56 protein-coding genes and 1 pseudogene (2 of these 57 cut by a window edge) are annotated in these 55191 nt (G+C 64.5%); 25 read left to right on the top strand and 32 right to left on the bottom strand.

The features are described 5' to 3' along the window. On the top strand, nt 1-619 hold the 3' portion of the coding sequence (gene gmk, locus JJB99_RS21780; RefSeq protein WP_200494369.1) for a guanylate kinase. It extends 41 nt beyond the left edge of the window; only the last 619 of its 660 coding nucleotides appear in the window; the start codon falls outside the window, past its left edge; its stop codon occupies nt 617-619. Here gmk and JJB99_RS21775 read toward each other — a convergent pair. Both JJB99_RS21775 and JJB99_RS21770 read right to left on the bottom strand, forming a co-directional pair. Further along, nucleotides 552-1778: a hypothetical protein gene (locus JJB99_RS21775; protein ID WP_200494368.1), complete on the bottom strand. Its 1227-nt coding sequence runs from the start codon at nt 1776-1778 to the stop codon at nt 552-554. The two genes, gmk and JJB99_RS21775, sit on opposite strands and share 68 nt — an antisense overlap. 784 nt (nt 1779-2562) lie before the next feature. After that, the gene (locus JJB99_RS21770; protein WP_200494367.1) at nt 2563-3159 is read right to left on the bottom strand and encodes a phasin family protein; all 597 of its coding nucleotides are present in this window, start codon (nt 3157-3159) and stop codon (nt 2563-2565) included. Nucleotides 3160-3194: 35 nt separating this feature from the next. Between JJB99_RS21770 and JJB99_RS21765 the strand changes: the two genes are divergently transcribed. Beyond that, nucleotides 3195-3407 (top strand): hypothetical protein, encoded by a 213-nt coding sequence (locus JJB99_RS21765; protein WP_200494366.1) that lies wholly within the window; start codon nt 3195-3197, stop codon nt 3405-3407. After that, entirely contained in the window at nt 3394-4335 is a 942-nt protein-coding gene (locus JJB99_RS21760) for an alpha/beta fold hydrolase (protein WP_200494365.1), read from the top strand. Before JJB99_RS21765 ends, JJB99_RS21760 begins: the two co-directional genes overlap by 14 nt. A 148-nt stretch (nt 4336-4483) precedes the next feature. On the opposite strand, the gene JJB99_RS21755 is transcribed toward JJB99_RS21760, so the two are convergent. After that, nucleotides 4484-5014: a DUF992 domain-containing protein gene (locus JJB99_RS21755; protein ID WP_200494364.1), complete on the bottom strand. Its 531-nt coding sequence runs from the start codon at nt 5012-5014 to the stop codon at nt 4484-4486. A 349-nt stretch (nt 5015-5363) separates the two neighbouring features. Between JJB99_RS21755 and JJB99_RS21750 the strand changes: the two genes are divergently transcribed. Next, nucleotides 5364-5978 carry a cupin gene (locus JJB99_RS21750; protein WP_200494363.1) on the top strand — a complete coding sequence of 205 codons (615 nt, stop codon included), beginning with the start codon at nt 5364-5366 and terminating at the stop codon, nt 5976-5978. A gap of 104 nt (nt 5979-6082) precedes the next feature. On the opposite strand, the gene JJB99_RS21745 is transcribed toward JJB99_RS21750, so the two are convergent. Beyond that, nucleotides 6083-6784, bottom strand: a complete 702-nt coding sequence (locus tag JJB99_RS21745; protein WP_200494362.1) for a Crp/Fnr family transcriptional regulator — start codon at nt 6782-6784, stop codon at nt 6083-6085. 15 nt (nt 6785-6799) lie between these two features. After that, nucleotides 6800-7039, bottom strand: a complete 240-nt coding sequence (locus JJB99_RS21740; RefSeq protein WP_200494361.1) for a hypothetical protein — start codon at nt 7037-7039, stop codon at nt 6800-6802. A 159-nt stretch (nt 7040-7198) separates the two neighbouring features. Here JJB99_RS21740 and JJB99_RS21735 point away from each other — a divergent pair, with 159 nt between their 5' ends. Further along, nucleotides 7199-7948 (top strand): Crp/Fnr family transcriptional regulator, encoded by a 750-nt coding sequence (locus JJB99_RS21735; protein ID WP_200494360.1) that lies wholly within the window; start codon nt 7199-7201, stop codon nt 7946-7948. A 96-nt stretch (nt 7949-8044) separates the two neighbouring features. On the opposite strand, the gene JJB99_RS21730 is transcribed toward JJB99_RS21735, so the two are convergent. The 10 genes and pseudogenes from JJB99_RS21730 to lptF all read right to left on the bottom strand — a co-directional run bounded on the left by JJB99_RS21730 (nt 8045) and on the right by lptF (nt 18339). Next, entirely contained in the window at nt 8045-8764 is a 720-nt protein-coding gene (locus JJB99_RS21730; protein WP_200494359.1) for a Crp/Fnr family transcriptional regulator, read from the bottom strand. Between the two features lie 257 nt (nt 8765-9021). Further along, entirely contained in the window at nt 9022-9258 is a 237-nt protein-coding gene (locus JJB99_RS21725; RefSeq protein WP_200494358.1) for a hypothetical protein, read from the bottom strand. 66 nt (nt 9259-9324) lie between these two features. Further along, a pseudogene (locus JJB99_RS36285) lies at nt 9325-9486 on the bottom strand (Flp family type IVb pilin). A gap of 150 nt (nt 9487-9636) precedes the next feature. Beyond that, nucleotides 9637-10695 carry an alcohol dehydrogenase gene (locus tag JJB99_RS21715; RefSeq protein WP_200494356.1) on the bottom strand — a complete coding sequence of 353 codons (1059 nt, stop codon included), beginning with the start codon at nt 10693-10695 and terminating at the stop codon, nt 9637-9639. A 25-nt stretch (nt 10696-10720) separates the two neighbouring features. Further along, on the bottom strand, nt 10721-11575 hold the full coding sequence (rsmA, locus tag JJB99_RS21710; protein ID WP_200494355.1) for a 16S rRNA (adenine(1518)-N(6)/adenine(1519)-N(6))-dimethyltransferase RsmA: 855 nt from the start codon (nt 11573-11575) through the stop codon (nt 10721-10723). Next, the gene (pdxA, locus tag JJB99_RS21705; protein ID WP_200494354.1) at nt 11575-12588 is read right to left on the bottom strand and encodes a 4-hydroxythreonine-4-phosphate dehydrogenase PdxA; all 1014 of its coding nucleotides are present in this window, start codon (nt 12586-12588) and stop codon (nt 11575-11577) included. The genes rsmA and pdxA overlap by 1 nt, the downstream gene beginning before the upstream one ends. After that, the gene (locus JJB99_RS21700) at nt 12588-13523 is read right to left on the bottom strand and encodes a SurA N-terminal domain-containing protein (protein ID WP_200494353.1); all 936 of its coding nucleotides are present in this window, start codon (nt 13521-13523) and stop codon (nt 12588-12590) included. Before JJB99_RS21700 ends, pdxA begins: the two co-directional genes overlap by 1 nt. A gap of 69 nt (nt 13524-13592) precedes the next feature. Beyond that, the gene (locus JJB99_RS21695) at nt 13593-16076 is read right to left on the bottom strand and encodes an LPS-assembly protein LptD (protein WP_200494352.1); all 2484 of its coding nucleotides are present in this window, start codon (nt 16074-16076) and stop codon (nt 13593-13595) included. Then, nucleotides 16076-17173 carry an LPS export ABC transporter permease LptG gene (gene lptG, locus JJB99_RS21690; protein ID WP_200494351.1) on the bottom strand — a complete coding sequence of 366 codons (1098 nt, stop codon included), beginning with the start codon at nt 17171-17173 and terminating at the stop codon, nt 16076-16078. The genes JJB99_RS21695 and lptG overlap by 1 nt, the downstream gene beginning before the upstream one ends. After that, entirely contained in the window at nt 17170-18339 is a 1170-nt protein-coding gene (lptF, locus tag JJB99_RS21685; RefSeq protein WP_200494350.1) for an LPS export ABC transporter permease LptF, read from the bottom strand. The genes lptG and lptF overlap by 4 nt, the downstream gene beginning before the upstream one ends. Nucleotides 18340-18677: 338 nt before the next feature. On the opposite strand from lptF, the gene JJB99_RS21680 reads away from it, so the two are divergent. The 3 genes from JJB99_RS21680 to JJB99_RS21670 all read left to right on the top strand — a co-directional run bounded on the left by JJB99_RS21680 (nt 18678) and on the right by JJB99_RS21670 (nt 21283). After that, a complete protein-coding gene (locus JJB99_RS21680) occupies nt 18678-20177 on the top strand; it encodes a leucyl aminopeptidase (protein WP_200494349.1) in 1500 nt (499 codons plus the stop codon). After that, the gene (locus JJB99_RS21675; RefSeq protein WP_200494348.1) at nt 20174-20626 is read left to right on the top strand and encodes a DNA polymerase III subunit chi; all 453 of its coding nucleotides are present in this window, start codon (nt 20174-20176) and stop codon (nt 20624-20626) included. The genes JJB99_RS21680 and JJB99_RS21675 overlap by 4 nt, the downstream gene beginning before the upstream one ends. A 165-nt stretch (nt 20627-20791) precedes the next feature. After that, nucleotides 20792-21283: a hypothetical protein gene (locus JJB99_RS21670; protein WP_200500243.1), complete on the top strand. Its 492-nt coding sequence runs from the start codon at nt 20792-20794 to the stop codon at nt 21281-21283. 132 nt (nt 21284-21415) lie between these two features. On the opposite strand, the gene JJB99_RS21665 is transcribed toward JJB99_RS21670, so the two are convergent. Continuing rightward, complete coding sequence (locus JJB99_RS21665) at nt 21416-22336, bottom strand: LysR family transcriptional regulator (RefSeq protein ID WP_200500242.1); 921 nt, start codon at nt 22334-22336, stop codon at nt 21416-21418. A gap of 126 nt (nt 22337-22462) precedes the next feature. Here JJB99_RS21665 and leuC point away from each other — a divergent pair, with 126 nt between their 5' ends. The 4 genes from leuC to JJB99_RS21645 all read left to right on the top strand — a co-directional run bounded on the left by leuC (nt 22463) and on the right by JJB99_RS21645 (nt 26964). Next, nucleotides 22463-23881 carry a 3-isopropylmalate dehydratase large subunit gene (gene leuC / locus JJB99_RS21660; protein ID WP_200494347.1) on the top strand — a complete coding sequence of 473 codons (1419 nt, stop codon included), beginning with the start codon at nt 22463-22465 and terminating at the stop codon, nt 23879-23881. After that, on the top strand, nt 23878-24486 hold the full coding sequence (gene leuD, locus JJB99_RS21655) for a 3-isopropylmalate dehydratase small subunit (RefSeq protein WP_200494346.1): 609 nt from the start codon (nt 23878-23880) through the stop codon (nt 24484-24486). Before leuC ends, leuD begins: the two co-directional genes overlap by 4 nt. A 71-nt stretch (nt 24487-24557) precedes the next feature. Next, nucleotides 24558-25880: a 2-hydroxycarboxylate transporter family protein gene (locus JJB99_RS21650; RefSeq protein ID WP_246774938.1), complete on the top strand. Its 1323-nt coding sequence runs from the start codon at nt 24558-24560 to the stop codon at nt 25878-25880. 238 nt (nt 25881-26118) lie between these two features. Continuing rightward, on the top strand, nt 26119-26964 hold the full coding sequence (locus JJB99_RS21645) for an alpha/beta fold hydrolase (protein ID WP_200500240.1): 846 nt from the start codon (nt 26119-26121) through the stop codon (nt 26962-26964). A gap of 136 nt (nt 26965-27100) precedes the next feature. On the opposite strand, the gene JJB99_RS21640 is transcribed toward JJB99_RS21645, so the two are convergent. The 3 genes from JJB99_RS21640 to JJB99_RS21630 all read right to left on the bottom strand — a co-directional run bounded on the left by JJB99_RS21640 (nt 27101) and on the right by JJB99_RS21630 (nt 29683). Next, entirely contained in the window at nt 27101-28963 is a 1863-nt protein-coding gene (locus JJB99_RS21640; protein WP_200494345.1) for an ABC-F family ATP-binding cassette domain-containing protein, read from the bottom strand. Nucleotides 28964-29034: 71 nt separating this feature from the next. Next, on the bottom strand, nt 29035-29208 hold the full coding sequence (locus JJB99_RS21635) for a hypothetical protein (protein WP_200494344.1): 174 nt from the start codon (nt 29206-29208) through the stop codon (nt 29035-29037). A 217-nt stretch (nt 29209-29425) separates the two neighbouring features. Further along, nucleotides 29426-29683, bottom strand: coding sequence for a sulfur globule protein precursor (locus JJB99_RS21630; RefSeq protein ID WP_200494343.1), 258 nt, complete (start codon nt 29681-29683; stop codon nt 29426-29428). Nucleotides 29684-29994: 311 nt separating this feature from the next. Between JJB99_RS21630 and ndk the strand changes: the two genes are divergently transcribed. Continuing rightward, nucleotides 29995-30417 carry a nucleoside-diphosphate kinase gene (gene ndk, locus JJB99_RS21625; protein ID WP_092294601.1) on the top strand — a complete coding sequence of 141 codons (423 nt, stop codon included), beginning with the start codon at nt 29995-29997 and terminating at the stop codon, nt 30415-30417. A 120-nt stretch (nt 30418-30537) separates the two neighbouring features. After that, nucleotides 30538-31398 carry a TerC family protein gene (locus tag JJB99_RS21620; protein WP_200494342.1) on the top strand — a complete coding sequence of 287 codons (861 nt, stop codon included), beginning with the start codon at nt 30538-30540 and terminating at the stop codon, nt 31396-31398. Nucleotides 31399-31407: 9 nt separating this feature from the next. Here JJB99_RS21620 and ppx read toward each other — a convergent pair whose 3' ends face one another. The 4 genes from ppx to JJB99_RS21600 form a co-directional block, all read right to left on the bottom strand. Further along, entirely contained in the window at nt 31408-32910 is a 1503-nt protein-coding gene (gene ppx, locus JJB99_RS21615; RefSeq protein ID WP_200494341.1) for an exopolyphosphatase, read from the bottom strand. A 15-nt stretch (nt 32911-32925) separates the two neighbouring features. Then, complete coding sequence (locus JJB99_RS21610) at nt 32926-35115, bottom strand: RNA degradosome polyphosphate kinase (RefSeq protein ID WP_200494340.1); 2190 nt, start codon at nt 35113-35115, stop codon at nt 32926-32928. Between the two features lie 142 nt (nt 35116-35257). Further along, on the bottom strand, nt 35258-35935 hold the full coding sequence (locus JJB99_RS21605; RefSeq protein ID WP_200494339.1) for a DnaA ATPase domain-containing protein: 678 nt from the start codon (nt 35933-35935) through the stop codon (nt 35258-35260). 125 nt (nt 35936-36060) lie between these two features. Next, on the bottom strand, nt 36061-36603 hold the full coding sequence (locus tag JJB99_RS21600; RefSeq protein WP_200494338.1) for a CDP-alcohol phosphatidyltransferase family protein: 543 nt from the start codon (nt 36601-36603) through the stop codon (nt 36061-36063). 155 nt (nt 36604-36758) lie between these two features. On the opposite strand from JJB99_RS21600, the gene purM reads away from it, so the two are divergent. Both purM and purN read left to right on the top strand, forming a co-directional pair. After that, nucleotides 36759-37832: a phosphoribosylformylglycinamidine cyclo-ligase gene (gene purM / locus JJB99_RS21595; RefSeq protein ID WP_200494337.1), complete on the top strand. Its 1074-nt coding sequence runs from the start codon at nt 36759-36761 to the stop codon at nt 37830-37832. Next, nucleotides 37832-38485 carry a phosphoribosylglycinamide formyltransferase gene (gene purN / locus JJB99_RS21590; protein WP_200494336.1) on the top strand — a complete coding sequence of 218 codons (654 nt, stop codon included), beginning with the start codon at nt 37832-37834 and terminating at the stop codon, nt 38483-38485. Before purM ends, purN begins: the two co-directional genes overlap by 1 nt. Before the next feature lie 99 nt (nt 38486-38584). On the opposite strand, the gene JJB99_RS21585 is transcribed toward purN, so the two are convergent. Continuing rightward, entirely contained in the window at nt 38585-38791 is a 207-nt protein-coding gene (locus tag JJB99_RS21585; protein ID WP_007591938.1) for a cold-shock protein, read from the bottom strand. A 379-nt stretch (nt 38792-39170) separates the two neighbouring features. Between JJB99_RS21585 and JJB99_RS21580 the strand changes: the two genes are divergently transcribed. Further along, nucleotides 39171-40328, top strand: coding sequence for an autotransporter outer membrane beta-barrel domain-containing protein (locus tag JJB99_RS21580; protein ID WP_200494335.1), 1158 nt, complete (start codon nt 39171-39173; stop codon nt 40326-40328). A 16-nt stretch (nt 40329-40344) separates the two neighbouring features. On the opposite strand, the gene JJB99_RS21575 is transcribed toward JJB99_RS21580, so the two are convergent. Beyond that, nucleotides 40345-41385, bottom strand: coding sequence for a LysR family transcriptional regulator (locus JJB99_RS21575; RefSeq protein WP_200494334.1), 1041 nt, complete (start codon nt 41383-41385; stop codon nt 40345-40347). Nucleotides 41386-41456: 71 nt separating this feature from the next. Between JJB99_RS21575 and JJB99_RS21570 the strand changes: the two genes are divergently transcribed. The 5 genes from JJB99_RS21570 (at nt 41457) to JJB99_RS21550 (ending at nt 45051) form a co-directional block, all read left to right on the top strand. Further along, nucleotides 41457-42074: a hypothetical protein gene (locus JJB99_RS21570; RefSeq protein ID WP_200494333.1), complete on the top strand. Its 618-nt coding sequence runs from the start codon at nt 41457-41459 to the stop codon at nt 42072-42074. Further along, nucleotides 42061-42681 carry a GNAT family N-acetyltransferase gene (locus JJB99_RS21565; RefSeq protein WP_200494332.1) on the top strand — a complete coding sequence of 207 codons (621 nt, stop codon included), beginning with the start codon at nt 42061-42063 and terminating at the stop codon, nt 42679-42681. The genes JJB99_RS21570 and JJB99_RS21565 overlap by 14 nt, the downstream gene beginning before the upstream one ends. Before the next feature lie 25 nt (nt 42682-42706). Beyond that, a complete protein-coding gene (locus JJB99_RS21560; protein WP_200494331.1) occupies nt 42707-43270 on the top strand; it encodes an isochorismatase family protein in 564 nt (187 codons plus the stop codon). Nucleotides 43271-43300: 30 nt separating this feature from the next. After that, nucleotides 43301-43468, top strand: a complete 168-nt coding sequence (locus JJB99_RS21555) for a hypothetical protein (protein ID WP_200494330.1) — start codon at nt 43301-43303, stop codon at nt 43466-43468. Nucleotides 43469-43668: 200 nt separating this feature from the next. Further along, nucleotides 43669-45051, top strand: coding sequence for an aspartate aminotransferase family protein (locus JJB99_RS21550; RefSeq protein ID WP_200494329.1), 1383 nt, complete (start codon nt 43669-43671; stop codon nt 45049-45051). Between the two features lie 134 nt (nt 45052-45185). On the opposite strand, the gene rnd is transcribed toward JJB99_RS21550, so the two are convergent. Together rnd and JJB99_RS21540 are read right to left on the bottom strand one after the other, a co-directional pair. Then, nucleotides 45186-46334 (bottom strand): ribonuclease D, encoded by a 1149-nt coding sequence (gene rnd / locus JJB99_RS21545; protein WP_200494328.1) that lies wholly within the window; start codon nt 46332-46334, stop codon nt 45186-45188. A gap of 354 nt (nt 46335-46688) precedes the next feature. Beyond that, nucleotides 46689-47588, bottom strand: a complete 900-nt coding sequence (locus JJB99_RS21540) for a LysR family transcriptional regulator (RefSeq protein WP_200494327.1) — start codon at nt 47586-47588, stop codon at nt 46689-46691. Nucleotides 47589-47691: 103 nt separating this feature from the next. On the opposite strand from JJB99_RS21540, the gene JJB99_RS21535 reads away from it, so the two are divergent. Then, a complete protein-coding gene (locus JJB99_RS21535; protein WP_200494326.1) occupies nt 47692-48681 on the top strand; it encodes a zinc-dependent alcohol dehydrogenase family protein in 990 nt (329 codons plus the stop codon). Nucleotides 48682-48755: 74 nt separating this feature from the next. Here JJB99_RS21535 and JJB99_RS21530 read toward each other — a convergent pair whose 3' ends face one another. From JJB99_RS21530 to JJB99_RS21510, 5 genes are all read right to left on the bottom strand, one after another. Then, nucleotides 48756-50087, bottom strand: coding sequence for an ABC transporter substrate-binding protein (locus tag JJB99_RS21530; protein WP_200494325.1), 1332 nt, complete (start codon nt 50085-50087; stop codon nt 48756-48758). Between the two features lie 11 nt (nt 50088-50098). After that, nucleotides 50099-50968, bottom strand: coding sequence for a carbohydrate ABC transporter permease (locus JJB99_RS21525; RefSeq protein WP_200494324.1), 870 nt, complete (start codon nt 50966-50968; stop codon nt 50099-50101). Further along, nucleotides 50965-51915, bottom strand: a complete 951-nt coding sequence (locus JJB99_RS21520) for a carbohydrate ABC transporter permease (RefSeq protein WP_200494323.1) — start codon at nt 51913-51915, stop codon at nt 50965-50967. The genes JJB99_RS21525 and JJB99_RS21520 overlap by 4 nt, the downstream gene beginning before the upstream one ends. Before the next feature lies 1 nt (nt 51916). Further along, nucleotides 51917-52765, bottom strand: a complete 849-nt coding sequence (locus JJB99_RS21515) for a phosphodiesterase (protein WP_200494322.1) — start codon at nt 52763-52765, stop codon at nt 51917-51919. A gap of 303 nt (nt 52766-53068) precedes the next feature. Continuing rightward, nucleotides 53069-53758, bottom strand: a complete 690-nt coding sequence (locus JJB99_RS21510; protein WP_200494321.1) for an IclR family transcriptional regulator — start codon at nt 53756-53758, stop codon at nt 53069-53071. 160 nt (nt 53759-53918) lie between these two features. On the opposite strand from JJB99_RS21510, the gene JJB99_RS21505 reads away from it, so the two are divergent. Both JJB99_RS21505 and JJB99_RS21500 read left to right on the top strand, forming a co-directional pair. Beyond that, nucleotides 53919-54710, top strand: coding sequence for an ABC transporter ATP-binding protein (locus JJB99_RS21505; protein ID WP_200494320.1), 792 nt, complete (start codon nt 53919-53921; stop codon nt 54708-54710). Continuing rightward, on the top strand, nt 54694-55191 hold the 5' portion of the coding sequence (locus tag JJB99_RS21500; protein ID WP_200494319.1) for an ABC transporter permease. 276 nt of this gene lie beyond the right edge of the window; only the first 498 of its 774 coding nucleotides appear in the window; it begins with the start codon at nt 54694-54696; the stop codon falls past the right edge of the window. The genes JJB99_RS21505 and JJB99_RS21500 overlap by 17 nt, the downstream gene beginning before the upstream one ends.

Raw genomic sequence — 55191 nt, 5'->3', positions numbered from 1 at the left:
CGGATTGATGTTCGTGCTGTCCTCGCCGTCGGGCGCCGGCAAGACGACGCTGTCGCGGATGTTGCTCGAGCGGGAGCCCGGCCTGAAGATGTCAGTATCGGCGACCACACGTCAGATGCGGCCGGGAGAAGTGGAGGGGCGCGACTATTTCTTCGTCAGCAAGCCCAGATTTGAGACGATGGTGGAACAGGGCGAACTGCTTGAATGGGCCACCGTGTTTGACAATCTTTACGGGACGCCGCGTGCGCCGGTGGAGGCGGCCTTGTCGGCCGGGCAGGACGTTCTTTTCGACATCGACTGGCAGGGCACGCAGCAACTGCACCAGAAAGCGAGCGCCGACGTGGTGCGCGTCTTCATCCTGCCGCCCTCGGCCGCCGATCTCGAGAAGCGGCTGCACTCGCGCGCGCAGGATTCCGACGAGGTGATCCGCAAGCGCATGAGCCGCGCCAGCCACGAGATGAGCCACTGGGCCGAGTACGACTACATCGTCATCAACCACGATGTCGACGAGGCCTTCGCCGAGGTGCAGTCGATCCTGAAGGCCGAGCGTCTCAAGCGCGAGCGGCGGATTGGCCTCGTGGGATTTGTGCGAACTCTGCAAGGTCAGCTTCAAGGCTAGGCTGCTTCAGCCGCGGCCCTTCCTGCGCCAGCCGTTCCAGGATCGCCGTGATCACGTCGACATCGACGGCGTCTTCGATCCGCACATCCTCGTCCTCGTCACGATCGGCGGGCGCTTGGTCATGAGCATCGTCGGCCGCGAGCCGAGGCGCTGATTCCTCGATTTCGAACGTGCCGTTAAAGATGCCGGCCTCGTCGAGGTCTGCGGCGGGGTTGTGAGCCGGCGCGGATTGTGCCGCGATCCTGCCGATCGCGTCGCTGAATGCAGCGAGCTGTGCGGCTTTTGGCTGCGCGGCTTGGAGCTGAGTGGATTGAGGACGCACGGCATCGAAATCCACCGGGCCGGACTGCTGCGCGGGGACGGCTTCAGCCGGCATCGCGTCGAGCCAGGGGGCGCGGCTCGGGTCCTGGTCCTGCGGCTCCCAATCGTCCCAATGCGCGCGGCGGTCGGCCTGGCGACGGACGCGTCCGCCGGCGAAGCGGTAGATGATGCTGGCGAGGATGCCGGCAAGCGCCAGCGCGCCGCCGACCACGAGCAGCAGCATCTGGAGCGAGCCGGTGTCGGCGCTGCTGTCTGCGGCTGCGAGCGCCATGGGAGCAGGGGATTTTGACGGCTTCGTGCCCGGCGGCGCGACTGCCGCGACGGGAGCGGGCGCCGGCTGCGGTGCGGGCGATGCCGCCGCGGTGGGATCGGGCCAGGGCGACGCGACGGCAGGCTGCTGTGCGCTGCCGTCAGCGGAGGGGGGCGCGGCTTGTTGCGCCGGCGCTGATGTCGTCGGGACGGCCTGGGCGGGCGCGGTCGGGGCGGCGGCGGTCTGCGGCTTCAGATATTCGGCGCGTGCGTCCTGCACCGGGTGCTGCGGCGCGGCTGAATCTGGCGGTGACGGCTCGGCCTGCGCGGACTGCACGGGCTTGGCGCTCTCCTTTGCATTGTCCTTGCCGCCTTCGGCGCGCAGATACCAGCATTGCCGCTTGGTCGAACGCTCGAGGCGATAGTGCCAGTGCTGGCCCTGCGGCGCGACGCCCTTCGGCGAGGCGAGGCAATCGGCTGCGGCCGCGCTCGCGGCGGCCGGCGCATTCTGCGACTCCGCTGCCAGTGGTGCGCCGGCGATGATGCTGCCAACCAGCGCGGAAATGAACTTTGCGGTGCGGTGGCCCATCCTGGTCTCCCGATTACGCATGACGCAACTCGTTACCTTCCCTTTCTCAACAAAGAGTTAGGTGGCAATGAGCCGCAAATCCGGAGAGGATGTGGCTTGAATCGGGCCTGCGGCGCGTTCGTTCCGCCGCGGTCGAGCAATTTCGACGGTGCAAGGCCGCGCTGGCGGGACCTTCCGGAACCGCTGCGCCCGCGGAAGCGGAACGACATCCGCCATCGGCTGCGCATGAGAGACATTCCGCTGACCGGGCAGGTGAGGGCACATGATATCACGCTCTCGCGACCCAAATGGTCCGAGCTTTGCGATTTCGTTCGCGCCCAATGGAAGCCAAAGGGCGCAGGGAAGGCCGGGCGCCGGCGGCACCCGATCCGTGCGCAACAGGAGTGCACACGGGGTGGATCACAGGTGATGCCAGTCGCCCGGCCTTCCCTGCGCGGATGGTTTTAACGGTGTCCTTCGTGCTCTCCCCGGGAGCGATCCACGGGACAGGGCGGGAACCGTGAGGCCGCGGCGTGTATGCCATAAATCCGAAATTCGGAAAGTGAAATATTTTTTCAGACGAGGATTGACGGGTGTGTTCCCCCGACGCCTCCGGAGGCTAGCGGATGCCTCCGTCTTGAACCCCAATTAGATATTCCGAACCGTAGCGTCCAAAATCGCTTCCTCGATACCGAACATCTCTCGGCATTCGGTCCCGTGGCGAGCCGCGAGGCCGCCGCTTCGCTTGCTCACCACGCGCATGAGCGGCTGAGGTTCAGCCGCTCACGTGCGTCATGCGAGCGCGCTAGGCTGCGTGCCTCATGCGTTCGATACTTTGGGTGATGTGGTTTCCGGCGTCGTCAGCTACCTTCAGAGACATGTCCGCCATCCGGCGGCTGGTATCCAAGGCGCTACTGATCGTGTCGCGCATCAGATCGGTCTGCACGGCTGCCAAATCGTGAGGAGTTCGGCAGCCCCAGAGTTCATTCACGCGGTCCATGGTCCTCTCGATCTGCTGACGAACGAAATCGAAGTACTCGCGTGATACGCCGTTCATTCCTTTGGCGACCGCTGTTGCAGAGTACATGATTGCTTCGGCGTTGCGGACCGAGCGCTCCGTTGCCTGCTGCGCTTCATTGCCCGTCAAACCGAACGTGCGACCAAGCTGATCAGTCGAGCGTCCCACCATTGCGGTGGCCATGTCGATGCCGAAGCGCCAAGTGTTTTGCAGCATCTCGGTATTTTGTCGCAGCAGATGGCTGCTGGCTTGGGCTACCTCCTCGCCGGCCTCGGCGGTAGCTAAGCCGATCCGTCTGGTCTGCTCGGCGGTCCTCTCGGCGGCGCGGCGGATTGTTTCCTCAGGACTTTGGGTAGGCTTTTCCTCCTGGCGTGGATTGGCCATTTGTTGCTCCATCGTTGTTGGTGAGGTCGGATCCTATGGTCTCCATCACAGGTGCGATCCTACGCGAGCAACGTGGGCATTTTTCGACCGTTCCGGGGCCCGCGAACTTTAATCAATCCTCTGCCGTTGCGCGCAGGAACGAGCGCTTCAACTTCCAATTATTTGATGGATTGGCTCATTTGCTCGGCACTGCTGGTCTGGTGTTTTCAGAGCTCGATCATCAAGGCGCAGTAAATGACCACAGTTGAAACCGTATTGCTCGCCGCCGCCTTGTTACTAGTACTTCTCGTCGTCGGTAACGTCGGCTTCTCCAAACTGGCCGAGTGGAGGAATCCACCGATCGGCAAGTTCCTCGACTGCGACGGCGTAGTACTCCACTATATCGATCGGGGTGACCCGGCCGCGCCCTGCGTCGTGCTGCTCCATGGCAACGGGTCCATGATCCAGGACTTCACAATCAGCGGCCTGGTCGATCTTCTTGCCCGCAGCAATCGCGTGGTGTGCTTCGATCGCCCAGGCTTTGGCCATAGTCGGCGGCCGCGGCTCCGAATATGGACCGCAGCGGCTCAAGCAGCTCTGTTGGTGAAGGCGCTCAATCAAATCGGGATCCATGATCCTGTAGTGCTGGGCCATTCCTGGGGCGCCTTGGTCGCTATCGCTCTCGGCGTACAGAAGGACTATCCGATCCGCGGTCTTGTGCTTGCGTCCGGGTACTACTTCCCGACCGGCCGATTGGACGTGTGGCTGATGTCAGGTCCAGCCATACCGATTCTGGGCGACTTGGTCAGTTACACTGTCGCGCCCATCATTTCGTGGGCAGTCTTGCCGGGAGCCCTCCGTAAGATCTTCGCGCCCCGGTCTGTCCCGCAGACGTTCAAGAATGAATTTCCAGCGTCTCTCGTTCTCAGACCCAGACAGCTGAGGGCGGCTGCGGAGGAAAGTGCACTCCTCATTCCGACTGCAGCACAATTCCAAGCCCATTATTCGATCATGAGCCACCAAGTGCAGATATTCCACGGCACAGAGGACGAGGTGATCCAATTCGAACAAGCGCGAGATCTACATCAGGCGCTGCCTCGGTCCGATCTTCATCTCGTTCCAGATGCCGGGCATATGGTCACTTACGCAGACCCCGCCGCCATCGTGGCGGCCGTCAATTCAATCACAAATTCTTAAAGGCCGGCAGCTTGATCGCCTTGGACCTCGCCGGAAGAAGAGCACTCGATTTGTCAGCAGGTGAGTCCCGAGAGCACCACTGGCGCCGCGGCGGAATCCGCGCTCACCGACTAGCGCCAGTTCTGCTTCAGTTCGCCGGCGAGGGCGGTCACTGTACCCTGCGGCGCACAGGCGCCGCGACCGGCCGCAATTCCATTCTGGAAATGCCTGCTGCGACGTTGACACCTGTCTGCGCCTGGACGGATACCGGCTGCAAGGCGATGGTGCGATCCGAGCCGCCCATCAGGAGGTTGGCGCCAACTCCGGCGCCAACCGTGCCGCCGGCGGTCGCGCCCGCATAGGTTCCGGCCAAAGCCGCGTGGCGAAGCGTGGTCGGCGCAAACACCGCCCAAACGAGCTGACCGCCGGACGTGGCTCCTATGTCGAGACCAAGCGTGCTGACGGTGCCTTCGTAAGCCTCGCGCGCCTTGCCTCGCGCCGATGCGTAGATGCAGCTCAACTGCCGTTGTCCCGCAACAATCATGCCGACTCCGGGCGATATGCTGCACGTGAGTGTGCCGACCCTGGATCGCCCAGCCTCCTGTGCCGTTGCTGGAACCACGGCAAGCACGAGGGCCAGGGCCGCGCACGCTGTCGCCAATTTGGTCAGCCTTGTTTTGTTCAGCGTTGTCCTGATCATGGGAGCCTCCATCGACGTACTCTGACAATCCTTCAATGCGCGCTGAGTTCGCGATGTTCCTGATGGTACAGAGCGAAGCTCAAGAAGCACGGGACCACAGCCGCTTTGCAGGGCTCAGGATGTGGAGCACCCATGCGCAAGAGTCTCCTGCGTGAGAAACGCGCGAATGGGTTAGTGCTTAGCATCCAGAAGGAGGAAATTGCATACTCCAGGAAGAGTGCGACACAAACGATGCATCGCTCCAGCGATCAGCCCGTGGGCTGGAGTGAGGCCGCGCTCCCGATGAAGCCTGTTCCAACCTTGAAACTTGTCACATCCGCGGCCGTTGAATCGCGCCTGAGGAGATGCCATGCCGGTCAAGGACCAGATCAAGAATTTCGCCAAGAAGCTCGTGGAGAACCATCCGGACGCGGCAACGCTGCGGGAGCTGGTGCGGGCGCGCAAGCCGGCCGCGATCCGTTTCAGCGACGACGGCATCGTGCCGAACAACGCGCATTTTCCCGTGCTGCTCTATCGCGGTGCGGTGAACCTGAAGGCTCGGCGTTTTGCCCCTGAGGTCATTATCGACACCCTGTTCGATACCCACGGCTGGGCGCGGTCATGGCGCGACACCGTCTACGACTTTGTCCACTATCATTCGCAAATCCATGAAGTGATGGGCGTCGCACGCGGCACGGCCAGGATCGAATGCGGCGGGATCAAAGGGCGGATTCTGAGCGTGAAGGCCGGGGACGTTCTGGTCCTTCCCGCAGGCACCGGCCACCGGCTGATCGAGTCCAGCCGGGACTTTCTGGTCGTCGGAGCATATCCCCAGGACGGGACATACGACGAGTGTACCGACACGCGAGAGCGTCCTGACGCCATCAAGCGTATCGCCAAAGTCCGCAAGCCGAAGACAGATCCGGTGCTTGGACCCGGCGGTCCGCTGCTCCTGTCATGGCGACGACAGCCATCGCGAGCCTGACGTCTGCCGCTCAGCCTGTCATGCAGGGTCTCTCCTTGGAACCCCGAGACGCAGCGCAAGGACACTCGGCGAAGCGGGCAGGGCCTCAGCGCGGCCCACTGCGCTCAGGTCAGATAGTCCGGCGTGAAATCGGCGAGCTGGCGCAGCTCGTCGGGCCGGCGCAATTCGATCTCGCTGCCCTCCCAAGCGATCAGGCCGCGATGCCGCAGCTCCTGGATGGTGCGGTTGACGTGGACGTTCGATAGTCCGCATGCATCGGCGACGTGCCGCTGCATCATCGGCATCTGGAAGCAGCCGTGGCTGACGAGGCCGACGATCTCCAGCCTTGCGGCAAGCTCGCAGATCAGATGCGCGACCTTGGGCAGGGCCGCCTGGGCGCCGAGGCGGGCGATCCATTGCCGCGAGATTGCCGCATCGATCAACGTCTCGCGCCAGACTGCCCGGGTCAGATGCACGGAGCCGTCGAGCAGCTGCTTGAGCTGGGCGTGTGCGACGTAGCCGACGATCGACGGGCCGAGGCTGACGAGGTCGGCGTCCATCGACGGGACCAACAGCGTGTGCAGGCACGGCATGTCGCCGGGAACGTGGAACGCCAGGATCTGGCTGCGGTCGCCGACGATGCGGGCCTGATAGAGGAAGCCGTTGACGACGAACACGCAGCGTGTCGCGGCCTCGCCCTGGCGTAGCACGATTTCACCGTCCGCGACCTGGCGCAGCGTGGACGGCAGCCCCGCGATTTGGCGTCGTTCGCTTTCGGAGATATCTTCGATCGCCTGGAGGCGCGCGATGAGCTTCGGATGTGGCATGAGTCGAGAGGCGCCTCATCCGTCCCGCGGCACGGAAGCTTCAAGCAGGCGCCGCGACAGCTTGGCGACGGTCCAGTCGGAGACCGGCATACTGCGGAACTCGCGGATGGCCCGCGCCAACTCCTGATCCGACATCGGCCGGACCGGCTCAGCCAGCGTGCCGTTTGCGAAGGCGTCCCTGATGCTGTCGAGATGCGCGCTTGGACCCGCTGCGAACAAGCGGCGGATGCGTTCCAGGATGCTGGTAGGGGTCATGAGAGGGGTCGGCTCGTTCGCGGTCGGAGTAGCGGGTCGGGTGCCTTCCGGTGCCGTCGCAAACCGGTAGCAACCTGTGCTTCGGAGTCGCGTTCTAGTCCGCGACACGCAGGCCAGGCGTATCATTTGATAGAGCCGGCGCGATTTTTGGCGGTCCCGATGGAAAAAACACATGACGTGCTGATCCGGAATCTCCGCGAGCACACCGCGCTCGCAGACGGAGATGTTGCCGAGATCCGCGCGCTCACCTTCACCCGGCGTGATTTCGACTCCAACGAGGATTTCATCCGGCAGGGCGACGAGCCCGAGCATTCGGCGCTGGTCGTCTCGGGCATGGTGGCGCGCTATCATCTGCTCGGCAGCGGTCGTCGACAATATCTCTCGTTCCATCTTTCCGGCGATCTTCCGGACTCCCAAGGCTTGTTCATCGACCAGATGGATCATGGGCTGTGCGCGCTCGGGCACGCCACGGTCGCTTTCATCCCGCATCGCGAATTGTTCATCGCCTTCCGGCGGCAGCCGACGTTCGCATTGGCGGTCTGGCGCGAGACGCTGCTCGATGCCGCGATCTTTCGCGAGGCCATCACCAACAACAGTGCCCGGCCGATGCAGGCGCGCATGGCGCATCTGTTCTGCGAGCTGTTCTACCGGGCTCGCGCCGCGCAGCTCGTCCGCGGCAACCGCTGTCGCATGCCGATCAGCCTCGCGCAGCTGGGCGAGACGCTCGGCATGGCGATCGCGACCGTGAACCGGACGCTGGCCGAGCTCAGGCGGACGGGAGCCATGGACCTGCGCGAGGGCGAACTGGTTGTCCTGAAATGGCGCGAGTTGCAGCGGCTCGGGGATTTCAGTCCGCTCTATCTGCATCTGAAGCTGCAATCGCCACGGGAGTGGAGCGTGCACGGCTAAAGCGCGATGCGATCAGGATGAAGCGCCATCGTGCTTCAGCTCCTTGTTCGAGCATGGTCTTTTCGGAAAACCGCTGCGCACGTTCCCGATCATGCTTTAGCCTTCGGCGGCGGCCATCCCGCCCAGCACTTCTTGAAAATGCCGCTTCACCGCGTCGTTGCAGGAGCAGGCCCTGGCCTCCAGCGCCGGTGCATCGAGGATGAGGATGGCGCCGCGGCGAGTCGCGAGGATGCGCCTTGCCTTGAACATCTGGATGACCCGGCTGGCATAGCTGCGCGACACACCCAGCATGCCGGCGAGTTGCTCATGAGTGAGGGGGATCTCGGGGCCGCCGATATGGTCGCGGGCGGAGACGATCCACTTGGCGGCGCGTTGCTCGATCGAATGTGCGGCGTTGCACGCCGCGCCCTGGAGCAGTTGCGCGAACTGGCAGTCCGCATGACGCGCGAACAGCTCCTGAAGCGTTGTCGATCTCTGCTGCGCCTGCTCGAGCGCGCGCAGCGGCAGCCGCACCAAAGTGCCGCCGAGCTTCACGACGATGCGCGAATAGGCGAGGGAAGGGTTGCGGCCGGCCGGGATGCCGATCGCACCCTCCCGGCCCACCAGCAGGCTTTCGACCTCGCGATCGTCCTCGACCGGCACGGCGAACGACACCAGCGTCGGGCCGCAGGGAAAATGAACCACGGCGACGTCGTCGCCGGCGTGATGCAGGACGTGACTGGCTTCGAGTTCGACCAATTGGAGGTGAGGCGCGAGGAGTTCGAAATCCTGCTGACTGAGCTGATCGAGGAGATCGTTCGGGGGCCGACCGGTCACGCGTGTTTCTCTGGCCGGGAATCGGCACCGGCCAGAACCCTACGTTTCCGGAACGGAACCGACGGTTCCAAAGTGCACACAAGGGGCTTCCAGGGCGGGGAAAAGTTGACCGGCCGCTCATTGCGGAATTGCGGAAGTCCCACAATCGAGCCGGCAGGGTGCGCCGTCCCGGCAGCTTTATCTTCGCCGGTTCTGTACAGGAGTGAACATAGCGCTCTTGCGGATCAGCGTAGCGTCTGCACCGCCGGTGGAGCGCATCATCCAAAGCGCGCTTCGCAGTCGTGACGGGTCCGGCTTTGCGCGGCATGCGCGCGGTAAACATCGATCGCCCTGTTCGCGAGCATCAGCTGCCGCCGTTCGCCTAGCCTGAGCTGCGCCTCGATCGCGTCGAGAATGACATTCGCAGACTCGTCCGGCGGGCCGAGCTCGCCGCTCTTCTCGAGGGCGCTCCAGGCGATGAAGAATGCGCTTTCGACGGTGCAACGAATGGACATGCGCAGCCAACGCGGAGCGGCGACAGCCGTTCCGCGCGGTGCCGGCGGCACTGAACGAAAGTGGGGTTACTTCAGCGACGAGCTGATCGAGCCGAACTTCTTGTTCGGCGTCGAGCCGAGATTGTTGATGATGGCGATGATCGCAAGCGCAATACCGGCGCCGATCAGGCCTTACTCGATCGCGGTGGCGCCGGACTCGTTGGCCAGGAAGCCGCGGATGGTCTGCATGGTCTCACCAGAATTCGAGGCGTAAGCTGGTGATAACAATAACTCCGCGCGCGCGGAGTTCCCCAATCCGGAACCCGGGCTTGCGTCAATCCGGATCAATTCTCGTCAGAGAAAGGGCGGCGGGACCTGCATCTCGCCGCCTCGCGCGCTTTAATTCTTCAGCACGATGCGGCCGACCACCTTGCCGGCGCGCAATTCGTCGATCCATTTCTGCAGGTCGCCCATCGGCTCCTCGCGCATCGGTGTCGGCTTGATCTTGCCGGCGCGGGCGAGCGCCATCAGCTCGTGGGCTTCCGCGAGCGTGCCGACCATGAAGCCTTCGACGGTCATGCGCTTATAGACCCACTGCACCATCGGCAGCGTGAACTGGCCGCCCATCAGGCCGGAGACCACGACCTTGCCGCCGCGCGCGGCAACAGCCACCGCAAACGCCATCGACTTCTCGTTGCCGGCGAAATCGACCACCTCGTCGAAGCCGCCTTCGGTCTCTTTCAGGATGCGCTTGATCACGTCGGGCTCCGACGGATCGTAGGCCACCGCTGCACCGTTGTTCAGCGCGGTCTCGCGCGCGGCCGGCGAGAGATCGGCCACCGTGATCGGCTGCTTGAACATCGCCTGCGCGAACGACAGGCCCATCATGCCGACACCGCCGAGGCCGATCAGCAGCAAGTTGCGCTGGCGCGGACGGTCGACCAGGCGCTTGAGCGCGCCATAGGCGGTGACGCCGGAGCACATCAGGGTCGCGGCCTGGTTGACGGGCAGGGGATCGTAGTCGAGCAGGTATTTCGCGTCAGGCACCAGCACGTGGGTGGCGAAGCCGCCGTCGATGGAGACGCCGAGGAAGCGCTGCTTGACGCAGAGATTCTCGTCGCCGTTGGCGCAGTCGCGGCACTGGCCGCAGCCGATCCACGGGAAGACCGCCTTCTTCGCGCCGACGAGGCTCGCCGGCACGTCGGACCCGACTTCATCGACGACACCGGCGATCTCGTGTCCCAGCGTGAAGGGCAGCGTCATGCCGCGCGTGGTGTCGAGCTTCTTGCCGCCGCCGAGATCGGCATAGCCGTCCTGTATGTGGAGGTCGGAATGGCAGAGGCCGCAGCGCTCGATGCGCACCAGCACTTCGGCGCCTTTCGGCTTCGGCGTGTCGACGATGGTCTCGCACAGCGGCGCATCGAACTTGACCAGGGACTGCCGACGCATCAACGCCATTTTCTTTCCTCCGGAATATGAATTTTCACGCTTCGCTGCGTATATCCGCCAATTCACGGGCCATGGCAACAAAGCCCGCGATCGGAATGGTCTCGGCGCGCCGTGTCGCGTCGACACCGGCCGCTTGCGCAAGCCGCGCGGGATCGACACCAAGCGATTTCAGGCTTTGCCGCAGCATCTTGCGGCGCTGGCCAAAGGCGGCGGCCGCGACCTGTTCGAGCAGTTTGCGATCGCAGGGAAGCGGCTCGTCGCGCGGCTTGAGGCGCACCACGGACGAGGTGACCTTCGGCGGCGGCACGAAGGCGGATGGCGAAATGTCGAACAGGATCTTGGTCTCGCAGCGCCAGTTGGCGAGCACGCCGAGCCGGCCATAGGCTTCCTCGTCCTCGCGCGCGACGATGCGCTCGCCGACCTCGCGCTGAAACATCAGCACCATCATGTCGTACCAGGGCGGCCACGGCTCGGTGGTGAGCCAGTTGATCAAGAGCTGGGTCGCGATGTTGTAGGGCAGGTTCGCGACGATTTTTGCTTTCTCGCCCGCGAGCAGCGGGCGCGGATCGAAGCTCATGGCGTCGCCATGCACGATCTCGAGCCTGTCAGGGTAGCGCGCGGAAATATCCTGCAGCGCCGGGATCGCGCGCTCGTCATGCTCGATCGCGATGACGCGCCTCGCCCCGAGCGCGAGCAGCGCGCGGGTCAGTCCGCCCGGGCCGGGGCCGATCTCGACGATGGTGGAGTCTTCCAGCGGCGCCGCTGCGCGCGCGATGCGCGCGGTGAGATTGAGGTCGAGCAGAAAGTTCTGACCAAGCGATTTGCGCGCCGACAGCGCATGCTGGCGAATGACCTCGCGCAGCGGCGGGAGGTCGTCGATCGTGCTCATCAGCTGTGCGTCGCCGCCATGCGGCTGGCAAGCCTCAAGGCCGCAATCAGGCTTGCCGGATTGGCCTTGGCCGTGGCGGCGATGTCGAAGGCGGTGCCGTGATCGGGCGAGGTGCGGATGAAGGGCAGGCCAAGCGTGACGTTGACGGCGTCGTCGAACGCGACGGTCTTGATCGGGATCAGCGCCTGGTCGTGATACATGCAGACCGCGCAGTCATAGGTGTTGCGCGCGGCTTCGTGGAACATGGTGTCGGCGGGCAGGGGGCCTTTGGCCTCGATGCCGTCGTTGCGCAGCACCTTGAGCGCCGGCGCGATCACGGTCTGCTCCTCATGGCCGAGCGAGCCGTCCTCGCCCGCATGCGGATTGAGGCCGGAGATCGCGATCCGCGGCCGTTCGATGCCGAAGCGGGATGTCAGCTCGCGCGCGACGATGCGCACGGTCGAGACGATCAATTCGCTGGTGAGCTCGGCCAGCGCATCGCGCAGCGAGACGTGAATGGTGACGGGCACCACGGCGAGCTGCGGCGACCACAGCATCATCACCGGCTGCGGCACGCGGCCGTTCTCTGCGGCGAGCTCGGCGAGGAATTCGGTGTGGCCGGGATGACGGAAACCGGCGCGGTAGAGCACGCTCTTGGCGATCGGGTTGGTGACGACGGCGCCAGCGTGGCCCGCGCGGACGTCCGCGACCGCCTGCCGGATCGAGGCGAGCGCGGCCGGCGCGCTCGATGCATCGGGCATGCCGGGCTCGGCGCTCGCGCGCTCGCCGGTCGCGACCACCGGCAGGGCCTCGACAAAGACAGCCGCGGCTTCGCCGGGGCTCACCGTGGCGATCTTGATTTCGGCGCCGAGCGCTTTGGCGCGGCGGGCGAGGAAAGCCTCGTCGCCGAGCAGGTAGAACGCAGGCAAGTTCAGCTCGCTCCGCCGGAGCCAAGCTGCGATGGTGATGTCGGGCCCGATGCCGGCGGGCTCTCCCAGGGTCAGGGCGAGGGGTTTGGGCGAGGCGCTGGCCATCAGCGGTTGCGATATTCGATCATCGCCGCCTTGCGGAGCTCGTCTAGATAGGCCTTCTGGGTCTTCTCGTATTTCTCCTGATACATCTTTTCGCGGACCTCGCGCTTCTTCGGCGTGTCGATCGTGGTCGGCTTGCGCGAGCACAGCGCCACCATCTCGATGCCGGCCTTGGTCACTTCAGGCGGGGTCAGATGGCCGATCGGCATGTCGTCGAGCACCTTGCGAAGCGGCTCGGGCAGGTCCGCGGTGGTCTTGGTGACACTCTCGCGAATGGTGGCGTTCGGCGTCGAGCGGAACAGCGAATTGGCTTCCTCGCAGCTTCCGACGCGCGCGCGATAGGTCTCGGCTTCCTTGTGCCTGGTCTCCATGAACGCCTGGGACGAGCCGCGCGGCACGATCAGCACGATCGGCTGCATCTTGTATTCGGTGCCCTCGATCTGGAGCTTCTCGCCGCCCTCTTGCCGCACCTTGTCGGCGACGTCCTTTTCGCCGACGATCAGCTTCTCCTTGAAGCGGCCGCGCACGAGGCTGGTCCAGACCATCTCGGCCTTCATGCGGCTCTTCAGCGTCTCGGGGCGGACGCCCTTGGTTTCGAGCGACTTGGTGAGTTGGTCCGACGAGATGCGCATGCGCTGCGCCATGCCGTCATAGGACTGGTTGATATCGGAGACACCAGGATCGACGCCGTACTTCTTGCCTTCCTTGAGCTTCACCCTGTCGTCGATCAGCTCGTTGATGACCTGCTCCCGGCTCGGCGTCTTCTGTGTCGTCAGCTGGTCGAGCTTGGAGCGCTGCTCGATATCGAAATCGGTGATCGGATCGCCGTTGACCATGACGACGATGTTCTGCGCCCGCGACGGCGCGGGGAGGCCGGTCAGGACCAGCCCGGCACCGATGGCAAGGAGGAGGCGGAAGACAGGCAATGGGGTCGTCATGATTGTCGCTCGTATGTCAGCCGGGATGAGCCCTGCGATCGGGAACGCCCGGCCGTCAACTCAAATGGTTCACTGAATGCCAGAAGAGCTGGACCCCGACGAGGTCGCCAGCGTGCGCAGGCCGATCTGGAACATGAACGCGTGGCTCAGCACGGGCGGCGCCGTGCCCGCGGAATAGCTATACGAAGTTATGTAGTTCGCCGCCAGCACGAAGCAATCGTCGACATAGCCGGCGCCGAGCACATACTGGTTGATCTTGTTGGCCTCAAGGTCCCAGCGCGCCGAGCCCGTCACCACCCAATTGGCCGCGACCTTCAGCGAGCCGGTGGTCAGGATGCCCTCGCGGCGGGTCAGATAGCCGAGTTCCGGCTGCGCAGCGTAATTGCCGTACATCATGCTGATCGACCAGCGATTGAAGTTGGCGCGGCCTTCCGCCTCGAAGCGCTGCACGTTCCAGGTCTGCTCGTCCATGCGGGAGCGGACGCTGAAGGTATAGGTGCTGTTGGGCGAGTAGCTGGCGCTCGCCACGTAATCGGAGCGCGGCTTGTCGAGGCCGGAATCGAGGCCGGTATTGATGGAGTCCTGGACTGCGTAGGAGTTCAGGCCGAACAGCTGGTAGGACTGGCCGAACAGCACCTTGACGGCGCCGCCCTTGTCGAACTGCGTCGTGGCCTGCACGCCGACATTGGCGCGGCCGCCGCCCTCGACGCGGTCGTAGCCGGAGAACTTGTCGACGCTGAACAGGTTCGAGGCGTCGAACACCATGCTCTGGGCGTCCTCGTTCGGGAACCTGCCGGCATAGGTCTCGTTCGGGCGGATGATGATCTGCGCGATCGGCTCGACGGTGGTCGAGCCCCAGGGCTGAACGTTGATGAAGGGATAGCGGTATTCGAGGCCGACGGTCGGCATCAGGCGGAGCGCCTGGGTATCGCCGACCGGAAGGTAGTTCGACACGCCCGGCTGGTTGGAGACGTCGGAGTTGATCGCGTCGGCACGCAGGATCGCGAACGGCGTCCAGATCTCGCCGAACGGATCGGTATAGGACTTGCGCCACTGCGCTTCCGCCGTGAGACGGGTGTAGGTGCCCGGGAAGCCGCGCAGCAGGCACTGCGACGGGGTGCGCGCGAGCGGATCGGCCGACGTCGTGGTGCACAGGCTGTTGGTGTTGGCGAGCGTCGTGATCGGATCGAATGCCGCCGCATCACGCGACAGGTTGACGAAATTGGTCTTGTAGCTGAACTCGCCGCCGAACACCGGATAATTGAGCACGTTCGAGTAGTCGATCACGGGATAGACGACCGGCACCTGGCTCTGGTTGCCCGAGAAGCTCAGCCAATACATCGTGCGCGCGTCGAAGAAGCTGCGATTGCCGACGCCGGTGAGATAGAGCTGCGACAGCGCGTCGGTCGGCAGATTCAGGAAGGAGCCGAGCGGATCGCGGTAGGCCGACAGGCGGTAGTCCGACATGAAGTAGTAGTCGGACAGCAGCACGCCGTCCCAACCGACGACCCATTTGTCGTTCAGCGCGAACTGGCCCTTGGTCTCGATGCCACCGCGGAACTGGCGGTCGCCGGGCAGCCCTGCGAACTTGTCGGGGTTGAGCTGGTCGATGCCGTAGAGGCGGATCTGGTAGGCGCCGTCCAGCAGGCGCTGGCGGTACTCGGCCTGGAACAGCACGCCCTGCTTGGACGTGATGCGCGGGCTGAAGGTCATGTCCATGTCGGGCGCGATCGCCCAGTAGAACGGGACTTCGACGCCGTAGCCGAACGCGGTGTAGGAGGTGAAGCCTGGCATCAGGAAGCCGGTCTTGCGCTTCACGGTCGGGTCGGGCGTCGAGAAATAAGGCATGTAGGCGAGCGGCACGCCGAAGAATTCGAGCTGCGCCGTCTCGAAATACAGCATCTTCTCCTGCTGGTCGTGGATGATGCGGGCACCCTTGACCTGCCAGAGTGGCGGCTTCTTCGGATCGTCCTTACACGGCGCGCAGGCGGTGTAGACGCCGTTCTCGAACACCGTGTAGTTGCCGCTGGAGCGATCGGCGCGGCTCGCAGCCATGCGGGTCTGGTCGGCGGTGTCGACGCGCAGCGAATCGACGAAACCGTCGCGATAGTCGTCGGAGAGATCCATGATCTCGGCGTAGGTGATCTTGCCGTCGGCATCCGTCATGCGGATGTTGCCTTCGGCATGCAGGCGCTTGGTCTTCTGGTCGTAGACGACCCGGTCGGCCTCGACGCTGGTGCCGTTGTAGAACAGCTGGACGTTGCCGACGGCGGAGACGCGCGAGTTATTGTAGTCGTAATCGACCTCGGTCGCCTGAACCAGCATCTGGTTATCGTTGGCGACCTTCGGCGGCTTCGGACGCGGCGGCAGCGGATTGTAGGTGAAGCCCTGGGCCACGGCCGGCGTCACCGCGGCGAGGTCGATCAGGGCGCCGAGCGATGCCACGGTGGCGACAGCCAGCAGGAGCCTGCGAATGGACACGCCGACCCCGTTCGCGCGCACCGATGTGCGCCGCGTCAAACGAGACACGGGTCCTCGACGGACGGCAGTCACTAACCGTCCTCCTGGTACAACAAGGCCAAAAAGCCGGTGAGGCCGCCCACCACCACGGGCAACCACGCCGCAGCGATCGGATGCATCAACTCAGCCTTGCTCAAGTCTTCAGTCACTTTCGATAGAACGTAGAGCAGAAAGCCTGCACCCACGCCACTCAAAACCATCTTCTGCACGCCGCCCATCCGGAAGAAGCGCAACGACACCGAGGCCGCGAGCATCACCATGGCCGCCAGCAAAAACGGCTGCGCCAAGAGCTTGTGATACTGGAGTCGGTATCCGGCTGTCGCGAAGCCTGAGCTTTCGGAGGAGCGGATGTAGCTCGGTAGTTGCCAAAAGGACACAGTCTCGGGTGTGGAAAAGCTGTTGCGGACCTGCGCCTCGGTCAGCGTCGTCGGAATCTCCAACGTGGCCTGGTCGATCGGCGGCTGGTCCAGCGAGAAGCGGCGGACGCCCTTGAACAGCCAATGGCCGGACTCGAGCGTCGCCTCACGCGCCTCGACCCGCTCCTTGAAATGCTGCTCCGTGTCGAAGCGGAACAGCGTGAGCCCCGTGAGCCGCACGCCCTGCTGCTCGCTGCGCGCGGCATTGATGATGGTCTGGCCGTCGCTCGTCACCTGATTGAGCCAGAAGCCGGAGGCGTCCTGGATGCCGCCGCCGGGCGCCGAGCCGAACAGCTCCGCCTCCATGCGCTTGGAAAGCTCGCGCAAGTTCGCCGACATCGGATTGTAGGCGACGGTGGCGATCACCCCGATCAGCAGCGCGCTGCCGAGCGCGGGCGAGATGAACTGCCAGGCCGAGATGCCGGCGGCGCGCGCCACCACGAGCTCGAGCCGCCGGGAGAGGGCGAGATAGCAGGTCATGGCGCCGATCAGCATGCAGAACGGCGTCAGCTTCTCCAAGAGCTGCGGCACCCGGAACAGCGAGGTCTCGGCCACCATGATCGCGGAGGCGGAGGCGAGGCCGGAGGTCTTGCGCACCATCTCGATGTAGTCGACCAGAACCAGCAGCAGGAAGATGCTGGCGAACACGCCGAGCGCCGCGACCACGAAGCGGCCGGCGAAATAGCGCCCGAGTGTGTTGGTGAGCATGCTCATGCGGCGGCCGGCCGTCCGAACAGCCGCGCGATGCGCGCGTTCGACCTGTTGATTGCTTCCATGAGGCCGGGCGGCGGCTCGACCACGATGCCGCCGATGATCATCCACAGCCCGACACCGATGGCACCGAGAACCATCGCGTATTGGACCAGCACCGGGCCCGGCGATTTCACCGCCATCACGGAGCAGGCAAAGCCCGCCATGCGCAGGCCGAACACCGCGATGATCGAGGAGCCGATCGAGAAATTGCGGCTCTGGCGGGTGGTGCGGGGCGCGCCGAGGAAGGCGAAGGTCAGCACGGCAAAGGCGAAGGGATAGATCGGTGCGAGCAGGCTGTCATGCAGCGCCGAGCGGAACTGCCCGGGAATCTGCTTGTAGACAGGGTCGTCCTCGGACGGCGAGAACAGCTCCCAAAGATAGCGCTCGCGGATGCCGAGGGCGACGTCGCGGCCCTGGTTGCCGAACTTCGACATATCGAAGCCATAGCGGCCGAACGCCACCAGCGCAGGATCGCGCTTGCCGACCTCGAAGCGCTGGAGGTTGCCGTCCTTGAGCACCAGGAACGAGCCGTTCTCGTTCTTCACGACCTCGCCATGCTCGGCGACGATGGAGACGCGCTCGTTCGGGTCGCGGCGGTCGTCGATGAAGATGCCGGCGAGGATGCCGCCGGGCTGGCGCTCGCGGATCCTGATCGTGAGATTCTTGTCGAGCTGGGCGAAGCGGCCCGGCTGGAGGATGTTGGTGAGCACGTCGGCGGTGATCTCGGCGTCCCATTGCTTGATCCGGCGCATGCCGTCGGGGGCGAGATAGGCCGCGATGAATGCCACCAGCACCGCCACCACGCAAGTGGCGTAGAAGAACGGATAGAACAGCCTGAACGGCGAGAAGCCGGCGGCATTCATCACGATGATCTCGGAATCGGTCGCGAGCTTGTTCAGCGTGTGCGAGATCGCGATCATCAGCGCGATCGGCGAGATGATCAGGACCAGCGCCGGCACGACGAGGCTGGTGATGCCGAGGAAGGTCAGGATGGTCTGACCCTGGCTTGTCATCAGGTCGATGCCGCGCAACGCCTGCGTAATCCAGATCACGCCGGTGAGGCTGACCAGGACCAGCGCAAACGACGCCAGCGTCGTGCGGAAGATATACCTGTCGATTGACCCCATGCGCTACCGCACGAATCCCACCAAGTCCCCAAATCCAGCGGAAATTCGGCTGTCCGACCAATCCCCGAAAGGGAATCCCCAAGGCCGGACAAGCAGCTCTTCCGCCAGCTTACTCTCTCACTACCATCCCTTTGATCCGTCAACAAAATGGCTGCCCCGTGGCACCCTCAACATATGGTTAATATTTCGCTCGTTGTGGCCCGGCGGCCACGGGGGTGCTTGGCATCTGCCGTGCCGGTGGCCCATAGTGTCGGAAGTCCAGTGAATCGCCGTTCAGCTCCCGTGCTTGGCCGGGACCGTTGGGAGGCGAAAAGTCCCATGTTTTGGAGGAGTTACTTATGTCCGATGCCATCAAGGTCGGCTTCGTCCCGTTGTCTGCCGCCCCCCGTGGCATCCTGGTCGTGTTCTGCGACGAGGGCCTGAAGTTAGGCCCGGCGACGGCCAAGGCGCTCGGCGGGGCGACGGATCTGGTGAAGCGGGCCGCTTCCGCCGCCGGCTTCAAGGGCAAAAGCGGTGCCGCGCTCGACATCCTGGCGCCGGAGGGGGTGAAGGCCACCCGTCTGGTGGTGATCGGCGCAGGCAAGGCGGCGAGCCTGAAGGCCAATGACCTCCTCAAATTCGGCGGCGTGGCGGCAAGCAAGCTCTCTGCCGACGCCGCCGCCATGACCATCATGGCGGAACTGCCCGATGGCGCTATGACAAGCGAGCAGGCGGTTGCGATCGCCTCGGGCCTGCGCCTGCGGGCCTACAAGTTCGACCGCTACAAGACCAGGAAGAAGGACGGCGAGGAGGGCGGCTTGCGCGCCGACATCTCGCTCGCGGTGGGCGATGCCGCTGCAGCAAAGAAGGCGTTTGTGGCGGCCGGCCACGTCGTCGACGGCGTGATCATCGCGCGCGACCTCGTCAACGAGCCGCCGAATGTGCTATTCCCCGAGGAGTTCGCGCGCCGCGCTGGTCAGCTCCGCAAGCTCGGCGTCAAGGTCGAGGTGCTCGACGTCAAGGCGATGCATAAGCTCGGCATGGGCGCGCTGCTCGGCGTCGGCCAGGGCTCGGCGCGGCCGAGCCGCACCGTGATCATGCGCTGGGACGGCGGCAAGAAGGGCGATGCGCCGGTCGCCTTCGTGGGCAAGGGCGTTTGCTTCGACACCGGCGGCATCTCGATCAAGCCGGCCGGCAGCATGGAAGACATGAAGGGCGACATGGGCGGGGCCGCCTGCGTCGTCGGCCTGATGCATGCGCTGGCGGCGCGCAAGGCGAAGGTCAATGTGGTCGGCGCCATCGGCCTCGTCGAGAACATGCCCGACGGCAACGCGCAGCGCCCGGGCGACATCGTCACCTCGATGTCGGGCCAGACCATCGAGATCATCAACACCGACGCCGAGGGGCGCCTCGTGCTGGCCGACGTGCTCTGGTACGTCGCCAAGAAGACCAAGCCGAAATTCATGGTGGACCTTGCGACGTTGACCGGCGCGATCATGGTCGCGCTCGGCACCGAGCATGCCGGCATGTTCTCCAACAATGACGAACTCGCCGAACGCCTGCATGCTGCCGGCATCGAGAGCGGCGAGAAGGTCTGGCGCATGCCGCTCGGCCCCGAATACGACAAGCTGATCGATTCCCAGTTCGCCGACATGAAGAACACCGGCGGCCGTCACGGCGGTTCGATCACCGCGGCGCAGTTCCTCCAGCGCTTCGTCGACGGTGTGCCCTGGGCGCATCTCGACATCGCCGGGACTGCCATGGGCGCGCCGAAGACCGACATCAACCAGAGCTGGGGCAGCGGCTACGGCGTCCGCCTGCTGGATCGCCTGGTGGCAGATCACTACGAGCGCAAATGACCGAAGTCCTGTTCTACCATCTGCAAAACATGACGGTGGAGAACGTGTTGCCGCCGCTTCTCGAGAAATCGCTCGAGCGCGGCTGGCGCGTCGTGGTGCAGTCGACCTCGGAGGAGCGCGCCGATGCGCTCGACGCGCATTTATGGACCTATCGCGACGATTCCTTCCTGCCGCACGCGACCTGGCGCGTGAACGATGCCGCCGATCAGCCGATCGTGCTAGCGATCGAGGAGGGCAACCCGAATGGCGCCAATGTCCGCTTCCTGATCGACAACGCCGCGCTGCCGCAGGACGCGCAGGGCTACGAGCGCATGGTGCTGCTGTTCAACGGCGACGACCCGGATGCGCTGGCTTTGGCCCGCAGCGCCTGGACGGATTGCAAGGCGCGGGGATTTGATGTCACTTATTGGCAGGCCGACGAACGGGGCCGGTGGCAACGCCGGAATTAGCGTCGATCGCAATTAATGATAATTTGCACTTTTCGGGTGATGCTGGCCTTTGTCACCTTCGTGCCGCAAAGTGATGTTGGGACAATCGCTTAGGGCTGGTCCTTCACGCGGGGAATTTAGTTTATCGTGCGACATCAAAAGCTTCCCAAGTCGCTCATAGTTGCGTTGGCCGCCGTCGCACCGCTCATTGCGGGCTGTTCGGGCGGGACCGATCTGCTGTCGAAGGATGCCGAGTGGTTCCAGAAACCTGGCCGCCTCTTCATCAAGAGCATCTCGATCGAATCGCCGCCGCTGACCCCCGACAAACCGGTGACCGCAGAGGACCTGGTCAGCGCCGACGGCGCCTGTCCCGGCATGGCGCCCACTCCGGGCCCAACTGACGCCAATGCATCGACGACGGCACCGGCACCATCGGGCGGCACCGTCGCGCTCGGCCATACTGAATGCGACGTGGTGCGCGGCATCGGCGCGCCCTCGACCGTCAATCTATCGAGCGATGCTGCCGGCCGCCGCGTCGCCGTGGTCACGTGGGCCACCGGACCGCGTGCAGGCATCTACACCTTCACGTCCGGTCGCCTGTCCTCAATCGAGGGCAATCCCGAGCCGCAGGTCGTGCCGAAGGCGACCAAGCCGAAGCCGAAGAAGAAGGCGGCGTAGGTGTTTGGCTCGCGATCAAGTCGCGTCCCAACACCTAGCGCAGCACGATAATGATGCTGCGGTATTGAGCCGGAGCCACAGCTTGTGGTGCGATGGGGCTCGTCTCTTTCGCAGCAGCGCGCCCGACAATGCTCAGCCCTGACTGCTGTTTTTCTCGATGTGGCGCCAGAACGCCTCTGCGGCTTGGGCGAGGCGAAGCTTCGGCCGGAACACGTGGATTTCGATCGGCACGTACCATTCCGGCCCGCCTGCTGCGACGATCTCGCCTGAGGCGAGCGGAGCGCTGATCAAGCTTTCGGGCAGCCACGCCATGCCCCGGCCGGCCTGGACCATGGTCACCAGCAGCTTCGCCAAATGAGACGTGAAAGTCGTACGCAGATGAATGTCGCGCGGCGATTTCGCGCGCACGGCTTCAAGGATTCGGCCCATGCCGGACTCGGGACGGAAGCTCAGGAACGGGACCGGCGCGGCCTGGGTACCCGGGAGCTTGTAAAGCGGCTTGCGGCTCCGGGCTGATGCCGGCACCGATGCCGGAATGAGCCTGTCGTCGCCGACATGCAGCGAGCGAAAATGCGACGGCGCCAGCGCCGTCGCCGCCGCCGGGTGAAAATGGCAGAGCAGAAAATGTGCGTCGCCGGCCAGCAATATGCGTTCACAGGCTTCCATGTGATTGGCGACGAGCTGCACGTTCGGAACGAACGAGAGCTTGGTCTCGATGCCGCGCAGCCAATCAGGAAAGAAGGTCAGCGACAGCGCGTTGGTCGATGCGAATTTCAGCACGTCGGAGGCGCCGCGGGCCCGTTCCTGAGCGTCGAGCCGGCCGGCGGCGAGCCGGCGCAGGACGTCCTCGGCGATCTCGCGAAAGCCTTCCCCTGCGGGCGTGAGATTGACGCTATGTGTCGTGCGCTCCAGCAGCGGTGCGCCCGTCCAGACTTCGAGCGCCTGGATCCTGCGGCTCAGCGCCGGCTGCGAGCAATTGCGCTGTTCGGCCGCGCGCGAGAAGCTGCGCGTGGTCGCCACCGCGATGAAATCGTGCAGCCAATTAATCTCCATGACATCGCCTCCGGCCAGCTCCGCATCGCTTATGCATGCTCTGCATAACGATATCAGAACACGACATTGGATTTCCAGTGCCGCGGGCGGCACCTTGAGCAAAGAGTTCTCCCGGAGGAAAGCGCGATGGCCGCGCGCACGCTTTACGACAAGCTGGTCGACGCCCATGTCGTCCGCAATCTCGATGATCGCGGTCTCGTGCTGCTCTATGTCGACCGCACGGTGCTCAACGAATATACCAGTCCGCAAGCCTTCGCCGGCTTGCGCGCGGCCGGACGCAAGGTCTGGAATCCGAAGGCGGCGTTGATGGTGGTTGACCACGTCAATCCCACGTCCGCCCGGCGCACCCGCGCGATGCCCGATGGCGCGGCGGCACGGCAGGTCGACTATTTCGCCGAGAACGCCCGGGATTTCGGCATCGAATATTTCGACATCCTCGATCCGCGCCAGGGCATCGAGCATGTCGTCGCCCCCGAGCAGGGACTGGTCATGCCGGGCATGGTGATCGCGGCCGGCGACAGCCACAGCACGGCCTATGGAGCGTTCGGTGCACTCGGCTACGGTATCGGGACGTCCGACATCGAGCATTATCTCGCGACCTCGACGGTCCGCTATCGCCGGCTCAAGACGATGCGCGTGCAGTTGACCGGCCGTACGCCGCTCGGCCTCACCTCCAAGGACATCGTCATGGAGGTGATCCGGCGGATCGGTGCCGACGGCGCCGCCGGATACGCGGTGGAGTTCAGTGGTCCCATCGTCTCGGACATGAGCGTCGAGAGCCGGATCGTGATGTCGATCATGATCGTCGAGGCGGGCGCGCGTGGTGTCGTGATCGCGCCGGATCAGAAAGTGCTGGACTATCTGGAAGGCCGTCCGCGCTCGCCGAAGGGCGAGATGTGGGAGCGGGCGGCCAGGAGCTGGCTGGCACTGGCCTCGGATCCCGATGCCCGGTTCGACCGCGAGGTCACGCTCGACGTATCCGAGGCGGCACCCTTGGTGACCTGGGGCACGAGTCCCGACCAGGCGATCGCGGTCACCGACAGTGTGCCTGATCCCGTGGGTGGGCCCGATCGCAAGGCCGCGGCCACGCGCGCGCTGAGCTATATGGGCCTGACGCCGGGCACGCCCATTCAATCCATACCGATCGACTTCGCCTTCATCGGGTCCTGCACCAATTCGCGCATCGAAGACTTGCGCGATGCAGCCGCAATCTTTCGCGGCCGCAGCGTCGCGGCCGGCGTGCGCGCGATCGTCGTGCCCGGCTCCACCCAGGTCAGAGCGCAGGCCGAGGCGGAGGGGCTTGCAAAGGTGTTCATCGACGCCGGCGTGGAATGGCGCCAATCCGGCTGCTCGATGTGCCTTGCGATGAACGACGACGTGCTGAGGCCTGGAGAGCGCTGCGCCTCCTCGACCAACCGCAACTTCGAAGGCCGCCAGGGACCTGGCGCGCGCACGCATCTGATGAGCCCGGCGATGGTGGCGGCGGCAGCCGTCACCGGGCGCATCACCGACGTTCGCTCGATGCTGGGAGGGCTGCGCCAATGACGCCGTTCGATCAGGTCACGGGCGTGGCCGCGCCGATGATGGCGCCGAACGTCGACACCGACGTCATCATGCCGAAAATGTTCCTCAAGGGCGTGGACCGCAGCGGGCTCGGCGAGGGCGCTTTCAACCTGCTGCGCTTTAGCGGCGGCAAGCCCAATCCGGACTTCGTTCTGAACCAGGACGGCTATCGCGACGCCTGCTTTCTCGTGGTCGGCCCGAATTTCGGCTGCGGCTCGAGCCGCGAGCATGCGGTGTGGGGACTTCAGCAGCTCGGCATCCGCGCACTCATCGGCACCAGCTTTGCCGGCATCTTCAACGACAATTGCGCCAATAACGGTCTGTTGACGATCGCTCTCGAGGCCGGCGTCGTAGTCGGGCTCGCCGCCGTCGTGGCCGACCGCTCGCGCAACGACGTCACGATCGACCTTACGGCGCAGACGATCCAATTCGACCGCGGCCGCCGCGCGATCGTGTTCGACATCGAGCCGGCGAGGAAGGAAGCCTTTCTGACGGGCCGCGATTTCATCGCCTCTACGCTTGTCTTCGCCGACGATATCCGCGCCTTCGAGGCGCGGCATCGCACGGAGAATCCCTGGATCGTCTGACCTGCACGACCTCGCGCGCGGCGCTGATCGCCGCGCCACGAATAAATCAATGACAAACAGCGGAGGGACCCTTGGTAGACACGACATATCGCCCGGCTGAAGCGCCGGAGGCTGCTGCTCCGGTGAAGCTTGCCCGCCTCAAGATCGGTCCGTTGCCCGGCGGCATCTACCTCGCCGCCGCGCTCGTCTGTGCAGCGGCTGTCCATTTCGGCAAGCTGCCGAACGATGTGATCGGCGGTCTATTGGTCCTGATGCTGCTTGGCTTCCTGCTCGGCAAGCTCGGCCAGACCATACCGGTCCTGAAGCAGATCGGCGGCACGGCCATCCTCTGCCTGTTCGTGCCGTCGGCGCTGGTGAGCTACGGTCTGATGCCCGACGCAGCGCTGAAGGCGATCACGACCACGTTCCGCACGGCCAACTTCCAATATTTCTTCATTGCTTGCCTGGTCGCGGGCTCGATCCTGGGGATGCCCTATCGCGTCCTCGTTCAAGGCTTCATTCGCATGTTCGTCCCGCTCCTGGTCGGTACGATCGCGGCGGTCTCGGCGGGGATCGCCATGGGGCTGCTGTTCGGTCACAGCCCGAAGGACACGTTCTTCTTCGTCATCATTCCGATCCTTGGTGGCGGTCTTGCAGAAGGCGTCCTGCCGCTCTCGATCGCCTATGCGGAGATGTTGCAGCGGCCGCAGGCCGAGCTCGTTGCGCAGATGGTGCCGGCGGCTCTTCTCGGCAATGTCGTCGCGATCGTCAGCGCGGGCCTGCTGGCTCGGCTTGGTGAGAAGCGCGGCAATCTCAATGGGAGGGGGATGCTGGTCAGGACGGGAGACGATGACATTCTCGGCGAAGCGCGGCCGGACCAGCCGATCGATCTCGCTTTGCTCGGCGCGGGCATCGTCCTGTCGTCCACGCTGTTCGTGCTCGGAATGGTGCTGGCGCCGGTGACGGGGATTCCCGGTCCGATCATGATGATCATCGCGGCGGTGGCACTGAAGCTGGCCAGGATCCTGCCGGCCGAGATGGAGCTCGGCGCCTATCAAATCAACAAGTTCATGTCGACCAACCTGACCTTCGCCATCCTGGTCGCGATGGGAACGCTGCTGGTGTCGTGGCAGCAACTCGTCGCGTCCTTCAATCCCGGCTACATCATGATCTGCACGGCCGCCGTTCTGGCGATGATCGCGTCGGGATTCTTCGTCGGCAAGTGGCTGAACATGTATCCGGTCGAGGCGGCGATCGTGACCGCGTGCCACTCGGGCCTCGGCGGGACCGGTGATGTCGCCATTCTCGGCGCCGCCGATCGCATGGGCCTGATGGCATTCGCCCAGATCTCCACCCGCGTCGGCGGCGCGATCATGATCGTGATCGCGACGCTGTTGATGAAATCGATGTCTTGATAGAGGCCGCGCCTTCGTTCGCGACAAATATTCCAGGGAGACTCTCATGCGTGACTTCGAACAGGCCCAATCGCACGCCGATCCATCGAAGATCGGGCTGACGCGCCGCCATTTGATGTCGATGGCGCTGACAACGGGTGCCTTCGGTTCGGCAATGCTGGCACCCGAGGCTCTTGCTCAGGAGAATAATGCCGTGAACACGGACCAGATTCAAAAGCTGCTGCCAGGGTTTCGCCAGATGCGCCTCAAGACGAGTGGGGCCGAGATCAATACGCTCGTGAAAGGCGAGGGACCGCCGCTTCTGCTGCTGCACGGACACCCGCAGACAGTCGCGTGCTGGCACAAGGTGGCCCCCACGCTTGCAGAGCGATTCACCGTGGTGCTGGCTGATTTGCGCGGCTACGGCGACTCGAGCAAGCCCGAAGGCGGCAAGGACAGTATCGGATATTCCAAGCGCGAGATGGCGCGGGATCAGGTCGAGGTGATGCGCGCGCTCGGTTTTGACCGCTTCCAGGCGGTGGGCCACGATCGCGGCGGGCGCGTTCTCCATCGCCTCCTGCATGATCACCCGGATGCCGTTTCCAAGGCCGTTCTGCTGGACATCGCGCCGACCGCGACGATGTATGCCAAGGTGAACAAGGAGTTCGCCACGCGTTACATGTGGTGGTTCTTTCTCATTCAGCCGGCGCCGCTCCCGGAAACCTTGATCGGCAACAATCTCGAGTTCTACCTGCAGGCTCATATCAACAAGCAGAACAAGACGCCCGGCGCGATCGACCCGATTGCTTTCGAAGAGTACCGCCGCTGCTACACCCGCGAGACCCTGCATGCGGTGTGCGAGGACTATCGCGCCGCTGCCGGAATCGACCTGATCCACGATGAAGCCGATTCCGACAGCAAGATCGGTTGTCCGCTGCTGGTGCTGTGGGGCGCAAAGGGCGTCGTCGGATCGAGCTACGATGTACTCGATACATGGCGCGCCAAGGCCAACGACGTCCGAGGCGAAAGCCTGCCCTGCGGTCACTATCTGCCGGAAGAAGCGCCGGAACTATTGGTAGAGAAGCTCAACGCTTTTTTCACCTGATCGCAGAGCCGCGGTGGGCGCCGCCAGCCCTGCAAAGCCAATCTCGTTCAATCCTTAACTTGTCGGTATAAAAATACCTGTACTTTGCATGGGGTTGTTTCTCCAGTTTGCTGGTGCGGGGCTCACTGCCGAGGCGTTACCCCGCCGCCTCCTCAAACTGCGTGCTCGCCTCAAGCCATTGTTCCTCCGCGCGCGCCAGCGCGTCGGCGGCATTGGCGCGCGCCTTCGACAGCTGCGCGGCTTGCTTGGGATCGCGGGTGAAAATGTCGGGCAAAGCGAGGGCGGTGTCGATCTTGGCGATGATGTCGCTGACGCGGGCGATCTCGGCCTCGGCTTCGGCGATGCGCCTCCTCAGTGAGCCGCGATTGTCCGGCTTCGGGCGCTGCGGCTTCTCGCTCGCAGCGCTGCGCTCGCGCGGAGAGGCTTCCGCATTGCGCGCGGACAGTACCAGGCGGCGGTACTCGTCGAGATCGCCGTCATAATTGGTCACGGTGCGGTCGGCGACGATCCAGAGCCGGTCGGCGCAGGCCTCGATCAGATAGCGGTCGTGCGAGACCATGATCACCGCGCCGGGGAATTCGTTGATGGCCTCGGCCAGCGCGGCGCGGCTGTCGATGTCGAGATGGTTGGTCGGCTCGTCCAGGATGATCATGTTGGGGCCAAAGAAGGTGGCAAGTCCCAGCAGCAGCCGCGCCTTCTCGCCGCCCGAGAGTTTTCCCACTCTGGTGTCGGCGGCCTTGCCGGAGAAGCCGATCCCGCCGGCGCGTGCCCGCACTTTTGCCTCGGGCGCGTCGCCCATCAGCTTGCGGACGTGGTCGTAGGCCGAGGCGTCCTCGTTCAATTCGTCGAGCTGGTGCTGCGCGAAATAGGCGATCGACAGCTTGTCGGCGCGCGTCACCTTGCCGGAGAATGGCGCGAGCCGCCCGGCGAGCAGCTTGACCAAGGTCGACTTGCCGTTGCCGTTGGCACCAAGCAGCGCGATGCGGTCGTCATTGTCGATGCGGAGCGTCACGCGGCTCAGCACCGGGGTCGCCGGGTCGTAGCCGACAGAGGCGTTGTCTACCGCGATGATCGGCGGCGACAGAATTTTTTCAGGTGCGGGGAAGGTGATCTCGCGGACGTCTTCGGTGACCAGCGCCGTGATCGGCTTCAACCGCTCCAGCATTTTGACACGGGACTGTGCTTGCCGCGCTTTCGAAGCCTTGGCCTTGAAGCGGTCGACGAAGGCTTGCAGGCGGGCGCGTTCGGCTTCCTGGCGCTTGACGGCTTTCGCATCGAGCAGCTCGCGCGCGGCGCGCTGCTCCTCGAACGAGGAATAGCTGCCTTTGTAGAGCGTGAGCTTGCCGCGCTCCAGATGCAGGATCTGGTCGACCGAGCTTTCCAGCAGGTCGCGGTCGTGGCTGATCACGATCACCGTGCGCGGATAATGCGCGAGGTGGTCCTCCAGCCACAGCGTGCCTTCGAGGTCGAGATAGTTGGTGGGCTCGTCGAGCAGCAAGAGGTCAGGGGCGGCGAACAGCGTCGCAGCGAGCGCAACCCGCATGCGCCAGCCGCCGGAGAATTCCGCGCAGGGACGAAGCTGATCGGCGGCGGAGAAGCCGAGACCGGAGAGGATCGCGGCGGCACGTGCGGGCGCCGAATGTGCGTCGATGTCGACGAGCCGGGTCTGAATCTCCGCGATGCGGTGCGGGTCGGTCGCGCATTCGGCCTCGCGCAGCAGCGCGTCGCGCTCGAGATCGGCCTTGAGCACGACCGCGATCAGGCTTTCCGGGCCGTTCGGTGCTTCCTGCGCGAGACTGCCGACACGCCAGCGCGGCGGCAGCGTCACCGAGCCGTGCTCGGCCGCGAACTCGCCACGGATCACCTTGAACAGGGTCGACTTGCCGGTGCCGTTGCGTCCGACCATGCCGACGCGCGATCCGGGCGTGATCTGCACGGAACTCTGGTCAATCAGAAGGCGTCCGGCGAGGCGGATGGAGAGGTCGGTGATGGCAAGCATGCGGCCTTGTCACCGCAAGGCGCCTCGAACGCAACCCGTTTTTCGGTGAGGGCTACGCTTCGCGAATCACATCAGTGCGGATCGCGCTCGCGCCGCCTCAGCTCATCGAGGAGCTGCTCGAGATGCGTCGGCAGCCGAGGGTCGGGGCGGATGCTCTGCTGCAGCCGTTCGCCCACGGCGTCGCAAATCGAGCGGCTGGTGCGCCGGTCGATGTGTTCGCTGTCATTGGCAAAAGGCCCAGCCATTGCGCGGTTCCGTGTGCTCCAGGTAACGACACGGTACCAAGTCATTGCCGCCAAAATAGTTTCGCCGACCGCGGGGCATTCCCGGTATTCTCGTCAAAATTGCATGAACTCGCGCAGTATCGGCGCAGATACAAAGCCCCCGGCGCAGGGGGGAACGCCGGGGCTTCGCTTAGAAGGTACCCTGGGGGAAGGTACCTCGAGAAAGGTGCTGTCGGGCTCAGTAGCAGCGGTTGATCAGCCGCCAGCGCGGTCCCCATGGGGTCGGGACCAGCCGGCGCACATAGCAGCCGCCATAGCCGTAGGCGACGACCGGGGCGCCGACATAGAAGCGCGGTCCACCCCAGCCCCAGCCGTGATGCCAGCCGCCACCGTGCCAGCCCCAGCCGCCATGCCAGTGAGCGGAGGCGGAGGTCGGTGCCAGCGCGGCACCCAGCGCAACCGCGGTGACGGCGGCAAGCGAAAGTTTCCTCAACATGGTGATCTCCTCAAAACTGCCGGCGCGGGGCTATCGCGCCGATGAAAAGGCCGCCGAAACGGTCTGCCCGATGATCGGGCTTTGGTTTCGATAGGCCCAACGTTACGCCTGTGAAGCTGAACCGAACCCTGACGGGGGTTTCAGATTGGGTTCATCTGGGTGAAATTGTTGTAATTCATGTTGGAATAGGAGGCCGGGCGCCTGTGGCGAAGCGCCTGTGGGGGCGCCTTGGGGGTCGCTTGCCGTCCGGCGAAGGCGCCGATATAAGCCCGGCAACTCCGAACCACCGCTTTCTTCTCAAGGACAAGATTATGGCCATCGAACGCACGTTCTCGATCATCAAGCCCGACGCCACCGCGCGTAACCTGACCGGCGCCGTCAACGCCGTGATCGAGAAGGCGGGCCTGCGCATCGTCGCGCAGAAGCGCATCCGCATGACCAAGGAACAGGCCGAGACCTTCTACGCCGTGCACAAGGCGCGCCCGTTCTTCGGCGAACTGGTCGAGTTCATGACCTCGGGCCCGGTGGTCGTCCAGGTGCTGGAAGGCGAGAACGCCGTCGCCAAGTATCGCGACGTGATGGGCGCGACCGATCCGTCCAAGGCGGCCGACGGCACCATCCGCAAGCTCTACGCAAAGTCGATCGGCGAGAACTCGGCGCACGGCTCGGATGCGCCGGAGACCGCCGCGATCGAGATCGCGCAGTTCTTCTCGGGCAACGAGATCGTCGGCTGATCCGTCAGCCAGCCTAAAGCGCGATGAAGGTCATCGCGCTTTAGGCTATTGTTTGAGCATTCGGAAAACCGCTTCGCACTTTTCCGGATCATGCTTTAAGTCGACGGGGAAGGACTGATTGTGAACTGGCTCTGGCAGATCTTCGATCCCGCTACGATCGGGGCATTCTTCACCCAGTTCCGCAACGAGATGTCCGAACCGACCTTCTGGATTGCGCTCGGCAAGATCATCTGGATCAACATCCTGCTCTCCGGCGACAACGCGCTGGTGATTGCGCTCGCCTGCCGCGGCCTCACGCCGCGGCACCGGCTCTGGGGCATGACCCTCGGCGCCGGCGCGGCCGTGCTGCTGCGGATCATCTTCACCGGCATCGTCGCGAGCCTGATGGAGCTGCCGTATCTCAAGCTCGTCGGCGGTCTCGCGCTGATCGTGATTGCGGCAAAACTCTTGGTGCCCGAAAACGAGGACGAGGAGGGCGTCGAGTCCGCCTCGCATCTGTGGCAGGCGGTGCAGATCGTCGTCGTCGCCGACATCGTCATGAGCCTGGATAACGTCATTGCGGTCGCGGCTGCCGCCAATGGCAGCGTGCCGCTGCTGATCCTCGGCCTTGCCATCAGCGTGCCGCTGATCGTCGCCGGTGCGGCGCTGATCATGGCGCTGTTGGCAAAGCTGCCGGTGCTGGTCTGGGCCGGTGCGGCGCTGCTCGGCTGGATCGCGGGCGAGGTGATCGCGACCGACCCAGGCGTCGCGCCGAAGCTGCACACCCTGTTGGACGGCCCGCTGGGCGCCTCGCTGGACAGCATGCTCGCCAGCTTGCATATCCCGCCGCAATTCGCCCATGGCGGGGCAGGCGGCGAATATTTCTGCGCAGCGCTCGGCGTCGTCGTCGTGCTGGTCGTCGGCTCGATCTGGCGCCGGCGCAGTCTCGGCCAGGCCGCACTCGAATCCTCCGAGCGCCACGCCAAGGCGTCGGCGGAATAGTTCTCTAATCTACCGCCGCACGATCGAGCCGTTGCGGCCGATCAGGCGGGCGAGCTGGCGGAAGCGGCTGCCGACGCGGTCGGCGACGATGTCGCCGAGCCGGTGCTCGAACACCAGCATCAGATTGCGGTCCTGGCTGCGGAAATGGGTGGCCGGCAGCACGCCCGGACGCGCGGCCGAGATCAGATGCGCGACGCGGAACGCCGCGCCGAGCAGGCGGGCGCGATCGAGCTGGGCTGGCGTCAGCAGCTCCTGCGTGGTGGCCGGCGGCTGGTTTTCTTCGCTTAAGCCCGCATAGCGATAGAACACGGACAGGCCGACGAAGGCGCGTTCGGTGTGGGTGATCGCGCCGAAATTGGCGTTGACGACGAGGCTCAGCGTCTGCTCGCCGCGATGATCCGGGTGCACGCGCCAGCCGATGTCGGAGAGCAGGCAGGCGGTGTGGCGAAGGCGGCGATCCTCCGGCGTCTCACGCAGCTTCACCACGCGCGCCAGGCGGTCGGTCCAGGCAATCAGCTCGCGGGCGTGTCTGGCCGAGCGCGACAGCAGCTGGTTCAGCTCCTCGGCGGCGCAGATCAGTCCGTCCTTGTTGCGCTCGGACTCCGTCAGCTTCTCGTGCAGCAGGCCTTCGCGCACGCCGAAGGTCGAGAACACGATGGTCTTTGGCTTTGCCACGCGGATGATGTGCTCGAGCACCAGCGCTGCATAGGTGAGGAGCGGGCGGCGGGCATCGGCGACGACCTCGATGTCGGCGAGCGTGTTGCTGGCGGCAAGACGGCGCAGCCGGCGAGAAAAGTCGAGCGCCTCGGCGGCCGGAATCGAATAGCCGTGCATCACCTGGAGCGGATAGCCGCTCTGGATGATGTGGATGCGCGCGAGCGCGCGCCAGGTGCCGCCGACGGCGTAGAAGGTGCGGCCGCGGCCCGCGGCGAGCAGCTCGACCTCGTCGATCTCCTCGCGCACGATGCGGTCGGCGCGCTTGATCGATTTGTGCGCGAGGTCCTGGAGCGCGAGGCCGCCGAGCGGCAGCGTCACGCCGCTACGCACTCTGTTCTTGCGCACGTCGATCAGTTCGAGCGAGCCGCCGCCGAGATCGCCGACGATGCCGTCGGGATGATGGATGCCGGAGATCACGCCGAGCGCCGACAGCCGCGCCTCGCGCGGGCCGGACAGGATCTCGATCTTCACCGCGCAGATCCGCTCGGCCTTGGCGATGAAGTCCGGGCCGTTGGAGGCGTCGCGGCAGGCCGCGGTCGCGATCGCGAACACGCGGCCGACCTGCATCACGCGGCACAGCGCACGGAATCGCTTCAGCGACGTCAGCGCCTTGTCGACCGCGTCAGGCGCGAGCAGGCCCGTGCTCTGCACCTCGCGCCCGAGGCCGCACAGCGTCTTCTCGTTGAAGATCGGAATGAGGCTTCGCGTCAGTCCTTCATAGACGACGAGACGGACCGAGTTGGAGCCGATGTCGATGACCGCGACGCTCGAGCCGCGCTTGCGCGGCCGCTTCACGTCGACGGTCCCGGATCAGGATTGATGACGTTCATTACGGCGCGTGAGGCGGCGCGGCGAGGATTCCTTGAGCGACTTTCCACGGCCAGACAGACTCGGATTTGTCATGAAGTAGTTGTGCACGTTGAAAGGCTCCTCGCCCTTCGCGGCCTTCATACGCGTTGAGGACCCGTCCGGCAACAATTGCCAGCTCTGCTCATTGTCCTTCAGATTCGCGACCATGATCTGTTCGAGAACCTGCTGATGCACCGTGGGATTTTGCAGCGGACACAGCACCTCGACGCGGCGGTCGAGGTTGCGCGGCATCATGTCGGCCGAGGAGATATACACAGCCGCTTTCGCGCTCGGCAGGCCCTGACCCATGCCGAAGCAGTAGATTCGGCCGTGTTCCAGGAAGCGTCCGATGATCGACTTGACCCGGATATTCTCCGACAGACCGGGGATGCCGGGCCTGAGGCAACAGATGCCGCGCACCACGAGCTCGACCTGCACGCCGGCTTGCGAGGCTTCATAGAGCGCGTCGATGATGTCGGGATCGACCAGCGCATTCATCTTCATCCAGACCGCACCGGGACGGCCGTGCTGCGCATGCGCAGTCTCGCCCTGGATGTGCTCGATGATGCGCTTGCGCAAGGTCAGCGGCGACACCGCCATCTTCTCCAGATCGCTCGGCGCGGCATAGCCGGTGATGAAGTTGAATACGCGCGCGGCGTCGCGGCCGATGGTCGGATCGGAGGTGAAATAGGAGAGGTCGGTGTAGATGCGTGCGGTGACCGGATGGTAATTGCCGGTGCCGGTGTGGACGTAAGTGGTGAGACTGCCGCCCTCGCGGCGCACCACCATCGAGAGCTTTGCGTGCGTCTTCAATTCGAGGAAGCCGTAGACCACCTGCACGCCAGCGCGCTCGAGGTCGCGCGCCCAGCGGATGTTGGCTTCCTCGTCGAAGCGCGCCTTCAACTCGATCAGGGCGGTGACGGACTTGCCGGCTTCGGCAGCCTCCGCGAGCGCGCGCACGATCGGCGAGTTGTTGGAGGTGCGATAGAGCGTCTGCTTGATCGCGACGACATCAGGGTCGCGCGCGGCCTGCTGCAGGAACTGCACGACCACGTCGAAGGATTCGTAAGGATGATGGACGATGAGGTCCTTCTGGCGGATCGCGGCGAAGATGTCGCCGCCGTGCTCGCGCACGCGCTCGGGATGGCGCGGCACGTAGGGGGTGAATTCGAGGTCGGGCCGGTCGAGGCGGGTGAGTTGCGAGAGCTCGTTCATGGCGAGCACGCCGTCGACCAGGAACACCTCGTCATCGGCCGCCGACAGCGCGTGCTGCACGAAGCTGCGCAGCTCCTCCGGCATCTTGCCGTCGATCTCGAGCCGGATCACCGATCCGCGGCGGCGGCGCTTCAGCGCGGTCTCGAACAGGCGGACGAGGTCTTCGGCCTCTTCCTCGATTTCGAGCTCGGAGTCGCGGATGATGCGGAAGGCGCCCTGGCCGTGCAGATTGTAGCCGGGGAACAGGCGGTTGATGAACAGGCCGGTGGCCTGCTCCAGCGAGATTAGCCGCACCTTGCCCTCGGCGGGCAGGCGGATGAAGCGGTCGATCTTGCCGGGCATGCGGATCAGCGCGTTCATCTGCTTGCCGTCGGCCTCCCGCGTCAGCTGGAGCGCCATGGTGAAGCCGAGGCTCGGAATGAACGGGAAGGGATGGGCCGGGTCGATCGCGAGCGGCGTCAGCAGCGGGAACACGTTGTTGAGAAAGTAGTCCTCGATCCAGGTCCGCTCCGCCTTGGTGACGTCCTTGCCGTCGACCAGGACGATGCCGACATCGGCCAGTGTGGCGCGCAGATCGCGCCAGATCGCCTGCTGGTCAGAGGCGAGCTGGGAGACGGTGCGGTTGATCAGCGCGAGCTGCTCAGACGGCGTCAGGCCGTCAGGCGCACGTTCGGCAATGCCCTCGCGCACCTGGGCCTTGATGCCGGCGACGCGGACCATGAAGAACTCGTCCAGGTTATTCGCCGATATCGACAGGAATCGCACCCGCTCCAGCACGGGATGGCTGGGATTGACCGATTCCTCGAGAACGCGGCGATTGAAATGCAGCCAGGACAGCTCGCGATTGATGAACCGCTCGGGGCTTGAGGCGATCGCCGGCAGGCCTTCGGCCTCGGGAGCTTTTTCTTTAGTTTCAACGGCTTGCGCTGATTCCATGAGAAGTCGATCCATCCAGTTCGCCCCACTTTGCGACTTATGCGCAAAAACCGGCGGGAGCATGTGTTAGTGCGATGACGTTTCGATGACATTGATGTTCCGCCGCCCGCCGCGTCAAGCGGCCCTGGTCGGAGCGGGCACCTCAGGCATCCCGGAGCAGCTCCGCGGCCAGCGCCCTCGTGACGGGACGGCCGAGCCGGAGGGCCTCGCTGTCGAGCAACTCCACCGCCTGCCGGGCGGCGGCCGAAGACCGCTCCAGGCGGGTGGCGAGGTAGCTGACCACGCTCTCGTCCACCGTGAGCTGGCGGTCGGCGCAGAACTTGACGATCAGGCCGCGGAACAGCTGGTCGTCGGGGGGCAGCAGCTGGACCACGGGCACGGCGCGCAGGCGCGAGCGCAGGTCGCGCAGCTCGATCTCGAGCGATGCCGGCACCTCGCGTCCGGAGAAGAGGACGTAGGCGCCGTCCTCGCGGGCAAGGTTCATGAGGTGGAAAAGGGCACGCTCGTCAAAATCCCCGGCCTTGAGATCCTCGACCACCAGCGCGCCGGTGGCGAGCGCGCCCGGAACGTCTGCGGCAGTCAGCGTATCGGCCATGGTCGAGCGGGCGCCTGATAGCTCGGCCCAGATCGCGGCGAGATGGCTCTTGCCGCTGCCTTCCGGGCCGGTCAGCCACATGATCCGGTTCGGCCATTCCGGCCAGCCGTCGATCAACGCAAGGCCAGCGGCGTTGGCCGGACCTTCGAGAAAATTGTCCCGGCTCAGGCTCTCCGCATGCGGAAGCGAAAACGCCAATTGTCGGGGATGAACGCGGCCTGCCACGCTTGCTTTGCTCCATGCCGGCGCGCCGGCTGCGTTTGATGAGATTCGATTTGATCGAGCGGGAGTTGGCCTTTTGCGGGGGCCAAGTCCTCAACTCACAAGTCCTCGACTCACAAAGTCCCAGCTCATTTGCCGTCGATCGTGCTCATGTGCCGCAGCCACTCGACGAGATAGAGCGACACGGAAGAGAGCGTGAACACCGTGACCAATCCCATCAGGATCATATCATAGGGCGCCGGCTTGAAGCCGAAGGCAAGCGCCGCCAGCACCAGGGCCGCATAGGCGACCTGGGCGACTGTGTTTAGCTTGGATACTTTCGACGGTTTCATCTCGACCGGCTTGTCGAACAGCCAGGATACCATCACCGCCGCCACGATCATGATGTCGCGTGACACCACAAGGATCACGATCCAGCGCGGGATGTCGCCCCAGATGCCGAGCGCGAGATAGATCGACACCAGCAGCGCCTTGTCGGCGAGCGGGTCGAGCAGGGCGCCGAGCTCGCTCGCCATGTTGAAGCGCTTGGCCAGGAAGCCGTCGACGGCGTCGCTGATGCCGGCAATCAGGAAGACCGCGAACGCGACCTCCATTTGGCTCGACACGATGGCCCAGACGATGATCGGGACCAGCATGATGCGGCCCAGGGTAATGACGTTCGGAATACTCACACGGCGCTTCCCGGCACCCGACCTGACTTCGAATCCGGCCTCCAAGAGGCCGAACCGGTTGATATCTCTACATAGTATAGGGCGGGGCGCCACGCTTGCCATTGCGCGTCCCCGGAATTCGACGTAACCAGCCGCAAACCCACTGGAAATCGGGCATGACCGACCGCAAAAACGGCCTCACTTACGCCGATTCAGGCGTCGATATCGACGCGGGCAACCGCCTGGTCGACCTGATCAAGCCGATGGTGCGCGCCACGGCACGTCCCGGCGCCGACGCGGAGATCGGCGGCTTCGGCGGCCTGTTCGACCTCAAGGCGGCTGGTTTCAAGGACCCGGTCCTGGTTGCCGCCACGGACGGCGTGGGAACCAAGGTCAAGATCGCGATCGAGACCGGCCTGCATGGCGGGATCGGCATCGACCTCGTCGCCATGAGCGTCAACGACCTCGTGGTGCAGGGCGCCGAGCCGCTGTTCTTCCTGGACTATTTTGCCTGCGGCAAGCTCGACCCCGAGGCGACCGCGTCGATCGTCGCGGGCGTAGCCGAAGGCTGCCGCGAATCCGGCTGCGCTCTGATCGGCGGCGAGACTGCCGAGATGCCCGGCCTCTACAAGGACGGCGACTACGACCTCGGCGGCTTCGCCGTCGGCGCCGCGGAGCGGGGCACGCTGCTGCCGCGCAAGGACATCGCCGCGGGCGATGCCGTGATCGGCCTTGCTTCCTCGGGCGTGCACTCCAATGGCTTCTCGCTGGTGCGCAAGATCGTGGAACAATCCGGCCTCGGCTTCGAGGCACCGGCGCCGTTCGCGCCCGTGATGACGCTCGGCGGCGCGTTGCTGACGCCGACGCGGCTCTACGTTAAATCCTGCCTGCGCGCGATCCGCGAGACCGGCGCGGTGAAGGGGCTTGCCCATATCACCGGCGGCGGTTTCACCGACAACATTCCGCGCGTGCTGCCGAAGGATCTCGGCGTCGGCATTGACCTCGCGCGCCTGCCGGTGCTGCCGGTGTTCAAATGGCTGGCCGCACAGGCCGGCATCGCCGAACTCGAAATGCTGCGCACCTTCAACTGCGGCATCGGCATGATCGCCATCGTCGAGCCTGACAAGGTCGACGAGGTCGTGCGGGTGTTCAGCAATGCCGGTGAGACCGTGGCGCAGCTCGGCACCGTGATCCCGGCGGAGGGCGAGCATCGCGTTGTCTACAACGGCCACCTCGATCTGGCGCTGTGATGAAGCGCCGTGTCGCCATCCTGATCTCCGGTCGCGGCTCCAACATGTCCGCGCTGATCAGGGCCGCCACTGCTGCGGATTTTCCGGCGGAGATTTCGCTCGTTATCTCGAACAAGGCGGATGCGGCAGGGCTCGAACGGGCCAAGGCGAGCGGCGTGAAAACGCTGGTGATCGAGAGCAAGCCGTTCGGCAAGGACCGCGCAGGCTTTGAGACGGTGCTGCAGGCAGCGCTCGACCAGCACGGCATCGAGCTGATCTGTCTCGGCGGCTTCATGCGCCTGTTCACGGCCGAGTTCACCAAGGCCTGGTACGGGCGGATGCTCAACATCCATCCCTCGCTGCTGCCGTCGTTCCCGGGCCTGGACCCGCACGGCCAGGCTTTGCGGGCCGGCGTGAAGCTATCTGGCGCGACGGTGCATTTCGTCATCCCCGAGACCGACGCCGGTCCGATCGTGATGCAGGGCGCGGTTCCCGTCAGCGACCACGATACAGGGGAGACGCTGTCGGAGCGCATCCTCGAAGTCGAGCACCGCATTTATCCCGAAGCGCTGCGGCTGCTCGCGACCGGCAAGGTCCGGATCGACGGCGATGTCTGTAAGACGGCCGGCAGCGCTGCGTCGGACAATTTTCTGATTGCGCCGGTGGTGCATTGATGACGTCGCGCCGCGACACGCTCAATCGCCATAAGCAGGTAAAGTCCCCCGGCGGAGCCGGGGGCAACATCATGATCTCTCGCGCGGTGCTTTGAGGGATCAGGAGACCTTGAGGTTTTCCGCGGACGCTTTGCCGCGGTTCTCCACGAGGTCGTATTCAACCACCTGGTTTTCATTGAGAGTCGAGAGTCCGGCGCGCTCGACGGCGGAGATGTGGACGAACACGTCCTTGTCGCTGCCGTTTGGCTTGATGAACCCATAACCCTTGGTCGGGTTGAACCATTTGACGGTGCCCTTTTGCGGCATCCTCAGTCTCCTCCACTAGATACAAAAAAGACGCGGCCGCTGTTCGCGTGCCACGCCACAAACGGGCTTGCGGAAGTCTGTTCGAGTCTTGAGTCTCAATGTCGCGAAACGCACAGCCGAGCGGCCAATTCCGATTGTGTCCAATATTGCAACATGAAAATCGCCCGTTAGCAAGCCACACGCGAATTTCAAGAGCGGCCCGGCCGCAGCCAGCCGCTATTTCCAACCTGTGGCAGCGGAACCACAATCCGGGGCAATCACTGCGGGTCGCGCGTCGCGCCCGGTTGACCCACCGTTGCAGTTCAGCGCAAATCGTCGCATGCAGCGCGGTACGTGTTGCATTTTTGCGCATCGTTTTTCGCTTTGGGATTTTGTCGTTATGCGCTGCGCTTCGCAGCTCTCGGGGATACGGAAGACGATCGGGTTGGAACGGGGCCGTGGAATGACCACGATCCTGCGCGACAGGGCAATTGCCAGGTTGATTGTCACGGCAATCGTGCTGGCATTTGGCCTGATGACGGCTGCCACTCCCGGCTTCGCGCAGAGGCGGCCAGTGCCGCCGATGCCATCGCCGACGTCGGCCAGTGACGATCAGTCCGCCGGCAACAGCATGCTCGATCTCGGTTCGGGATTCCTGGAGCGTCTCGGCAACCAGGCGTCGGGTGGCTTCAACCGCGCGCTTCGCAACAATCCAGGTGGCGGCGGCGCATCGGCGAGCATGGAAGATCCGCGCTACCGCAGCTGGTTCGAGGGCTACGGCATTTCGGTGCGCACCGATGCGCAAGGCGACTTCGCCGGCGACAAGCGCAAGACCTTTGGCGGCGTTGCCGGCTTCGGCGCGCGGCTGGCGCCGGGCGTCAATCTCGGCTTCTCCGTCGACCAGAGCCACACCGATATCGACGTGCCGCTCGCGCTGCAATCCGCAACGCTCGATCTGACGCAGCTCGGCTTTAGCGGTTCGGTCGACAAGGGCCCGTGGACCTGGGCCTTCGCGGTGGTGCACGGCCTCGGCAAGGTCCGCTCCAGCCGCGACACCGGCTTCGGCCTTGCGACCGCAGGCTATCATGCCGCGGTCGGTGGCGCTCTGACCGAGATCAGCTATTACTGGACCAAGGACCAGATGCGGATCGTGCCCAAGGGCGCGGTCGAATATGTGCGCGCCACCAGCGCCGCGTTCCAGGAGGCCGGCGGGCTTGATCCGCTCAATGTCGGTTCCACCGCGCTCTCACGCGCGCGCGTTATGGTCGGCGCCGAGATCGGCCGCTACTTCACCTTCGACCAGAAGATCCTGGATCTGTCAGCCTATGGCAAGTTCGTCGACAATTTCCACCAGGACTTGGGGTCGATTCAGGTCAGCCTGGGGACCCAGAGCATCGTCGTCCCCGGCATCGGCGAGAGCCGCTACGGCATGGATGCCGGCGCCTCGGCCTCGCTCAGCCTGACCAATTCCGCGCGGCTCTACGTCAATTATGATGGCAAGTTCCGCAACGAGCTGACCTCGCACCAGGGCACGGTCGGCTTCGAATACAGATGGTAGACGGCGCCACGCCCGTCTATGTCGGCGTCGCCGCGACATATCCGGTCAGTCCAAAACCCTCGCGCGCAGTCGTCATCATCGGCACCAACGCGTTCGGATGGATGAACTCGTCACGGAAGCAGGGATAGGTTTTGGGATCGAAGATCTTCTTCAGCCAGTCGACCACGATCTTGTGGCGCTCGGAGCTGCGGAACTCCCTGTGATAGGTGAGCCAGAGATCGGCGTGATGGCTGACACCGAGATCGACGGCAACGAGCGGCGCGCCGAGCGCGATCGACACGGTCGGCAGGAAGCCGATGCCGGCGCCGCGTTCGACCGCATAGAGCGCGCCGACCGAGGAATTGGTCTTGATCCCGACGATGCCCTCCAGCGACGACAGTCCGAGAATGCGGGCATAGGCCGTGTCATCGACCTGCGGTGCGGTCTGCTTGACGATGCGGTGGTTGTTCAGCTCGGCGAGCGTTGTCGGCACGCCATAAAGGTTCTCGTACTCCCGGGAGACGAAGGGATAGATGTGCAGACGGCCGAGCCTGACGACGATCAGATCGGGATTGGTCGGCGGCTCGAGCTGGATTGCGATGTCGGACTCGAGCCGCGCGACGTCGGCCTGCTCCATCGCGCAGCGCAGATCGACCGTGATCTTGCGGTAGGTCTTCTGGAAGTCGATCAGCCGCGGCAGGATCCAGAAATTGCCGGGGCCTTCCGTCACCGCAACACGCACGGTACCGGCGGTGTCGTTCGACGATCGCGAGGCGCGGCGGAAGACGTTGAAGGCGTGGCGCTCCATGTGCGCGACGTCGGCGATCATCGCGGTGCCTTCGTCGCTGAGCGTCAGTCCGCTCTGGTCGCGCAGGAACAGCTTGCAGCCGATGCTCTCTTCGAGCCGGTCGATCCTGCGCATCAAGGTGGTGGAGGTGAGCCCGAGTTCTTCGGCAGCGTTGCGGAAACTTTTATACTTTGCGCACGCTAAAAACAGTTTCAAATCGTCCCAGGACGCATCCAGGGCTTCTTCACGGTGCTGCGTCATCGCAGCACCCCGTTGCAATAACTGCTGCATACTCCTGATCCCCAACCGCTAAGCTCGACGTCGTAGCGGGGCACTAAGGCCTCGAACGATAGAGGCGCGACATGGTTATGGAAAGGGACTCGTTTGCCACAAGGCATGATTTCGATGCCTTGCCCCTGAGCCCGGACGTCGACGTCCGTTGCGCGCGATTTTCCGAAATTTCGATGCTTTCCGAAATGGCGCACCGGCTGGTGCCGGGCGTGCAGATCGACGCGGCGGAGCTTGCGAGATATCTCTCGTTCGATCCTCAGAGCATCCTGACGTTCAGCCGCAAGGGCAGGCTGCTCGGTGGCATGGCCTTCCTGTTTCTCAACGACCGCGGCCACGATGCGCTGCTGCTCGACGAGATCTGCCTCACCGCGCCGGAGACGCACCATCTCGCCTCCGCGAGGGACGATGTTGCTGCCATCTACATCTGGGCGATCGCGGCGACGGGCCGCGGCATCGCCGGTCTCGGTAAGGCTGCGGCTCATCTGCGACAGCTAAGGTTTCGCAACGCCGATTGCTATGCGCAGCCGTCAACCGTGGCCGGCCGCGACATCATGAAGGCGACGGGCTTCGAGCCTGTCCCGAGCTTCCAGCCCGATCTCTGGTGCTACGAGCGCCCTTGGCGTCGGCAGCCGTTGCGCATGCCGGGCGCGATCATCCAAGCAAGGAGTTTTGCAGATGCACGGTACTAGGATTCCTCTCGCCAAGCCCGACTCCCGCGCCATCACCATCCGCCTCGCGCGCGATCCCAGCGATCTCATGCTGGTCACCGCCATCCGCTCCGCCGTCTATCTCGCCGAGCAGGATTGCCCGTTCGAGGAAGAGTTCGACGGCAACGACATGGTCGCCGCGCACTTCATCGGCTATGTCGGCAACGAGCCCGCCGGCTGCCTGCGGGTGCGCTTCTTCGGCGATTTTGCCAAGGTGGAGCGGCTCGCGGTGCGTCACCAATATCGGCGCTCGCGCGTTTCGTTCAAGCTGGTGCAGGCGAGCGTCGATTATGTGAAGCGCAAGGGCTTTCGCAAGATCTACGGCCAGGCGCAGGACCGGCTGGTCGATTTCTGGGCCCATTTCGGCGCCAAGCCGCTCGGCCACAACCGCAAGATCACCTTCTCGGATTTCTCCTACACGGAGATGTTGCTGGAGATCGAGCCGGGGCCGGACGCCATCACGCTGGACAGCGATCCCTATGTGATCATCCGGCCCGAGGGCGATTGGGACCGGGCCGGCGTGCTCGACGCATCCGCGGGGCGGGCGGTGACCTCGCCGCTGCGGGACCTCGCACTCGCCGATCGCTGAAACCGGTGCAGTTGCGCGCAAGATCATGCTGATCTCCGCTGACGACGATCCGCCGATCCTGATCTGCGCGGATCTCCAGGTCGAATATCTGACCCCCGGGCGCCGCCACGTCATTTTCGACGGCGAGGCCGCCACCGCGTGTTGCCTGGAACTGCTCACCCTGTGGCGCGGCAATCTCTGGCCGGTGATGCATCTGAAGCGCGTCGCCCAGGCGGCCTGGTTCAATCCGGCATCGAGGCTGACCGATTGGATCGCGGAGGCGAAGCCGCGCCCGGGCGAGATGACATTCGAGCACCCGCTGCCATCGGCCTACAGCTCGCCGCGGTTCGTGGACTACATGTCCAGTATCCGCAATGTGCGCTGCATTCTGATCGGCTTTTCGCTCGATGAAACCATCCTGGCCACCGCCATCGACGGGTTTCACCGCAGCCATCGCTACCGGGCGATCGGCGATGCCGTGGCCTGCCGGCAGCCGGGCACAGGCGGTGCCATCGCCTACAAGCATGCGCTAGTGAATGTCATCGCGAATTTTGCTACAATCCAGTCCAGCGCCGAACTGATCAGAACCAGCGGCGCCGTTGCGGTGTAGGCGGCCGCGATCGGCGGATGGGGTGAGACATTGTCACGGGGAGACGAGCTCAAGGAGCTGGCGAGCGACCTGTCGCGTGCGGCCGAGAGGGCGCGCCGGCTTGGCTTGCCCACCACGGTCTATCTGCTCTCGATGGCGCTCGTCGAGGTGAGGGAAGCTGTCGCCGCCGATGACGGAGATGACGATGGCGCTGCGTGAGCGCTGCCCCGTGTGAGGCTCCCATATGCCACTTCCTCCCATATGCCACTTCCTATGTGCGGCTTTGTGCATCGCTGCTGAGCGCTGGCTGCCGATGAATTGACGTTGCAAGGCTTGCCTCGTCGCAATAGCCAAGTAACTTGCTGATCAGTGACGACGCTGGCCCGCCGGCGACCTGACCAGTCAAGGGATCCCTGAAAATGTCCATGCTGCCCAATTCGCAAGAGGCCCGGGATGTGGCCTACCAGCTCCATCCCTACACCAATGCGCGCACCCATGAGCAGGCTGGTCCCCTGGTGATCGAGCGCGGCGAGGGGCCTTACGTGTTCGATGCAGCCGGCAAGCGCTATTTCGAGGCGATGGCGGGCCTGTGGAGCGTCGGGCTCGGCTTCAACGAGAAGCGGTTGGTCGAGGCCGCGCACAAGCAGATGCTGGCACTGCCGTTTTACCACACCTTCTCCGCCAAATCGCATGGGCCCTCGATTGATCTCGCCGAGAAGCTGGTCGCGCTCGCGCCTGTCACGATGAGCAAGGTGTTCTTCACCAATTCCGGCTCGGAGGCGAACGACACCGTCCTCAAGCTGATCGCCTATCGCTCCAATGCGCTCGGCCAGCCGCAGCGCAAGAAGGTGATCAGCCGCCTGCGCGCCTATCACGGCGTCACCATCGCATCGGCCAGCCTCACGGGCCTGCCGAACAACCACCGTTCGTTCGACCTGCCGCTGCCGAACATCCTGCACACCGGCTCGCCCCATTTCTACAAGGACGGTGCGCCCGGCGAGAGCGAGCAGGCGTTCGCGACGCGCCGGGCAGAGGAGCTCGACGCGCTGATCCAGAAGGAAGGGCCTGATACGATCGCGGCCTTCTTCGGCGAGCCGGTGATGGGCGCGGGCGGCGTGATCGTGCCCCCGGCAACCTATTGGGACAAGATCCAGGCCGTCCTGAAGAAGTACGACATCCTGCTGGTCGCCGACGAGGTGATCTGCGGCTTCGGCCGCACCGGCAAGATGTTCGGCTGCGAGACCTATGGCATCAAGCCCGATGCGATCGTCGTCTCAAAGCAGATCACCTCGAGCTATTTCCCGCTGTCGGCGATCATCCTGAACGACCGCATGTTCGAGCCGATCGCCGACGAGAGCAACAAGATCGGCGTGCTCGGTCACGGCTTTACCGCGGGCGGTCATCCGGTCGGCTCGGCGATCGCGCTCGAGAACCTGAAGATCATCGAGGAGCGCGGCCTGGTGGCGCATGCTGCCGAGCTCGGCGGCTACATGCAGGGCAGGCTGCGTGAGCTCGCCAGCCACCCGCTGGTCGGCGAGGTCCGCGGCGTCGGCATGATCGCAGCGATCGAGCTCGTGCTCGACAAGGGCCGCAAGACGGCCGCCAGCACGCCCGGCGCCGTCGGCGGCATCGCCAGCCGCATGCTCCAGGAGCGCGGCGTGATCTCGCGCAACATGCTGGATGCCATTGCCATCTGCCCGCCGCTGATCGTCACCAAGAGCCAGATCGACGAGCTGGTCGCGGCGATCTCGGGCGTGCTGGAGGATATGAAAGGCGAAGTAGCGAAGCTGACGCCGGCGTAGGGCAATGCTGTCGCGTCAAATTTCGTCATTGCGAGCGTAGCGAAGCAATCCAGAATCTCTCCTCGGCAACAGTCTGGATTGCTTCGTCGCAAGAGCTCCTCGCAATGACGGAAGTAGCGGCTGTGGCCAACCGCCTACGCCCGCTGAACGCCGACCACGCGGCCCTTCTCGATCGCCAGCGCCAGCTCGCCGCGCTTGAGCTTCAGCGCTGCCTCGCCGAACAGCTCGCGTCGCCAGCCGCGCAAGGCGGGCACATCGGCCTCGTCATCGGCCGCGATCTCCTCGAGATCGTCGACGGTCGCGATCACCTTGCTGGCCACTGCGTGGCGCTCGGCGGTCATGCGCAGCAGCACCTTCAAGAGTTCGACGATGGCGGCGCCGTTATTGTTGTTGCGCGGCTTCTCCAGCTTCGGCAGCGTGGAGAAATCTCGTGCGAGGCCACGCTCGACCGCGGCGACGATGTCCGCGCCCCATTTGGATTTCTCAAATCCCTTCGGCACGGAGCGCAGGTTTGCGAGCTTTTCCAGCGTGGTCGGCGCGTGGGTCGCGATGTCGCTGACGGCCTCGTCGCGCAGCACGCGGCCGCGCGGCACGTCGCGGCTCTGGGCTTCCTGCTCGCGCCAGGCAGCCACTTCCATCAGCACGGCGAGATCCTTCGGCTTGCGCACGCGCGTCTTCAGCCGCTCCCAGGCGCGCTCGGGATGGAAGTCGTAGGTCCTGGGCGAGGTCAGGACTTCCATCTCGATCGAGACCCATTCGCTGCGGCGGCGCTTCTTCAGGTCGGCATCGAGCGCGGCGAACACGTCGCGCAAATGCGTGACGTCGGACACCGCATAGTGCATCTGCTCCTTGGTCAGCGGACGGCGCGACCAGTCGGTGAAGCGATGGGTCTTGTCCGGGCGGTGGCCGGTGACCTTCTCGACCAGGGCGTCATAGGCGATGCTGTCGCCATAGCCGAGCACCATAGCCGCGACCTGGGTATCGAACACCGGGTGCGGGATGATGCCGGCCTGGTGCCAGATGATCTCGATGTCCTGGCGCGCGGCGTGGAACACCTTCAGCACGCCCTCATTGCCCATCAGTTCGAAGAACGGCTTGAGGTCGATGCCCGGAGCCAGGGTGTCAATCACCACGGCTTCCTCGGCGCTGGCCATCTGCACCACGCAAAGCAGCGGGTAGTAGGTGGTTTCGCGCAGGAATTCTGTATCGACGGTTATGACGGGGTGCTTGGCCAGCCGGCTGCAGGCAGCCGCGAGGTCAGCGGTGGTGGTAATCAAATCCATGAACGGCCCATGACGAGACCATCAGCCGTTCTGCCGAAAGCGCTGTGATGTCAAGGGGGTTGGAGCGAATTCGAGCCTTGCATTGGGGCCAGAATCGCCGGAAGCGGCCAAAATTCCTATTCGTAGCGAATCCGGTGCGAGGATTTGCGGGCGCAGGGCAGCGCCACCACCACCACGCACATGGCGACCAGCGCCAGTCCTAGGAACTCGAAAACCAACAGATCCACGGCGAAATCTCCAGAAACATTGATAGACTTGTCGGGGCTGTGTTGAGGGTCTGTTAATTCTCGTGGTTACCGGCGGCAGGCGCGGCCGGATGGTGGACGGGGAGTTAACGAGCATCGGGCTCCGCCATCACATCGTCAGCTTTGGCAGGCCGGCGGCGAGGGTATCCACGGCGGCGCGGACCTTTGGCGGCAGCCGGGGCGAACGAGGCCACAGCGCGTGGCAGTCGTAGAGAAATTCAGGCTGGCCAGCGAAGAGACTGACCAGCGCTCCGCTGGTGAGGCGCTCGCGGACCAGCCAATAGGGCAGCCAGGCCAGCCCCATACCTTGCGCGGCGGCATCGGCGATGGCCTCGAGATCGTCGAGCCTCAGTCTGCCCGATGGCATGATTTCGCGCGGAGGTCGTCCTTCCTGCGGAAACAGCCATGGCCGAACGCGCCCGGAGCGGCGGTAGATGATCGCCTGGTGCGCGGCGAGATCGTCCAGCGTCTTCGGCCTGCCGCTGACGCGGAAATAGGACCGCGCGCCGCACACGACCATACGCTGGCTTGCGATGCGCCGGGTGATTAGGCCGGACTGGTCATCGAGATCGCCGGTCCGGATCGCAAGGTCATAGCCGGCCTCGATGACGTCAGCAATCGGGTCGCTGAAGGAGAGGTCGAGCTCGAGGTGCGGATATTTTCGCGCCAGCTTCATCAGCAAGGGCGCGATGCAGTGCCGTCCCAGCAGTGCGGGCATCGTCACGCGCAAGCGGCCGCGCGGCTCGGAGCGATCGTCGGCAGCGACCGCGTCGGCGGCTTCGGCCTCGTTGAGAACGGCACGGCAGCGCTCGTAATAAGCCTGGCCGGCGTCAGTCAGGCTCTGGCGCCGCGTGGTGCGGTTGAGGAGGCGGATGCCGAGGCGCTCTTCGAGGAAGCGGACATGCTTGCCGACCATCGGCCCGGATATTTCGAGCGCATCGGCGGCAGCGGCGAACGAACCCAGATCGACCGCCTTGACGAAGACGGCCATGCTGGTCAGGCGGTCCATGATTGCAAACTCCCGGTTTCGACTGTTCTTTCATCCGGACGATTTATTCCCGACGGTGCCATAGGCATAGCTCCATTCAATTCAACTGTTTTGGAGTGTGTCCATGGCGCGCGCGGTTCGTTTTCACCGGCATGGCGGCCCCGAAGTGCTGCGCATCGAGACCGTCGACATCGCGCCGCCGGCGAGGGGCGAGGTGCAGATCCGGGTTCGGGCACTCGGTCTCAACCGTGCGGAAGCCTTGTTGCGGATGGGGACCTATATCGAGACCGCAAAATTTCCATCGGGGCTTGGTCTCGAGGCGGCGGGCATCGTCGAGGCGATCGGCGAAGGCGTGAGCGGCTTTTCGCCGGGCGAGGCCGTCAGCATCGTGCCGCCGCTGTCGATGGTGCAATGGCCGGCCTATGCCGAGTTCGTTACGTTTCCGGCCGAGTTCGTCGTCAAGCACCCGCCCGAACTTGGCTTCGAGGCGGCGGCCGCGATATGGATGCAATATCTCACGGCCTATGGCGCCCTCGTCGATATTGCCGGGCTGCGGCGAGGCGAGGCCGTCGTCATTACGGCGGCGTCGAGCAGCGTCGGGCTTGCAGCTGTTCAGATCGCGAACCGGATTGGTGCGATCCCGATTGCAGTGACGCGAACCTCGACCAAGCGGCACGCCTTGCACGACGCCGGCGCCGCCGATGTCATCGCGTCGGCGGAAGAAGACATCCGGTCGCGCCTGGAAGATATGGTCGGCTCAAACGGCGTTCGTGTGGTGTTCGACGCGGTGGGCGGTCCCATATTCGAGCCGCTTACCGCGGCGATGTCGCCGGGCGGCATTCTCATCGAATATGGCGGCCTCAGCCCGGAGCCGACCCCGTTCCCGCTGGTCAAGGTCCTGACCAAGAGCCTGACCCTGCGCGGCTATCTCGTGCACGAGATCATCCGCGATGCCGCGCGCCTTGTGAAGGCCAAGGCGTTCATTCTGGGTGGGTTGGCGGATGGCGCCTTGAAGCCTGTCATCGCCAGGACGTTTCCTTTCGAAGAGATCGTCGAGGCGCATCGCTTCCTGGAATCGAACACGCAGTTCGGGAAGATCGTTGTGACGATCTGATTTGGCGCCCTCGAAAAACGATTTCGGCGCCCCGCGTGACGGAGCGCCGAACTTGTTCGCACGCGATCGGTGGTTCACGGCAGCCTGAGCGACGTCTCCGCGTTGTACGGCTTCAACGTCTCGTCCGCGGCCTTCTGGGCGGCGACCAAAGCTTCCTTCGGCTGCTTCTTGCCGTTGAGGACCAGCATCACCTCGTCCTCGAGGTTCTTGCGCACAGGGACGGTCTTGTAGGTCGCAAACCAGGGCTTTGCCACATCGAGCTGCTCGACGGCGGTCTTGGCGTCCGGGTTCTTGTTGAGGAAGTCGATCATGTCAGGCGTCTTGTAGGCGGCCATGTTGGGCGCGAAATAGCCGGTGGCGCGGCTCCACCAGGCGCTCTTCTCAGGGGAGGTCATCCACTTGATCAGCGTCCAGGCGGCTTTCTGCTTGTCGGCCTCGAGGCCGGCCGGAATGATCAGCGAGGCGCCGCCGATCGGCACGGCGTTGCGGACGTTGCGCGGGATGAAGGCGACCTTGTAGTTGAACTTGGCGTTGTCGCGCACGTAAGTGAGCGAGCCCGTGGACAGCATCATCATCGCGGCATTGCCTGAGATGAAGGAGGTGCTGACGGCAGGGCCCGGCGTGGCACCGGGCGCATGGACCTTGTGCTTGTGGACGAGGTCGTTCCACCAGGTCAGCGCACCCAGCATCGAGGGCGTATCGTAATAGACCTCGCCGCCGAACTCCTCGTTGTAGTAGCGCCCGCCATTGCTCATGGTGAGCGTTTCCATCATCCAGCCGCAATAGTCATAGGCGCAGGGGATCGCAATGCCCCATTGGGTCACCTTGTCGCCCTCCCGCTTGGTGAGCTTCTTGGCCCAGTCGGTCAGCTCGGCCCAGGTCTGCGGCGGCTTGTTCGGATCGAGGCCGGCTTCCTTGGCCTTGTCGGCGTTGATGTAGAGCAGCGGCGTCGAATTGTGGAACGGCACGCCGTAGACCGAGCGGTTGATCACCGCATTGCCCTGCAGCGCCGGGAAGAACTGGCCCAAGAACTTTTCCTTGCTGCCGCCGTCGGCGGCGATCAGGTTGTCGAGATTGGTGAGCTCGTTCTCGATCTGCATGTCCAAGAGGAAGTTCGCCGACATGATCACGGCGGCCGGCGGCTTGCCCGCCTTGATCGCAGCGCGCGTCTTGATCAGCGTGTCGTCATAGGAGCCGGTGTAGACGGCGGTCGCCTTGATGTCGGGGTGACCGTCGTTGAACTCCTTGATCAAGGTGCCCATGTCGCGGGCGAGCTTGCCGTCGACGGGCACGGGGAAGAACAGGTCGATCTCGGTCGGACCTTCGGCCATCGCCGGGACGGCGAGGGCACCTGCCATCGTGCCTGCCATGGCGAGGCCGAGCATGAGCCTGCGGGAAAACAGCATCGAGAAATCTCCTATTTGATGCCTGAGGTGACGAAAGAACTGATGAAGCGCTTCTGGAAGATCAGGAACGTGATGAGCAGCGGCGCGATCACCATCAGCGTGCCGGCGGCAATCGTGCCCCAGGCCTGGGTGCCTTCGGCCGTGGCGGTGAAGACGGAGAGGCCGACCGTGAGCGGCCGCTTGTCCGGCGAATTGATCACCATCAGCGGCCACAGGAAGTCGTTCCAGTGGCTGGTCACGGAGATGATGGCGAAGGCGGAAAAGCTCGGCAGCGACAGCGGCACATAAATGTGGCGGATGCGCTGGAGCAGGCTGGCGCCGTCGATGAGGGCGGCGTCCTCCAGCTCGGTCGGAATGGCTTCAAAAGCCTGCCGCATCAGGAAGGTGCCGAAGGCCGAGGCGAAGAACGGCATCATCACCCCAGTGAGCGTGTCGTAGAGGCCGAACTGCGCGACGATGCGCAAATTCGGCACGATCAGCAGCACCGGCACCAGCATCAGCTGCATCAGGAACAGATAGAAGATCGGCGTCTTGCCGGCGAAGTCGAGCCGCGCAAACGCAAAGCCTGCCAGCGTGATCGTGACGAACTGCACCAGCAGGATGCCGGAGCAGATGATGGTGGTGTTGATGAAGTAGCGCGGGAAATCGCCGATCTCCCAGGCATCCCTGACATTGTCGAGCGTGGGTCTCAGGCTCGGCATCAGCTCGGCCATCAGATTGATGCCGTCGGACGCTGGGCGTAGCGTCGCCACGCCCATCCACAGGAACGGGATCAGCCAGACCAGCGCGAGCAGCACGGTCAGCGCGAAGCCGAGCTTTGGCGTGATCTCGCGGCGGGTGGCGAGCGGGGCGTTCTTGAGCAGGCGATCAATGAACGTCATCGCCCGCCCTCGCGGTTGGCCATGGTGCGGAACGAGAGCGCGGTGAGACTCATCAAGGCGGCCAGCGTCAGCAGCGTCGCTGCGGAAGCTTTGCCGATGTCATAATGCTCGACCGCCTGCTGGTAGATGTAGAACAGCACGAGATTGGTGGCGTTCGACGGGCCGCCCTTGGTCATGACGAAGACGTGGTCGACCTGCGTCACCGCGTTGAGCGTCGCGATCACGATGACGAACAGGAAGGTGGGCTTGAGCTCCGGCAGGATGATGTAGCGCAGCCGCATGAAGGGACCCGCGCCATCGAGGTGGGCGGCTTCCATCACGTCCTCCGGCACGGACTGAAGGCCGGCGAGGAAGAACAGCATGTAATAACCGGCGTTCTTCCAGACCGTGATGATCATGATCGCGTAGAGCGCGATATCGGGGTCGCCGAGCCAGTTCGGCAACACCGGCAGCACGCGGCCGATGTAATAGTCGAGCAGGCCGACATTGGGCAGGAAGATGAACAGGAACAGCGCGGACGCCGCGACCATCGGGATCAGCACCGGCAGGAACAGCGCGGCGCGCAGCGCGCTGGTCACGGCATTGGTGCGCGCCAGTGCCAGCGCGAACAGGAGCGCAAGGGCGATGCTCGGGATGGCGGTGCCGACAGCATAGACGAGACTGTTGACGACCGCGCCGGTGAAGGCCGGGTCGGCCAGCACTCCGCTGATATTGTCGAGGCCGACGAAGCGGAGCGGTGCCTTCGGCGTGGCGCGCTGATAGAGCGCGTCGATGATGACGCGGCCCATCGCGCCGTAGGTGAACAGGGCGAGGAAGACCAGCGAGGGCAGCAGCAACAGATAGGCCGGCAGCGAGGCTTTGAAGCGGTGAGAGAACCGCTTCAGCATATGCAGGCGCGGCGGCACCGATGCCGCGACCGGGAGAGCCGCGGGTTCAGCGAGGCTCATCTCACCGTGCCGGGAAGTTGAGCGCATAGTCGCGATCGTCCATTCCCGCAGGTGCGGCGAAGGGGAAGCGCAGACTTTGGTCGAGGAAGTCGTGGCTGTGCACGACCAGGTTCTCATCGTCGATCAGCACCACGCCATAGGCCGGCGGCTCGTGGCTGGCGAGGTGCGGTGCGTTCGGATCGAGCTCGAACCAGACCTGGTGGTTGGTGCCGCGCAGGGTCGAGAACGGGATCTTGCCGTAGCTGCCGAAGATCGGCCGGTGCACGTGGCCGAAGAAGAGGTGGCGGATGCGCGAACGATAGGGCGCGATCACCTCGGCGAATTCGGCGCTCTGCGCCAGCGCGATCTCGTCCATGGCGTGGACGCCGACCGGGAAGGGCGGATGATGCATGAACACGACGAACGGCTGGTCGGCGGGCGCAGCCGCGAGTGTCTTCGCAAGCCACTCGAGTCGCTTGGCGCACATCTCGCCGGCGTGGCTGGTCTCGTCCAGCGTGTCCAGGAAGACGAACAGGCCGTGCTCGGTCGTGCGCGTGCCCTGCACGAAGCCGTTCGGATCGCGCGGCGCGGGCTTCAGGCCGTCGAGGCAGGCCACGCGCTTGTCGTGATTGCCGACCATGGCGATGTAGGGCATTTTCAGCGCAGACATCGCGTCAGCAAAATTGGCGTAGGATTCCGGCTCGCCCCAATGGGTGAGGTCGCCGGTCACGACCGCAAAGGCAGCGTCCGAGTGATGGTTGTTGATGTCGGCGACGGCGGCATCGAGCCGGGCGCGGGGGTCGAGGCCATAGAGCTTCAGCCCGGGATTCGCGAGATGCGTGTCGGTAAGGTGGATGAATTTGAACGGCATGGCGCGCTTGTCAGGGACTGTTGGAGGGTGGTCGCCTCCGGCAAGACGGCCCTGACAGGCCGTTAGAGCGCGTATGTTTCAGTTTGATGACAGCGGTTCCAATGGGTCCGCATTCCACAGGACGCGCCAACGGTGACGCGCGCCGCATGCCTCATAAAAATATCGAAAACAACCCCATGCACAGTAGCCGATGGTTGCCGGGACAACGGCTTACGCGTCTCCCGACATGCGTTGACACGTCGGGCAAAACAGGGGCATAGTGCCATCATCGGAAAATCCGCAAAGTGGGCTTGGCCGGTCCGATCAGTTTTCGCCGGCGGGCAGTAGGCTGGACAAGGCGCGGGCTTCGGATTTGAGCACATCGATGGCGGCCTTGCGCGCGGTGGCATCGAAACGCGTCCGAATGGCGGAGACCGACAAGGCGCCCCGCAGCTTGCCCTGGACATCGATGACCGGGACGGCGGCGGCGGCGACCTCGGGGTCACGCTCGCCAAGCGACACGTAGAAGCCGCGCTCACGGATTTTGCTGGTCTCGGTGGCGGCGGGCTCGCGATAGGCGGTGAGCACGCGCCCGGCGGCGCCGCGATCGATCGGCAGCCGCTGGCCTTCGTCGAGATGATGCCGGACGGAGCGCGGCGAGTTGACCCGGTACAGGCAGATGCGCTCATCGCCGTCGGCAATGTAGAACGACGCCGTCTCGCCGGTCGCCTCGACCAGGCGGTGCAGCGACGGTCTCACGAGATCGCCGAGGTCGAGACCACGCTGATAGAGCGCACCGAGGCGCCAGAGCTCTGGGCCCGGACGGAACAGCCGGTCAACGCCGCGGATGAGAAAGCCGTTGGTCTCCAGCGTCGCAGCGAGACGAAGCACCGTGCTCTTGTAGAGATCGGTTGCCTCGGCGATCTCGGTCAGCGTCATGGCGCCGCGCTCCGGCCCAAACGCCCTGAGGATCGCCAGTGCCCGCGCCACCGCATCAACACCCGTTTTTGCCATCGTCGCTCCTGTTCTATCTGATAGAACAAATATCATGGATTGGTCGAAAAGTCGACAAATGGGCCAATCGCATGGTTCTGCTGCATGGAATCAATTTGACTCGGGTCGCGCACCCGGCTACGGGTTTTGAATAACAGAACTAGTTCTGCGGAGCGAAACAATGGAAGGGCAGCCGGGCTTGGCCGTCGATTTGCGCGACGTCATGATCCGCTTCGGCGATTTCACCGCCGTCAAAAGTATGAACCTCCAGGTCGGCGAGACCGAGTTCGTCGCGGTGGTGGGGCCGACCGGCTGCGGCAAGTCGACCATCCTCAACACCGTCACCGGATTGCTGAAGCCTGCCGCCGGCGACGTCTGCATCTTCGGCAAGCCGCTCGCAGGCCTCAACGACCAGTCCGGCTACATGCTCCAGCAGGAGGGACTGCTGCCGTGGAAGACCGCCCAGGACAATGTCGGCCTCGGCCTCGTGTTTCAGGGCAAGTCGGTGGAGGAGGCGCGGGCGCAGGCGCGGCCCTGGCTCGCCAAGGTCGGCCTGAAAGGTTTTGAGGAGCGTTATCCGCATCAGCTGTCGGGCGGCCAGCGCAAGCGCGTGGCGATGGCCCAGACCCTGATCATGGAGCCGAGGATCGTGCTGATGGACGAGCCGTTCTCGGCGCTGGACGTGCACACGCGCCGGCTGATGCACCGCATCCTGCTCGATCTCTGGCAGGCGGAGCGCCGCTCCCTGATCTTCATCACGCACGATCTCGACGAGGCGATTACGCTCGCCGACCGTGTCGTCGTGATGTCGGCGGGGCCGGGCAGTCGCATGGTCGGCGACGTCCCGATCACGCTGCCGCGCCCGCGCGACGTCTCGGCGCTCCAGACCACCGATGAATTCGTCGCGCTCTATCGTCAAATCTGGTCGCTGCTCGGCGCCGAAGTGGAGAAGAGCTATGCCGCGCAAGGGTAAGGTGGTTCTCGTTCAGGTCGCGATCGTGCTCAGCCTGCTCCTGATCTGGGAAGCCGGCGTCCGGGCAGGACTGATTGATCCGTTCTTCTTCCCGGCGCCATCGACGCTGGTGGCGCGGATCGGGGAGTGGATGTCCACCGCGGACTTCTGGACCGATGTCGGCGTCACGCTGCTGGAGACGGTCCTGTCCTTCGTGGCCGGGATTGCGATCGGCACCGCGCTCGGAATCTGGCTCGGCCTCAGTCCGTTCGCGGCCGAGGTCGTGCAGCCCTTCATCAAGATGTTCAACGCCATCCCGCGCATCCTGCTCGGGCCGATCTTCGTGATCTGGTTCGGCCTCGGCCTGACCTCGAAGGTCGCGCTCGGCGTAACGCTGGTGCTGTTCGTCGCCTTCTTCAACACCTTCCAGGGCGTGCGCGAGGTCAACCCGGTGGTGCTGGCCAATGCCCGCCTGTTGCGTGCGTCGAAATGGTCGCTGCTG

This window comes from Bradyrhizobium diazoefficiens, from assembly GCF_016616235.1.
GTDB lineage: Bacteria > Pseudomonadota > Alphaproteobacteria > Rhizobiales > Xanthobacteraceae > Bradyrhizobium > Bradyrhizobium diazoefficiens_H.
This window is presented reverse-complemented; position numbering and strand designations above follow the sequence as displayed.

Bases quoted from the DNA above. Each gene is read 5' to 3' on its own strand.
- lptG (WP_200494351.1), bottom strand. From the start codon at position 17,173: ATGAGCATGCTCACCAACACACTCGGGCGCTATTTCGCCGGCCGCTTC.
- JJB99_RS21745 (WP_200494362.1), bottom strand. From the start codon at position 6,784: ATGCCACATCCGAAGCTCATCGCGCGCCTCCAGGCGATCGAAGATATC.
- JJB99_RS21760 (WP_200494365.1), top strand. From the start codon at position 3,394: ATGACCACAGTTGAAACCGTATTGCTCGCCGCCGCCTTGTTACTAGTA.
- JJB99_RS21515 (WP_200494322.1), bottom strand. From the start codon at position 52,765: ATGCCGTTCAAATTCATCCACCTTACCGACACGCATCTCGCGAATCCC.
- JJB99_RS21765 (WP_200494366.1), top strand. From the start codon at position 3,195: ATGGTCTCCATCACAGGTGCGATCCTACGCGAGCAACGTGGGCATTTT.
- JJB99_RS21585 (WP_007591938.1), bottom strand. From the start codon at position 38,791: ATGCCGCAAAAGGGCACCGTCAAATGGTTCAACCCGACCAAGGGTTAT.
- purN (WP_200494336.1), top strand. From the start codon at position 37,832: ATGAAGCGCCGTGTCGCCATCCTGATCTCCGGTCGCGGCTCCAACATG.
- JJB99_RS21540 (WP_200494327.1), bottom strand. From the start codon at position 47,588: ATGGACCGCCTGACCAGCATGGCCGTCTTCGTCAAGGCGGTCGATCTG.
- leuC (WP_200494347.1), top strand. From the start codon at position 22,463: ATGGCCGCGCGCACGCTTTACGACAAGCTGGTCGACGCCCATGTCGTC.
- ndk (WP_092294601.1), top strand. From the start codon at position 29,995: ATGGCCATCGAACGCACGTTCTCGATCATCAAGCCCGACGCCACCGCG.
- JJB99_RS21535 (WP_200494326.1), top strand. From the start codon at position 47,692: ATGGCGCGCGCGGTTCGTTTTCACCGGCATGGCGGCCCCGAAGTGCTG.
- JJB99_RS21630 (WP_200494343.1), bottom strand. From the start codon at position 29,683: ATGTTGAGGAAACTTTCGCTTGCCGCCGTCACCGCGGTTGCGCTGGGT.
- JJB99_RS21735 (WP_200494360.1), top strand. From the start codon at position 7,199: ATGGAAAAAACACATGACGTGCTGATCCGGAATCTCCGCGAGCACACC.
- JJB99_RS21770 (WP_200494367.1), bottom strand. From the start codon at position 3,159: ATGGCCAATCCACGCCAGGAGGAAAAGCCTACCCAAAGTCCTGAGGAA.
- JJB99_RS21610 (WP_200494340.1), bottom strand. From the start codon at position 35,115: ATGGAATCAGCGCAAGCCGTTGAAACTAAAGAAAAAGCTCCCGAGGCC.
- JJB99_RS21680 (WP_200494349.1), top strand. From the start codon at position 18,678: ATGTCCGATGCCATCAAGGTCGGCTTCGTCCCGTTGTCTGCCGCCCCC.
- rnd (WP_200494328.1), bottom strand. From the start codon at position 46,334: ATGGATTTGATTACCACCACCGCTGACCTCGCGGCTGCCTGCAGCCGG.
- JJB99_RS21575 (WP_200494334.1), bottom strand. From the start codon at position 41,385: ATGCAGCAGTTATTGCAACGGGGTGCTGCGATGACGCAGCACCGTGAA.
- JJB99_RS21750 (WP_200494363.1), top strand. From the start codon at position 5,364: ATGCCGGTCAAGGACCAGATCAAGAATTTCGCCAAGAAGCTCGTGGAG.
- JJB99_RS21580 (WP_200494335.1), top strand. From the start codon at position 39,171: ATGCGCTGCGCTTCGCAGCTCTCGGGGATACGGAAGACGATCGGGTTG.
- JJB99_RS21755 (WP_200494364.1), bottom strand. From the start codon at position 5,014: ATGATCAGGACAACGCTGAACAAAACAAGGCTGACCAAATTGGCGACA.
- JJB99_RS21520 (WP_200494323.1), bottom strand. From the start codon at position 51,915: ATGAGCCTCGCTGAACCCGCGGCTCTCCCGGTCGCGGCATCGGTGCCG.
- JJB99_RS21635 (WP_200494344.1), bottom strand. From the start codon at position 29,208: ATGGCTGGGCCTTTTGCCAATGACAGCGAACACATCGACCGGCGCACC.
- JJB99_RS21775 (WP_200494368.1), bottom strand. From the start codon at position 1,778: ATGGGCCACCGCACCGCAAAGTTCATTTCCGCGCTGGTTGGCAGCATC.
- JJB99_RS21665 (WP_200500242.1), bottom strand. From the start codon at position 22,336: ATGGAGATTAATTGGCTGCACGATTTCATCGCGGTGGCGACCACGCGC.
- JJB99_RS21530 (WP_200494325.1), bottom strand. From the start codon at position 50,087: ATGCTGTTTTCCCGCAGGCTCATGCTCGGCCTCGCCATGGCAGGCACG.
- JJB99_RS21740 (WP_200494361.1), bottom strand. From the start codon at position 7,039: ATGACCCCTACCAGCATCCTGGAACGCATCCGCCGCTTGTTCGCAGCG.
- JJB99_RS21570 (WP_200494333.1), top strand. From the start codon at position 41,457: ATGGTTATGGAAAGGGACTCGTTTGCCACAAGGCATGATTTCGATGCC.
- JJB99_RS21505 (WP_200494320.1), top strand. From the start codon at position 53,919: ATGGAAGGGCAGCCGGGCTTGGCCGTCGATTTGCGCGACGTCATGATC.
- JJB99_RS21645 (WP_200500240.1), top strand. From the start codon at position 26,119: ATGCGCCTCAAGACGAGTGGGGCCGAGATCAATACGCTCGTGAAAGGC.
- JJB99_RS21715 (WP_200494356.1), bottom strand. From the start codon at position 10,695: ATGGCGTTGATGCGTCGGCAGTCCCTGGTCAAGTTCGATGCGCCGCTG.
- JJB99_RS21640 (WP_200494345.1), bottom strand. From the start codon at position 28,963: ATGCTTGCCATCACCGACCTCTCCATCCGCCTCGCCGGACGCCTTCTG.
- leuD (WP_200494346.1), top strand. From the start codon at position 23,878: ATGACGCCGTTCGATCAGGTCACGGGCGTGGCCGCGCCGATGATGGCG.
- rsmA (WP_200494355.1), bottom strand. From the start codon at position 11,575: ATGAGCACGATCGACGACCTCCCGCCGCTGCGCGAGGTCATTCGCCAG.
- JJB99_RS21510 (WP_200494321.1), bottom strand. From the start codon at position 53,758: ATGGCAAAAACGGGTGTTGATGCGGTGGCGCGGGCACTGGCGATCCTC.
- JJB99_RS21725 (WP_200494358.1), bottom strand. From the start codon at position 9,258: ATGTCCATTCGTTGCACCGTCGAAAGCGCATTCTTCATCGCCTGGAGC.
- purM (WP_200494337.1), top strand. From the start codon at position 36,759: ATGACCGACCGCAAAAACGGCCTCACTTACGCCGATTCAGGCGTCGAT.
- lptF (WP_200494350.1), bottom strand. From the start codon at position 18,339: ATGGGGTCAATCGACAGGTATATCTTCCGCACGACGCTGGCGTCGTTT.
- JJB99_RS21560 (WP_200494331.1), top strand. From the start codon at position 42,707: ATGCTGATCTCCGCTGACGACGATCCGCCGATCCTGATCTGCGCGGAT.
- JJB99_RS21525 (WP_200494324.1), bottom strand. From the start codon at position 50,968: ATGACGTTCATTGATCGCCTGCTCAAGAACGCCCCGCTCGCCACCCGC.
- pdxA (WP_200494354.1), bottom strand. From the start codon at position 12,588: ATGGCCAGCGCCTCGCCCAAACCCCTCGCCCTGACCCTGGGAGAGCCC.
- JJB99_RS21675 (WP_200494348.1), top strand. From the start codon at position 20,174: ATGACCGAAGTCCTGTTCTACCATCTGCAAAACATGACGGTGGAGAAC.
- JJB99_RS21565 (WP_200494332.1), top strand. From the start codon at position 42,061: ATGCACGGTACTAGGATTCCTCTCGCCAAGCCCGACTCCCGCGCCATC.
- JJB99_RS21550 (WP_200494329.1), top strand. From the start codon at position 43,669: ATGTCCATGCTGCCCAATTCGCAAGAGGCCCGGGATGTGGCCTACCAG.
- JJB99_RS21700 (WP_200494353.1), bottom strand. From the start codon at position 13,523: ATGACGACCCCATTGCCTGTCTTCCGCCTCCTCCTTGCCATCGGTGCC.